The organism is Pseudomonas sp. HLG18, from assembly GCF_051903985.1.
Classification (GTDB): Bacteria; Pseudomonadota; Gammaproteobacteria; order Pseudomonadales; family Pseudomonadaceae; genus Aquipseudomonas; species Aquipseudomonas fluorescens_BT.
The window spans coordinates 3,634,342-3,691,289 of the sequence record NZ_CP195831.1; the positions used below are offsets into that span (position 1 = coordinate 3,634,342).

At 60.4% G+C, this 56,948-nt stretch carries 52 protein-coding genes and 2 pseudogenes (2 of these 54 only partly in view); 25 read left to right on the forward strand and 29 right to left on the reverse strand.

All coding sequences use genetic code 11. From position 1 onward, the window contains the following. Nucleotides 1–348, forward strand: partial view of a LacI family DNA-binding transcriptional regulator gene (locus tag ACSPX5_RS16690; protein ID WP_439819936.1) — the 3' end only. 684 nt of this gene lie to the left of the window's left edge; 348 of the gene's 1,032 nt are visible here — the last part of the coding sequence; its start codon lies beyond the left edge, outside the window; its stop codon occupies nt 346–348. Between the two features lies 1 nt (nt 349). On the opposite strand, the gene ACSPX5_RS16695 is transcribed toward ACSPX5_RS16690, so the two are convergent. Continuing rightward, complete coding sequence (locus ACSPX5_RS16695; protein WP_439819937.1) at nt 350–1,222, reverse strand: LysR family transcriptional regulator; 873 nt, start codon at nt 1,220–1,222, stop codon at nt 350–352. A gap of 121 nt (nt 1,223–1,343) precedes the next feature. Between ACSPX5_RS16695 and ACSPX5_RS16700 the strand changes: the two genes are divergently transcribed. From ACSPX5_RS16700 to ACSPX5_RS16715, 4 genes are all read left to right on the forward strand, one after another. Beyond that, entirely contained in the window at nt 1,344–1,784 is a 441-nt protein-coding gene (locus tag ACSPX5_RS16700) for a PACE efflux transporter (RefSeq protein ID WP_064598890.1), read from the forward strand. A gap of 125 nt (nt 1,785–1,909) precedes the next feature. Beyond that, nucleotides 1,910–3,331, forward strand: coding sequence for an MFS transporter (locus ACSPX5_RS16705; RefSeq protein WP_439819938.1), 1,422 nt, complete (start codon nt 1,910–1,912; stop codon nt 3,329–3,331). A 153-nt stretch (nt 3,332–3,484) separates the two neighbouring features. Next, nucleotides 3,485–4,042, forward strand: a complete 558-nt coding sequence (locus tag ACSPX5_RS16710; protein WP_439819939.1) for a hypothetical protein — start codon at nt 3,485–3,487, stop codon at nt 4,040–4,042. A gap of 196 nt (nt 4,043–4,238) precedes the next feature. Next, nucleotides 4,239–4,601, forward strand: a complete 363-nt coding sequence (locus ACSPX5_RS16715; protein WP_323160676.1) for a hypothetical protein — start codon at nt 4,239–4,241, stop codon at nt 4,599–4,601. An 89-nt stretch (nt 4,602–4,690) separates the two neighbouring features. Here the strand turns inward: ACSPX5_RS16715 and ACSPX5_RS16720 are convergent, their stop codons facing one another. The 6 genes and pseudogenes from ACSPX5_RS16720 to ACSPX5_RS16745 form a co-directional block, all read right to left on the reverse strand. Next, entirely contained in the window at nt 4,691–5,230 is a 540-nt protein-coding gene (locus tag ACSPX5_RS16720) for a methyl-accepting chemotaxis protein (RefSeq protein WP_371320920.1), read from the reverse strand. Nucleotides 5,231–5,239: 9 nt separating this feature from the next. Beyond that, nucleotides 5,240–6,010, reverse strand: a pseudogene (locus tag ACSPX5_RS16725) (PAS domain-containing protein); the annotation flags it as partial. A gap of 520 nt (nt 6,011–6,530) precedes the next feature. Continuing rightward, a complete protein-coding gene (locus tag ACSPX5_RS16730) occupies nt 6,531–7,544 on the reverse strand; it encodes an ABC transporter substrate-binding protein (RefSeq protein ID WP_207867003.1) in 1,014 nt (337 codons plus the stop codon). Continuing rightward, nucleotides 7,541–8,086: a sigma-70 family RNA polymerase sigma factor gene (locus tag ACSPX5_RS16735; RefSeq protein WP_439819940.1), complete on the reverse strand. Its 546-nt coding sequence runs from the start codon at nt 8,084–8,086 to the stop codon at nt 7,541–7,543. Before ACSPX5_RS16735 ends, ACSPX5_RS16730 begins: the two co-directional genes overlap by 4 nt. A gap of 127 nt (nt 8,087–8,213) precedes the next feature. Beyond that, entirely contained in the window at nt 8,214–9,005 is a 792-nt protein-coding gene (locus ACSPX5_RS16740) for a phosphate/phosphite/phosphonate ABC transporter substrate-binding protein (protein ID WP_439819941.1), read from the reverse strand. 7 nt (nt 9,006–9,012) lie between these two features. Further along, nucleotides 9,013–9,954: a fatty acid desaturase gene (locus ACSPX5_RS16745; protein ID WP_439819942.1), complete on the reverse strand. Its 942-nt coding sequence runs from the start codon at nt 9,952–9,954 to the stop codon at nt 9,013–9,015. A 337-nt stretch (nt 9,955–10,291) separates the two neighbouring features. Here ACSPX5_RS16745 and ACSPX5_RS16750 point away from each other — a divergent pair, with 337 nt between their 5' ends. Further along, nucleotides 10,292–10,711 (forward strand): GNAT family N-acetyltransferase, encoded by a 420-nt coding sequence (locus ACSPX5_RS16750; protein ID WP_439819943.1) that lies wholly within the window; start codon nt 10,292–10,294, stop codon nt 10,709–10,711. On the opposite strand, the gene def is transcribed toward ACSPX5_RS16750, so the two are convergent. The 3 genes from def to ACSPX5_RS16765 form a co-directional block, all read right to left on the reverse strand. Next, the gene (gene def, locus ACSPX5_RS16755; RefSeq protein WP_169431588.1) at nt 10,712–11,251 is read right to left on the reverse strand and encodes a peptide deformylase; all 540 of its coding nucleotides are present in this window, start codon (nt 11,249–11,251) and stop codon (nt 10,712–10,714) included. A 2-nt stretch (nt 11,252–11,253) separates the two neighbouring features. Further along, on the reverse strand, nt 11,254–12,204 hold the full coding sequence (locus ACSPX5_RS16760) for a YihY/virulence factor BrkB family protein (protein WP_207866998.1): 951 nt from the start codon (nt 12,202–12,204) through the stop codon (nt 11,254–11,256). A 174-nt stretch (nt 12,205–12,378) separates the two neighbouring features. Next, nucleotides 12,379–12,570, reverse strand: a complete 192-nt coding sequence (locus tag ACSPX5_RS16765) for a CsbD family protein (protein WP_065259333.1) — start codon at nt 12,568–12,570, stop codon at nt 12,379–12,381. Between the two features lie 198 nt (nt 12,571–12,768). Here ACSPX5_RS16765 and ACSPX5_RS16770 point away from each other — a divergent pair, with 198 nt between their 5' ends. Next, the gene (locus ACSPX5_RS16770; protein ID WP_007951149.1) at nt 12,769–13,146 is read left to right on the forward strand and encodes a hypothetical protein; all 378 of its coding nucleotides are present in this window, start codon (nt 12,769–12,771) and stop codon (nt 13,144–13,146) included. Between the two features lie 165 nt (nt 13,147–13,311). Here ACSPX5_RS16770 and fadD1 read toward each other — a convergent pair whose 3' ends face one another. Continuing rightward, a complete protein-coding gene (fadD1, locus tag ACSPX5_RS16775; protein ID WP_169431590.1) occupies nt 13,312–15,009 on the reverse strand; it encodes a long-chain-fatty-acid--CoA ligase FadD1 in 1,698 nt (565 codons plus the stop codon). Nucleotides 15,010–15,360: 351 nt separating this feature from the next. Next, complete coding sequence (gene fadD2, locus ACSPX5_RS16780) at nt 15,361–17,049, reverse strand: long-chain-fatty-acid--CoA ligase FadD2 (protein WP_439819944.1); 1,689 nt, start codon at nt 17,047–17,049, stop codon at nt 15,361–15,363. A gap of 247 nt (nt 17,050–17,296) precedes the next feature. On the opposite strand from fadD2, the gene ACSPX5_RS16785 reads away from it, so the two are divergent. Together ACSPX5_RS16785 and ACSPX5_RS16790 are read left to right on the forward strand one after the other, a co-directional pair. Then, nucleotides 17,297–18,241 carry an alpha/beta hydrolase gene (locus ACSPX5_RS16785; protein ID WP_207866996.1) on the forward strand — a complete coding sequence of 315 codons (945 nt, stop codon included), beginning with the start codon at nt 17,297–17,299 and terminating at the stop codon, nt 18,239–18,241. A gap of 43 nt (nt 18,242–18,284) precedes the next feature. Further along, nucleotides 18,285–18,755, forward strand: coding sequence for a MaoC family dehydratase (locus ACSPX5_RS16790; protein WP_003227420.1), 471 nt, complete (start codon nt 18,285–18,287; stop codon nt 18,753–18,755). Nucleotides 18,756–18,882: 127 nt separating this feature from the next. Here ACSPX5_RS16790 and ACSPX5_RS16795 read toward each other — a convergent pair whose 3' ends face one another. Further along, nucleotides 18,883–19,350 (reverse strand): ferritin-like domain-containing protein, encoded by a 468-nt coding sequence (locus ACSPX5_RS16795; RefSeq protein ID WP_025112834.1) that lies wholly within the window; start codon nt 19,348–19,350, stop codon nt 18,883–18,885. 204 nt (nt 19,351–19,554) lie between these two features. Here ACSPX5_RS16795 and ACSPX5_RS16800 point away from each other — a divergent pair, with 204 nt between their 5' ends. Together ACSPX5_RS16800 and ACSPX5_RS16805 are read left to right on the forward strand one after the other, a co-directional pair. After that, nucleotides 19,555–19,791: a DUF3820 family protein gene (locus ACSPX5_RS16800; protein WP_003213031.1), complete on the forward strand. Its 237-nt coding sequence runs from the start codon at nt 19,555–19,557 to the stop codon at nt 19,789–19,791. 30 nt (nt 19,792–19,821) lie between these two features. Next, nucleotides 19,822–21,003, forward strand: a complete 1,182-nt coding sequence (locus ACSPX5_RS16805; RefSeq protein WP_439819945.1) for an aminotransferase class V-fold PLP-dependent enzyme — start codon at nt 19,822–19,824, stop codon at nt 21,001–21,003. Here ACSPX5_RS16805 and ACSPX5_RS16810 read toward each other — a convergent pair. The 4 genes from ACSPX5_RS16810 to zwf form a co-directional block, all read right to left on the reverse strand. Beyond that, nucleotides 21,000–21,716, reverse strand: coding sequence for an intradiol ring-cleavage dioxygenase (locus tag ACSPX5_RS16810; RefSeq protein ID WP_169431594.1), 717 nt, complete (start codon nt 21,714–21,716; stop codon nt 21,000–21,002). The genes ACSPX5_RS16805 and ACSPX5_RS16810 overlap by 4 nt on opposite strands. Before the next feature lie 183 nt (nt 21,717–21,899). Continuing rightward, complete coding sequence (locus tag ACSPX5_RS16815; RefSeq protein WP_011335602.1) at nt 21,900–22,565, reverse strand: bifunctional 4-hydroxy-2-oxoglutarate aldolase/2-dehydro-3-deoxy-phosphogluconate aldolase; 666 nt, start codon at nt 22,563–22,565, stop codon at nt 21,900–21,902. Nucleotides 22,566–22,582: 17 nt separating this feature from the next. Further along, a complete protein-coding gene (pgl, locus tag ACSPX5_RS16820) occupies nt 22,583–23,296 on the reverse strand; it encodes a 6-phosphogluconolactonase (protein WP_439819946.1) in 714 nt (237 codons plus the stop codon). After that, nucleotides 23,283–24,749 (reverse strand): glucose-6-phosphate dehydrogenase, encoded by a 1,467-nt coding sequence (gene zwf, locus ACSPX5_RS16825; RefSeq protein WP_439819947.1) that lies wholly within the window; start codon nt 24,747–24,749, stop codon nt 23,283–23,285. Before zwf ends, pgl begins: the two co-directional genes overlap by 14 nt. A 227-nt stretch (nt 24,750–24,976) precedes the next feature. Between zwf and ACSPX5_RS16830 the strand changes: the two genes are divergently transcribed. After that, nucleotides 24,977–25,837: a MurR/RpiR family transcriptional regulator gene (locus tag ACSPX5_RS16830; protein WP_169432688.1), complete on the forward strand. Its 861-nt coding sequence runs from the start codon at nt 24,977–24,979 to the stop codon at nt 25,835–25,837. Nucleotides 25,838–25,973: 136 nt separating this feature from the next. Here the strand turns inward: ACSPX5_RS16830 and ACSPX5_RS16835 are convergent, their stop codons facing one another. The 11 genes from ACSPX5_RS16835 to edd form a co-directional block, all read right to left on the reverse strand. Next, the gene (locus tag ACSPX5_RS16835; RefSeq protein WP_169431597.1) at nt 25,974–26,828 is read right to left on the reverse strand and encodes a D-hexose-6-phosphate mutarotase; all 855 of its coding nucleotides are present in this window, start codon (nt 26,826–26,828) and stop codon (nt 25,974–25,976) included. 116 nt (nt 26,829–26,944) lie between these two features. Continuing rightward, nucleotides 26,945–28,294, reverse strand: a complete 1,350-nt coding sequence (locus ACSPX5_RS16840; protein ID WP_169431598.1) for a carbohydrate porin — start codon at nt 28,292–28,294, stop codon at nt 26,945–26,947. A gap of 95 nt (nt 28,295–28,389) precedes the next feature. After that, complete coding sequence (locus ACSPX5_RS16845; RefSeq protein WP_085709655.1) at nt 28,390–29,550, reverse strand: ABC transporter ATP-binding protein; 1,161 nt, start codon at nt 29,548–29,550, stop codon at nt 28,390–28,392. Between the two features lie 2 nt (nt 29,551–29,552). Then, nucleotides 29,553–30,398, reverse strand: coding sequence for a carbohydrate ABC transporter permease (locus ACSPX5_RS16850; protein ID WP_323160686.1), 846 nt, complete (start codon nt 30,396–30,398; stop codon nt 29,553–29,555). Further along, nucleotides 30,391–31,299 (reverse strand): carbohydrate ABC transporter permease, encoded by a 909-nt coding sequence (locus ACSPX5_RS16855; protein ID WP_085697145.1) that lies wholly within the window; start codon nt 31,297–31,299, stop codon nt 30,391–30,393. Before ACSPX5_RS16855 ends, ACSPX5_RS16850 begins: the two co-directional genes overlap by 8 nt. A gap of 93 nt (nt 31,300–31,392) precedes the next feature. Beyond that, nucleotides 31,393–32,694 carry an ABC transporter substrate-binding protein gene (locus ACSPX5_RS16860; protein ID WP_169431600.1) on the reverse strand — a complete coding sequence of 434 codons (1,302 nt, stop codon included), beginning with the start codon at nt 32,692–32,694 and terminating at the stop codon, nt 31,393–31,395. Between the two features lie 118 nt (nt 32,695–32,812). Further along, nucleotides 32,813–34,072, reverse strand: a complete 1,260-nt coding sequence (locus tag ACSPX5_RS16865) for a D-mannose isomerase (RefSeq protein ID WP_169431601.1) — start codon at nt 34,070–34,072, stop codon at nt 32,813–32,815. 104 nt (nt 34,073–34,176) lie between these two features. Continuing rightward, nucleotides 34,177–35,604: an ATP-binding protein gene (locus ACSPX5_RS16870; RefSeq protein WP_170929703.1), complete on the reverse strand. Its 1,428-nt coding sequence runs from the start codon at nt 35,602–35,604 to the stop codon at nt 34,177–34,179. A 31-nt stretch (nt 35,605–35,635) separates the two neighbouring features. Next, on the reverse strand, nt 35,636–36,367 hold the full coding sequence (locus ACSPX5_RS16875) for a response regulator (RefSeq protein ID WP_207866988.1): 732 nt from the start codon (nt 36,365–36,367) through the stop codon (nt 35,636–35,638). A 165-nt stretch (nt 36,368–36,532) separates the two neighbouring features. Continuing rightward, nucleotides 36,533–37,483 carry a glucokinase gene (locus ACSPX5_RS16880; RefSeq protein ID WP_439819948.1) on the reverse strand — a complete coding sequence of 317 codons (951 nt, stop codon included), beginning with the start codon at nt 37,481–37,483 and terminating at the stop codon, nt 36,533–36,535. Beyond that, nucleotides 37,480–39,306 carry a phosphogluconate dehydratase gene (edd, locus tag ACSPX5_RS16885; RefSeq protein ID WP_085606582.1) on the reverse strand — a complete coding sequence of 609 codons (1,827 nt, stop codon included), beginning with the start codon at nt 39,304–39,306 and terminating at the stop codon, nt 37,480–37,482. The genes ACSPX5_RS16880 and edd overlap by 4 nt, the downstream gene beginning before the upstream one ends. 221 nt (nt 39,307–39,527) lie before the next feature. Between edd and gap the strand changes: the two genes are divergently transcribed. The 9 genes and pseudogenes from gap (at nt 39,528) to ACSPX5_RS16930 (ending at nt 50,164) form a co-directional block, all read left to right on the forward strand. Further along, nucleotides 39,528–40,529: a type I glyceraldehyde-3-phosphate dehydrogenase gene (gap, locus tag ACSPX5_RS16890; protein WP_007951174.1), complete on the forward strand. Its 1,002-nt coding sequence runs from the start codon at nt 39,528–39,530 to the stop codon at nt 40,527–40,529. Nucleotides 40,530–40,718: 189 nt separating this feature from the next. Continuing rightward, nucleotides 40,719–41,237: an RNA polymerase sigma factor gene (locus ACSPX5_RS16895; protein WP_169431603.1), complete on the forward strand. Its 519-nt coding sequence runs from the start codon at nt 40,719–40,721 to the stop codon at nt 41,235–41,237. 121 nt (nt 41,238–41,358) lie between these two features. Continuing rightward, complete coding sequence (locus tag ACSPX5_RS16900) at nt 41,359–42,324, forward strand: FecR family protein (RefSeq protein WP_439819949.1); 966 nt, start codon at nt 41,359–41,361, stop codon at nt 42,322–42,324. Nucleotides 42,325–42,446: 122 nt separating this feature from the next. Beyond that, entirely contained in the window at nt 42,447–45,032 is a 2,586-nt protein-coding gene (locus ACSPX5_RS16905; RefSeq protein WP_439819950.1) for a TonB-dependent receptor, read from the forward strand. 110 nt (nt 45,033–45,142) lie between these two features. Further along, a complete protein-coding gene (locus tag ACSPX5_RS16910; RefSeq protein ID WP_439819951.1) occupies nt 45,143–45,739 on the forward strand; it encodes a biliverdin-producing heme oxygenase in 597 nt (198 codons plus the stop codon). Nucleotides 45,740–45,902: 163 nt separating this feature from the next. Continuing rightward, nucleotides 45,903–46,298, forward strand: a complete 396-nt coding sequence (locus ACSPX5_RS16915) for a YbaN family protein (protein ID WP_439819952.1) — start codon at nt 45,903–45,905, stop codon at nt 46,296–46,298. Between the two features lie 453 nt (nt 46,299–46,751). Further along, nucleotides 46,752–47,759: pseudogene (locus ACSPX5_RS16920) on the forward strand (PDC sensor domain-containing protein); the annotation flags it as partial. Nucleotides 47,760–47,861: 102 nt separating this feature from the next. Continuing rightward, nucleotides 47,862–48,617 carry a methyl-accepting chemotaxis protein gene (locus ACSPX5_RS16925; protein WP_371320921.1) on the forward strand — a complete coding sequence of 252 codons (756 nt, stop codon included), beginning with the start codon at nt 47,862–47,864 and terminating at the stop codon, nt 48,615–48,617. A 197-nt stretch (nt 48,618–48,814) separates the two neighbouring features. Next, nucleotides 48,815–50,164 (forward strand): CoA transferase, encoded by a 1,350-nt coding sequence (locus tag ACSPX5_RS16930; RefSeq protein WP_439819953.1) that lies wholly within the window; start codon nt 48,815–48,817, stop codon nt 50,162–50,164. A 94-nt stretch (nt 50,165–50,258) separates the two neighbouring features. Here ACSPX5_RS16930 and arcD (ACSPX5_RS16935) read toward each other — a convergent pair whose 3' ends face one another. After that, complete coding sequence (gene arcD, locus ACSPX5_RS16935) at nt 50,259–51,686, reverse strand: arginine-ornithine antiporter (RefSeq protein ID WP_169431610.1); 1,428 nt, start codon at nt 51,684–51,686, stop codon at nt 50,259–50,261. A 437-nt stretch (nt 51,687–52,123) separates the two neighbouring features. On the opposite strand from arcD (ACSPX5_RS16935), the gene arcD (ACSPX5_RS16940) reads away from it, so the two are divergent. The 4 genes from arcD (ACSPX5_RS16940) to arcC form a co-directional block, all read left to right on the forward strand. Further along, nucleotides 52,124–53,551, forward strand: a complete 1,428-nt coding sequence (arcD, locus tag ACSPX5_RS16940) for an arginine-ornithine antiporter (RefSeq protein WP_169431611.1) — start codon at nt 52,124–52,126, stop codon at nt 53,549–53,551. A gap of 34 nt (nt 53,552–53,585) precedes the next feature. Continuing rightward, on the forward strand, nt 53,586–54,842 hold the full coding sequence (gene arcA, locus ACSPX5_RS16945) for an arginine deiminase (protein ID WP_169431612.1): 1,257 nt from the start codon (nt 53,586–53,588) through the stop codon (nt 54,840–54,842). A gap of 69 nt (nt 54,843–54,911) precedes the next feature. Beyond that, nucleotides 54,912–55,922, forward strand: coding sequence for an ornithine carbamoyltransferase (locus tag ACSPX5_RS16950; RefSeq protein WP_169431613.1), 1,011 nt, complete (start codon nt 54,912–54,914; stop codon nt 55,920–55,922). 180 nt (nt 55,923–56,102) lie between these two features. Then, nucleotides 56,103–56,948 carry the 5' portion of a carbamate kinase gene (gene arcC / locus ACSPX5_RS16955; RefSeq protein WP_169431614.1) on the forward strand. The gene runs 84 nt beyond the window's last position, so the window shows 846 of its 930 coding nt (coding positions 1–846); it begins with the start codon at nt 56,103–56,105; its stop codon lies off the right edge, out of view.

Sequence of the window (56,948 nt, forward strand, 5' to 3'; positions counted from 1 at the left end):
ACACCGCGCTCATCGTCCGTGGGCCTGGGTGGCGAGTTGTTCCTGCAACTGCTGGCGGCGCACCCGGATGTCGATGCGATCTTCTTTGGCAATGACGACCTGGCCCAGGGCGCCCTGCTCGAAGCGCTGCGCAACGGAATCAAAATCCCCGAACAAGTGGCGATCCTCGGTTTCAACGACCTGCCGATGTCGGAGCACATGGTGCCGCGCCTGAGCAGCATCAACACGCCCCGCGAAGCGATCGGCAAGCGTGCGGCGGAGCAGATGCTGACGCTGATGGCCGGTAACAGCGTGGCGCGGCCGGTGGAGGACATGGGCTTCGAACTGAAGATTCGCGAGAGCACCTGACTCAACCTCCCAGCAACTCCACCAGAGCCAGCGCGCCCTTCTGCAACGGCTGGCTCTTGAGCCACACCGCGTGCACCGGCAGCACCAGACCGTTTTCGATGTTGCGAAAATTCAGCCGTTTCAAGCGTCCGCTATCGAGCCACGGCTGTACCACCGACAACGGAAAATTGCCCCAACCCAACCCCGCCTCGACCATTTCCAGCGCCGTTTCCAGGCTGTCGGTGCGCCAGTGGGATTCGGCCACCAGCGGCCGGGTTTCGCTGATCGGCAAGTCGCGACTGCCGACGACGATCTGCCGGACATGCACCAGATCCTCGAGAAACAGGTCCTGCCCCTGCAACAGCGGACTGTCCGCCACCAGCGTGGCGATCATCCGCTCAGTGCCGACAAACTGAAAACGCTCCAGCACATTCACGCTCAACCCGGCGAACGCCAGGCACACGCTGATCCGACCACTGTGGAGCATCGCCAGCACATCGTCCTGTGGCGCGGTCAGCACTTCAATGTCGAGCAGCGGATGGCGCTCGCTGATGTCCTTGATCGCCGTCAGCAACCGTCGGCGATCGATATCCGCCGCCACGCCGATCGATAACTTGCTCTCCAGCCCCAACGACAACTGCACCGCGTGCACCTGCAATTGCTTGAGCTGATCGGCGATCAATCGCGCATGGGGAACCAGCGAAAGTGCCATGGCCGTGGGTTGCGGTTCTCGGTGACGACGGTCGAACAGCGGGTAGCCGAGTTCGGCTTCAAGATTGCCGATGGCCATGCTCACCGCCGAGGGGACTTTTCCCAATGCCCTGGCAGCCGCGGAAAACGAGCCGCGCTCGATCACGGCGAGAAACAGCTCGATGCTTTCACTGTTGAAATTCACTTCGCACACCTATCAATAAAACTGAAAGCTACTGACTTTTTCTGTCACCTCCATTGAAGCTATCTTTCGTCGCCTTCGCCAGCCCCACTGGCCACAAGTCGCAAGAAAGAGGCAATTCCCCATGCAAGGCGTCAAACGCAAACTGGTTTATGTGTCGCTCTATGAAGTGATCGGCATGACCTTCTCGGCCCTCGGCCTGGCCCTGTTGTCCGGCACTTCGCCCGGCAGCACCGGCCCGCTGGCGGTGATCATCACCACCATCGCCGTGACCTGGAACTTCATCTACACCTCGCTGTTCGAGCGTTGGGAAAGCCGTCAGGTGTCACGCACCCGCACGGTCAAACGCCGTATCGCCCACGCCGTCGGATTTCAACTGACGCTGATCGTGTTCCTGATTCCCCTGATCGCGTGGTGGATGAACATCAGTCTGGTGCAGGCCTTTTTGCTGGATCTGGCGCTGATCGTGTTTATCCCTTGCTACACCTTCGCGTTCAACTGGTTGTTCGATAAGGTGTTCGGCTTGCCAGCGTCTGCGCTGCCGGATCCGCAGCCCGCGACATAAATCGTTAATTGGTAAGCGGATATTGCAAGAAATCGGCGGTTTTCCCTCGCCAACCGCCGATATAAACAATCCTTGATTTCCGATAGCAGGCTAAGCTTTTCCATCAATAAAAAATGGATCAGCCCATGACTGCAAACGCCCCCGCCGCGCAACGCGACGGCATCGACCCGATACGCGCCGCCGAGATTTCCGCCCGCATCGACCGCCTCCCGGCAGTCGCCACGATCTGGCGGCTGGTGGCGCTGCTGTCGATCGGTGGTTTCTTCGAACTCTACGACCTGTTCCAGACCGCCTACATCAGCCCCGGCCTGATCCGCGACGGCATTTTCGCCACCGGCAATCAGGGCGTGTTCGGGTTCTCCGATCAGGCTGCGTTCGCCTCGGCGACGTTCCTCGGACTGTTTCTCGGTGCCAGCCTGCTGAGCCCGATGGCGGACCGTTTCGGGCGGCGGGCGATCTTCACCTTCGCGCTGGTCTGGTACACCGTCGCCACAGTTTTGATGGGCGTGCAGAGTTCGGCACTGGGGATCATCTGCATGCGTTTTCTGGTGGGCATCGGTCTCGGCATCGAACTGGTGACCATCGACGCCTACCTCTCGGAACTGGTGCCCAAGCGCATGCGCAGTTCGGCGTTCGCTTTCGCGTTTTTCGTGCAGTTCCTGTCGGTGCCAGCAGTGGCGTTGATGTCCTGGTGGCTGGTGCCGCAGGCGCCGTTCGGGGTGTCCGGCTGGCGTTGGGTGGTGTTGGCCAGCGCAGTGTTTGCGCTGTTCATCTGGTGGCTGCGCAAACGTCTGCCGGAGTCGCCGCGCTGGCTGGCCCAGCATGGCCGTTTCGATGAGGCGAACCGGATTCTCGACGGCATCGAGGCGCGCTGCGAGAAAGATTACCGTCAACCACTGGACGCACCGGAAGCCGTGGCAGTGGACGTCGAAGGCAAGGGCCGTTTCGCCGATATCTGGCAACCGCCCTATCGCCGCCGCGCGTTGATGCTGATCGTCTTCCACATCTTCCAGGCCATCGGCTTTTTCGGCTTCGGCAACTGGCTGCCGGCGCTGCTTTCCGGTCAGGGTGTCAGCGTCACTCACAGCCTGATGTACGCGTTCATCATCACCCTCGCCTACCCGCTCGGGCCGTTGCTGTTCGTCAAATTCGCCAACCGCTTCGAGAACAAGTGGCAGATCGTCGGCTCGGCCCTCGGCGCCATGAGCTTCGGCACCTTGTTCGCGTTGCAGACCAGCGCCTTCGGCCTGATCTTCTGCGGGGTGATGATCACCTTCTGCAACGCCTGGCTGAGCTTCAGTTATCACTCCTATCAGAGCGAACTGTTCCCCACCAACATCCGCGCCCGGGCCGTGGGGTTCTGCTATTCGTTCAGTCGCTTGTCGACGGTGTTCAGCAGCCTGCTGATCGGTTTGTTCCTCGACCACTTCGGCACGCCGGGCGTACTGGCGTTCATCGTCGCCAGCATGCTGATCGTGATGCTGACCATCGGCTACTTCGGCCCCCGCACCCGCAACCTCGCACTGGAAAACATCGCCCATCGCTAACGGACAACGGTCATCCTCTGCCGCCCACCGGCAAGGGATGACCGCTTCGCTGGCTCACGCGAAACAACAAGCCATTGAAATAAAAGGACTTACTCGAAAGGCACGGTATTTGCTGTCCAGGACTGACAGTCATTACCTACAGGTCCTTTCATCATGTTGGTCAGTGCAAAACAACAGCAAATCATTCACCTGCCCAAGCCGCTGAATGACGATGCAACCGCCACGGCAGCGGCCGGTCTGCAAGGCGGCCTGCACGGCGCGATGCTGCAGACCCTGCAAAACCAGGCCCAGGCGCAAACCGCCGAAGCCACCGCCAAAGTGCAGGAATCGGCCACCCAACTGGCGACCCGGCAAGTCGGCGAAGCCACCCGCATCAGCGACAACGTCGACGAAGCATTCGCCAAGACCCGTGTCGCCCTGCAAACCTCCGATACTTCGCCGAGCAAATCCACAGGCTCATCGGCCCTGGACGAGTTCAAGGACTACATGAGCAAAACGCCGGAACAGCGTCTGCGCGACAGTATCCTTCAGGAAATGGGCCTGACCGAGGACGACATCAAAGCCATGCCGCCGGAGAAACAACTGGCCATCGGCAAAGAGATCGCCGATCGCCTGCAGGACAAGATGAAGCTGGCGCAGTCCGATAAAGCGAACCCTAACGAGGTCAAGGACAGCGACAAGATGGCGGACAAGTTTCTCGCCTCGCTTTAACGTCCGTAGACAGCTTTCAGTCGAACGCTGTCTATTTCCTCTCCAGAGTAAATCCCGCATCTATTTTAACCACTCATCCGATTCAGTGTTTTACCTGTCAGATCTGACAGTTGCCATCATCAGAACTCTGTCCCTTAATCGATCGCGTGGTTTTGTTATGGCCACATGATCATTAACGCTGAACAGGAGTTCGAAAATGAAAAAAAATATTTTTGAAGGTCATTTCAACGCGAAAAGTTTTTTCAATGGCGTAGACCTTGGCAAAGATTTCAACTCGTCGGAAGTCGAGTTCACCGTCGGTAGTTTCCGAGCCTATGGCCCAGAGGGCTTCGTGCAAATCGATTACGGTCGTGAGCTTCAGGAAGGAGTTAACAACGTCAGTGTCGGTGTTGGGCACCCTGGCTTCATGACTTTTCTGGGAAACCCTGTTGACGGGAAACTAGAGGTGACGGTCAATAATCTTCAAGATCATCAAACCGCTAAGTTTTTTGGCTATTACCACGATCCGATAGGGCGGAATATCAAGTTGGAGGGAGATTTCGAGGGCACGTATAAGTAACCGGTCAGAATCAGGGACTCTGCTAACTGACAGAGTCCTTGCCGACCCGCAGGAATTTGAGACGAGCGGCGTTGCCACCCTTCGCAGATCTAATTCAACTGCAACGTCTCATTGAACTGGCTGATCGCATCCACCACATGCCGCGAACCCTGCTGAATCTCCCGGATCGCGTCGCCCGCCTCGTTCGCCAGTTCCACCCCGAGCCCGGTGCGGCTCAGGCTCGACTGCATGCTCGACACTGCGCTCAGTGACAGCTCATGGTTCTTGCGCACCACATCGACGATCTCCAGGGTCGCCTGACTGGTCCGCGCCGCGAGGCTGCGCACTTCGTCCGCCACCACCGCAAAACCACGCCCGTGCTCACCGGCCCGCGCTGCTTCGATGGCCGCGTTGAGCGCCAGCAGGTTGGTCTGGTCGGCAATCCCGCGAATGGTCTGGACGATGGTGCCGATGATGTCCGACTGTTTGCTGACCGCATCGATGCTCAGCGCCGCTTCGTTGAGGTCGCGGGAAATGTCCTGAATGATCTGCACCGTTTGCTGCACGACCTGTGAGCCTTTTTGCGCGCAGGCGTCGTTTTGTACCGAGGTGCTGTGGGCCGATTCCGCGGCGGTCTGCAGCGTGGTCATCTGATGGGTGATGTCGCTGGCGAACTTCACCACTTTGTACAACCGGCCCTTGGCGTCGAACAGCGGGTTGTAAGAAGCTTCGAGGTAAACGGTTTGCCCGGACTTGTTCTTGCGCTCGAAGCGGTGCGAGTGATATTCGCCGCGATTGAGCGAAGCCCAGAACGCTTTGTACTGCGCGGATTCGGCCTCGACCCGGTGACAGAACAGACTGTGGTGATGGCCGACGATTTCGTTGAGCGAGTACTGCATGGTCTTGAGAAAGTTGTCGTTGGCGGTGATTACATTGCCTTGCGGGGTGAACTCGATCACCGCCATCGAACGGCCGATGGCGGCCAGCATGCTTTCTTCTTCCTTTTCCTTGTTCACGCGCGCGGTGATGTCCGCCGCCACTTTGATCACACTTCGGACTTGTTTGTCCGGGCCATACACCGGCATGTAACTGGCTTCCAGCCAGATCTCCCGACCGCTTTTGTTCAAGCGCAGGAAAGTGCCGCTGATGGGTTCGCCACGGGCCAGGTCACGCCACAACTTGGCGTATTCCTCGCTGCGGTAAAACGCCTCTTCACAAAAGATCCGGTGATGTTTGCCACGCACTTCTTCGGCGCTGTAACCCATGGTCTTGCAGAAGTTCTCATTGGCATCCAGCACGATGCCCTCGGGGGTGAATTCGATCATTGCCATCGAACGGCTGATCGCCGCCAACTTCGCGTTGGTTTCGGTCAGGGCACAGCTGAAGCGCTCGATTTCCTGCAGGTCAGCCTTGTGATGTAGGTTGAACATGTCTCTATCACCTTCCGCGCGTTCTTTTGATTTGATGAAAGTTCGGGTCTTTCAGAATCCACCACTACGTTCCAGAGAACAGGCACACGCCTTCCTCCACAGGAGGAAGTTGTCAGGTGATAAACGATGATTAATCAAAGAGTCCATGTAGCGACGCTTTAATCAAGACATCCTTCTCTTGATAGCCCGCAGGCGGGCCATTCCTAACGTGTAGAAGAACTTCCATTTAAAAAAATTTTCCTTGTCGGTTCAGTGTCCGGTGCCTTGGATTGCGCACTCTGGCAGCTTTGTTCGTGGCTAACCGATTGCCGTCGAGCCGCTTTGGATGACGGTCGACATAGTTAGTTAGGTTTGAGCATAGACAGCGCAAAGCCTTGCGCAAGGCCATTAGTCGGCCAGCACCACGGGGAATAAGGACAAAAAGCGGACAAGAAACGGTTCAGCGGCGGGGGGGGGTTGGTTGCCATTGCGACCGACTCGCAATGGCAACTTTTGAAACGACACAATTATCGCAAAAGTACTACAGACTCCCGCTGACTTTATTCGCCACATCACCCGGCACCCAAGGCTTCCACACTTGCGGTTGATCACGCAGGAACGCTTCGGCGACCTGGCGTGGCTGCTGACGTTTCTCGCTCATACCCGCCAGGGTCTGGTTCAGCAGATCGATCGGCAAGTCGACCTTTTCAAAGAATGTCACCAGTTCCGGGTACTGCGCCTTGAACGGCGCCGACACGCCAATTGCTAGGCTCGCCGGCATCGAGCGGGTGCCTTTTGGATGGGGGTTGTTGGCATCGGCCAGGGTTTTCCAGGCGTCGGCGTCGAACGGCGGTTCTTCCAGCTTCACCAGTTTGAAGCGACCGAGCAGCGGCGTCGGCGACCAGTAGTAGAACAGCACCGGTTTGCCGCGTTTGATCGACGACGCCACCTCGGCATCCAGCGCCGCGCCGGAACCGGTGCGGAAGTTGACGTAACTGTCGTTCAGCGCATAGGCCTTGAGCTTCTGGCTGTTGACGATTTCCGAGGTCCAGCCGGTCGGGCTATTGAGGAAACGCCCACGGCTCGGGTCTTCCGGATCCTTGAACACATCCTTGTAGCGCGGCAGGTCGGCCACCGATTTCAGCTCCGGCGCCAGCGGTTTGATCCCGCGCTCGGGGTCGCCCTTGATCACGTATTCCGGCACCCACCAGCCTTCGGTAGCGCCCTTCACCGTGTCGCCAAGGCCGAACACCTTGCCCTCGGCAGCAGCCTTGACCCACGCCGGACTGCGCCCGGCCCACTCCTCGCCGATCACTTGAATGTCGTTTTTCGCCAGCGCCGCTTCCAGGCTGACGGTGCTGCCCGGCAGCGTGTCGGTCGGGTAGCCATAACCTTTTTCAACGATCAGGCGCAGTACTTCGGTGATGAAGCTGCCGCTTTCCCAGGTGATGTCGCCGAAGTGAATCGGCGCGGCTTTTTCCACTGCCACGGCGTGGCCGGCAGTCAGGGTCAGGGCCAGCAGCGAACTGCCGAGCAGGGTTTTGATCGATCTCATGCGGACCTCTTGTTCTGGGAGGAAATCAGGGTTTGGTTGGCGCTGTGGCGGTTGCACAGGGCCTGGGAACGGGTCATGTACAGGCTCACCGAACGCTGGGAGATGCCCAGTTCGGCAGCAATTTGCGGGTAGGTCAGGCCGTCGATGCGGGCCAGCAGAAAGGTCGAGCGCACCTTGCCCGGGAGGCGTTGGAGTGTCCGGTCCAGGTGCTTGAGGCTCTGCGACAGATCGGCGAGTTCTTCGGGAGACGGGGCGTGATCGAGGTCGCCCTGTTGCAATTGATTCAGATGCCGACGCTCCAGATCGCCCCGCCGCCAGCGCTCATACAACAAACGTTGGGCGATGGTGGTGAGCAAGGCGCGGGGTTCGCGGATGGCGGTCAGGCCCGGCGCTTCGAGCAGTTGCGCGAAGGTTTCGGCGGCGATGTCTTCGGCGCAGGCTGCATCGTTCGATTGCCGACGCAGACGTGTGCACAACCACTGGTAATGGTCGCGAAACAACGTGTTCACATGATTGCGATGGGATGAGTCGGCGCCGGACATGGGGGCTCCTTGGTCAAGGGTCGCGGAATGTCCGGTCGTCCGGTGGCGCGATCCTAGCAAGGTGCCTTATGCGTTAAAAATACTTAAAAAGAATTTTTATATTCCATTAGTGCATTACAAGAAGCCACTAACGCAAGCGGCCATAACCCAGTTCTTCGGCCTCGCGCTGATAATCCAGCAGGACGAGGTAATTGTTTTCGCTGGCGGGCAATACTTCGGGCAAACCGAGGATGCGAACCACATCGGGCAGGTCTTGAAGGCTGCGATTCATGGCCCGGCGCAGGTGTTCGATCTGCTCGTGCGTCGTACTGGCTGCGGTGATGAAGGGCAAGGTCGGGCTGAACGCACTGCGCGCCACCACCCGCAATCCGCCGACCTCTTCAGCGGCGTGCTGCGCCAGGTACGCGAAGGTCACACTGTCGATGGCCGCCAGATCGGCGCGGTCCTCGCGCAACCAGCGCAGGCTTTCGCGATGTCCGCCACTAAGACCCACCGAAGCGAAAAACCGCCCGTCCCGCTGCAACGGCGCCAGGCGCTGGCGCAACAGGTTCATGCCGCTGTTGGAGTCTTCGCTGTTGATCACCCCGCGACTGTCGAAGAACGCCGCCAGACTGCGGCGCGGATCATCGGCGCGGCTGAGGATCAGGCTGCAATGATGACCCGCGCTGGCGTCCGGCAACTCGTAGCGCGGACGGCCGACAATCCTGACCTGGCCACGCAACGCGGTCATCAACGGGTAACCGCAGGTCTGGGTCAACAGCAACTCGGGCGAGCGCCAGAGTTCGAGCAAGGACAAGCCCTCGGCATCGAGCCGCGAACGGCCGAGGTGTTCGAGAATCCGCACCAGCCACTGCTCGTTCGCCGCGCGGATCGGCTCGGGGGCGATGTACATCAACAGCTCTGCGTAACCTGACGTCATGGTGGTCTCAAATGAATGGATGCTGCGGACTGTCGATCGGCTTGATGCCGTGCCGGCGCCACAATTGCCCATAACCCTGTACCAGAAATCCGCCGCTGCGTTCGACCCATTGCTCCCGGCGCATGCGATAGGCCTTGGGCAAGTCATACCACGCCAGCTTCGGCAAATCGTGGTGCACCAGATGGAAATTAAGGTTCAGGAACAGCCAGCGCCATGGCCATCCGGCTTCATTGAGCACTGTGCGCTGCTGCGGTTGTGCGTGGGGCCGATGCTCATAGTAGGAGCGGACCATCGCAATCGACAGCGCCGGGATGCTGATCAGCAGCAGGTAATGCCAGACCGGCAACACGCTGTAACGGGCAATGAACACCAGCATCAGCACGGTCAAGGCACCGTGGGTCAGCCACATCAGCCAGGCCTGCCGTTCGCCGCTTTTGAGGCGTTGCAGTTCTTCACCGGCCAGCGTCAGCAAGGCCAGCGGCGCGCCGAGGACGAATCGACCAAGCACAGTCTTGTTCAGCCAGTGCAGGCTGCGTTCGAACAGCGAACTGCCCTGCCAGCGCTGGGCGCTCAGGTAACGGCTTTCGGGGTCGAGGCCGGGGATCGTCAGGTCTTCATCGCGATGGTGCTGCAAATGGCTGTCACGATAGAGCGTGTAGGGATACCACACGGCGAATGGCGCGTAGCCGAGGACTTTGTTGAAGAAGATCCAGCGCGTCGGATGACCGTGGAGTAATTCGTGCTGCACCGACAGCCACAGCACCAGCAACGGAATCAGCAGCAGCGTGCTCCACCAGAGACCGAGCCATTCGCTGCCGAGCATCACGCAGAACCAACCGGCATACACGCCAATCAGCAGCAGCCAGGTCGGCCAGTCGGTACGGGCGGTGAAGCGTTGGCGCAGGGCTTCGATCTGTTGGCGATGGGCGTCGTCGAAATAATGGGACATGGCGTGGCTCGGAACGAGGGTCTGATCGTTCTGTGCAACACCATCGGGAAATCTTGCAGATTAATTTTGCGGGCTGCTTTCAAGGACAAGACGGGAGCCCGGATCCGGGCTCCCGAAAGGCGTGATCAATGGCCAAAAATGTCGACTTTTTTCGCTCTTTTCTCGTGGCGTTTCTCGATCGCAGTCTTGGCCGGTTTCTTCTTCGCGGCTTTCTTCGAATCCATACCTTTGGACATGATGCGTACTCCACTCAGAGGGGATGTGAGATCAGGTATACACCTATCCCGGCGAGGACGTTGTTTTATAATCCGCGACTTTTGCACCGGCAGTCCGATTCATGACCGACACCCGTTACAGCCAGCTCGACGACCTGTCCTGGCCCTTGATGAACAAGTTCTACCGCCAGCATCAATCGTCGATGAAGGCGGTGCGCGAGGCGCAATTGTGGGTGGCGCGGCGGGAGGAAATCGTGGCTGCGCTGTGTCTGCGGCCGGTGTTCGGCGGGCATTGGCTGACCGGGTTGTTCGTTGATCCGGCCTGCCGCGAACAGGGCATCGCTGCGCAATTGATCGCGGCGGCGGTGAAAGATGTGGAGGCGCCGGTGTGGCTGTTCTGCCACCCGGACCTGCGCGAATTCTATGAGCGACGCGGCTTCACCTTCGACCCCGCCCTGCCCCAGGCCATGGCCGAGCGCTTGAGCCGTTATGCGCGGAGCAAGCCGATGATTGCCATGGAGCTGGCGCCGCACACTGGCTGATCAATCGTCGGCGTCGGGATCGAGATCCGGGAACATCACTTCGGTAAAACCGAACTTGCTGAAATCGGTGATGCGCGACGGGTACAGCCGTCCGATCAGGTGATCGCACTCATGCTGCACCACCCGCGCATGGAATCCCGAGGCCACGCGCACGATCGGCTCGCCCTTGGGATCGAAACCCTCGTAGCGGATCTGTTGATAACGATCCACCGCGCCACGCAGGCCGGGCACTGACAGACAGCCTTCAAAGCCCTCTTCCATCAGCGGGCTCAACGGCGTGATCAGCGGATTGATCAGGATCGTCTGCGGCACGGCTTCGGCGTCCGGGTAACGCTCGCTGTGCTCGAAGCCGAAGATCACCAGTTGCAGGTCGACGCCGATCTGCGGTGCGGCCAGGCCAACACCACCGACGCTTTCCATGGTCTGGAACATGTCGTCGATCAGTTGCCACAATTGCGGGCTGTCGAACATCTCGGCCGGCACCGGCGGGGCAATGCGCAGCAGGCGCTCGTCGCCCATCTTCAGGATTTCACGGATCATGATCAGGCTTCGTCTGCGTTCGGCTTGAGCGAGTGATCGCGCCCGAGACCGGAAACGTGTTGTTTGGGATGTTCATCGAGTTCACCGGGGACTTTCTCGCCCGAATCCTTGCCCTCGCTGGACATGTGTTCGATCACCGCATTCATCTCCGCGCCGAGCAACAACACGGCAGAGGAAATATAGAAATACAGCAACAGCACGATGATCGCACCGATGCTGCCATACATGGCGTTGTAGTTGGCGAAGGTCTTGACGTAGAACGCGAAACCCAGGGAGGCGATGATCCACACCACCACCGCCAGCACCGAGCCCGGGGTGATGAAGCGGAACTCCTGTTTGACGTCGGGCATCACGTAGTAGATCAAGGCGACGGCCACCATCATCAGGATCACGATCACCGGCCAGCGGGCGATGGTCCACACCGTGACGATGAAATCTTCCAGCCCGACCTGACCGGCAATCCAGCCCATCACCTGAGGCCCCAGCACCATCAGCGCCGCGGCGGCCAACAGCATGCCGGCGATGCCGACGGTGTAGAAAATCGACAGAGGGAAGCGCTTCCAGATCGGCCGGCCTTCGACCACGTCGTAGGCCGCATTCATCGCGCTCATCATCAGGCGCACACCGGCGGACGCGGTGTACAGGGCGATGACGATACCCACGGAAAGCAGGCCGCCCTTGGACTGTTGCAACTGATCGATCACCGGGTTGACCTGCTCCAGCGCCTGGGGCGGCAACACCAACTCCGATTGCAGACGCAGCCAGGAAAAGAAGTCCGGCAGGTGCAGGAAACCGATCAGGGCAATCAGGAACAGAATGAACGGGAACAGCGAGAACAGCATCTGGTAGGCCAGTGCCGAGGCATAGGTCGACATCTCGTCGTCCATGAACTCGGTGACGGTACGCACGATGACCCGGTGCAGGGGCAGGCCTTTCATGTCGGGGAAAATCATTCGCGTCTCCTTTCGCCGCAAAACAGGTTGAAGTCGTGGCGACTGGGGCCGTTTTCTCTCATCAAAGTAGCCTACTTGGCGACTCTGAAACACTGTGATCCGTGACTGCATGTGAACGACACACAAAAACGGCCATCCTTGGATGGCCGCTTCGGTGTTTCGTTCAAGGCTGGATCAAGCCTTGTCGACGCCTTTCTTGATCGCGTCCTTGGCTTTGCCCACCGCTTGCTGGGCCTCGCCTTTCTTCTCTTGCAGTTTGCCTTCGGCTTGCAGCCTGGTGTTGTCGGTAGCTTTACCGACGCCTTGCTTGACGTTGCCGACGGCTTCGTTGGCCATGCCTTTTACTTTATCGCCTGTGCTACTCATGGTGTTTCTCCTTGGTGCATTGAAGGGGAAAAGTCAGTACGTAATGATTGACTGACCCCGTTTGCGCCAAGTTTCATTTATTTTCAGAACTTCATTTCGTCGCGGCGTGCAGGTTGGGCTTTATGTTTGCGAGCGTAGCCCCGAGAATGCCCACCATAAGGGCGCCAGGCGCCACAGAACCGATCCCGCAGGAATGTTATGAAACTCGATAAAAAGCAGGCCATCGCCCGTCGCAACCAGGAACTGGGCGGTGCCGTGCTCGGCACCAACAACTGCCACTTCGCCGAACTGAACCGCAACCGTAACATCTGGTGGTTCGATCTGCCGGTGTCGCGCCTGGCCATCGGTCAGTACGAGTGGATTCACCTGTTGATGCACACCCCGGCCACCGACGAACTGCTGCACCTGAAAGTGCCGACCGTGTTTCTGCGCGAAAAGCTCGAAGGCCTGGTGATCCGCAACGAAGGCAAGCGCAAGGCGGCCCTGAGCCTGGAACTGAGTGCCGACAAGGATTCTTACCTGCAGGACATGCGCCCGGCGGGCACCAACGTGAACTTCGCGCCGTTCCGCCAATAGCAGAAAAAGCTTCGCGGGCAAGCCCGCTCCCACATTCGCCTGTATTCCAATTGGAGGAACGCGGTTGAATGTGGGAGCGGGCTTGCTCGCGAAAGCGACCTCACAGTCACTACAAATCTACAACCTGCACCAACAAAAAGCCCCGCATCTGCGGGGCTTTTTGTTTTATGCGGCGCTCTTCGCCTTGATCTTCTTCAGCTCTTCGTCGCGCAGTTCGCGACGCAGGATCTTGCCGACGTTGGTGGTCGGCAGCGCATCGCGGAACTCCACCGAACGTGGCACCTTGTAGCCAGTGACGTTGGCGCGCATGTGCTCCATCACCGTTTCCTTGGTCAGCGTGACGCCTGGCTTGGCGACGATGAAGATCTTGATCGCCTCGCCCGACTTCTCGTCCGGAATACCGATGGCCGCACACTGCAAAACGCCCGGCAGGGTCGCCAGCACGTCTTCCAGTTCGTTCGGATACACGTTGAAACCGGAGACCAGGATCATGTCTTTCTTGCGATCGACGATGCGCATGTAGCCGTCCGGCTGGATCAGCGCGATGTCACCGGTCTTCAGCCAGCCTTCGCTGTCGAGCATCTCGTCGGTGGCTTCCTGACGCTGCCAGTAGCCCTTCATCACTTGCGGGCCCTTGACGCACAGCTCGCCGATTTCGCCCAGAGGCTGCTCGACGCCGGCGTCATTGATGACTTTGCACAGGGTCGACGGCACCGGAATGCCGATGGTGCCGATCTGGATGTTCTGGATCGGGTTGACCGTGGCCACCGGGCTGGTTTCGGTCATGCCGTAACCTTCGCAGATCGGGCAACCGGTGACCGCTTTCCAGCGCTCGGCGGCGGCCAGTTGCAGAGCCATGCCGCCGGACAGAGTGACTTTCAACGCCGAGAAGTCCAGCTTGCGGAAACCTTCGTTGTTGCACAGGGCCACGAACAGCGTGTTGAGGCCGACGAAACCGCTGAACTTCCACTTCGACAGTTCCTTGACCATCGCCGGCAGGTCGCGCGGGTTGCTGATCAGGATGTTGTGGTTGCCGATCAGCATCATCGCCATGCAATGAAAGGTGAACGCATAAATGTGGTACAGCGGCAGCGGGGTGATCAGGATCTCGCAACCTTCATTGAGGTTGGAGCCCATCAGCGCCTTGCACTGCAGCATGTTGGCAACGAGGTTGCGATGGGTGAGCATCGCGCCCTTGGCCACGCCGGTGGTGCCGCCAGTGTATTGCAGCACCGCGACATCGCCGCTGTCCGGATTGGCTTCCGCTACAGGCTGGCCCTGGCCCTTGCTCAGCACGTCGTTGAACTTGACGGCTTTGGGCAGGTGGTAGGCCGGAACCATTTTCTTCACGTACTTGATGACGCTGTTGATCAGCAGGCGCTTGAGCGGCGGCAGCAGGTCGGCGACTTCAGTGACGATAACGTGTTTGACCCCGGTTTTCGGCACCACGGCTTCGGCCAGGTGAGCCATGTTCGCCAGGCACACCAGCGCCTTGGCGCCGGAGTCGTTGAACTGGTGTTCCATTTCCCGCGCGGTGTACAGCGGGTTGGTGTTGACCACGATCAGGCCGGCGCGGATGGCACCGAAAACGGCGACCGGGTACTGCAACACGTTGGGCAGTTGCACGGCGATTCGATCACCGGGCTGCAAGTCGGTATGCTGTTGCAGATAAGCGGCAAACGCACCGGACAATTCGTACAGTTCACCGTAGGTGATGGTCTTGCCCAGGTTGCTGAACGCCGGTTTGTCGGCGAAGCGTTGGCAGGATTGCTTCAACACTGCCTGAATATTCGGGTACTCGTCTGGATTGATGTCGGCAGCAATTCCAGCGGGGTACTTATCCTTCCAAAAGTCTTCGATCATGGAAGCCCACTCCTCAGCAACGCGAATTCAGCACCGCATTTGATGCGATTATTATTGGTGTTTGTTTATTGGTGAGTCTGGCTTTTTACAAGGCCGAGAAGTCACAAAGCGCGCCGAGAGTAGCAGCTTTGCCAAGGGTCGACTAGAGCCAAAAGCGGCCCCTACAGTCATTTTCATGACTCAAGAACCATTGGCAGTCATTTTAGAGCAAAAATCCTATAACGCTTTGAAAGTCCCGTTTTTCGGGGGCTGGAAACGCGAGCGGGCTCGCTCCCACAGGGTCATCAGTGAACCTGAGGGAGCGAGCCCGCTCCGGGCGGCGATCCGACGATTTCGCTTGGCGCGGTCTGTTTATGCGATATCGCGCAACTCCCGCCGCAGAATTTTCCCGACAGGCGTCATCGGCAACGACTCACGCAGCACGATGTGTTTCGGCACCTTGTACGCGGTGAAATTCTCTTTGCAGTAGGCCTTCAGTTCTTCCAGGCTGACCCCGGTTTCCCGCGCCACCACAAACAGCTTCACCGCCTCGCCGGAGCGCTCGTCCGGGACGCCGATCACCGCGCAGTTGGCGACTTTGGGGTGGGCCATCACCACGTCTTCGATCTCGTTCGGGTACACGTTGAAACCCGAGACGATGATCATGTCTTTCTTGCGGTCGACGATGCGCACGAATCCGTCCGGGTCGATCACCGCAATGTCGCCGGACTTGAACCAGCCCTCGGCATCCAGCACTTCGGCGGTGGCCTCGGGTTTGTTCCAGTAGCCCTTCATGATCTGCGGGCCCTTGATGCACAGTTCGCCGCGCTCGCCCAGAGGCTGTTCAGCGCCGTCGTCGTTGATGACTTTCAACAAGGTACCGGGTACCGACAGGCCGACCGTGCCGATTCGCGACAGCTCGCCGTACGGGTTGGTGCAGGCCACCGGCGAGGTTTCGGTCAGGCCGTAGCCTTCGGTGATGCGGCAACCGGTGAGCTGCTCCCAGCGCTCGGCGGTGGCCTTGACCAGCGCGGTGCCGCCGGAGTTGGTGAGCTTGAGGGTGGAGAAATCCAGGGTCTTGAAGTCCGGATGGTCCATCAGGGCGACGAACAGGGTGTTGAGCCCCAGCAACGCCGAGAACTTCCAGTTCTTCAGCTCCTTGATGAAGCCGCCGATGTCACGCGGGTTGGTGATCAATACGTTGTGGTTGCCGGACACCATCATGCACATGCAATTCGCGGTGAAGGCGTAGATGTGGTAAAGCGGCAGCGGCGCGATCATCACCTCCTGCCCTTCGCGCAACAGCGGCTGGCCGTCGCTGCCGAACTGACCGAGGCAGGCGCGCACCTGTTGCATGTTCGCCACCAGGTTGCCATGGGTCAGCTTCGCGCCCTTGGCCAGGCCGGTAGTGCCGCCGGTGTATTGCAGCACGGCGATGTCGTCCAGGCCGACCTTCAGCGGCTTGATGCCCAGGCCCCGGCCCATGCGCAACGCGCTCTTGAAGGAAATCGCCTGGGGCAGCGAATACGCCGGGACCATTTTCTTCACTTTGCTGACCACGGTGTTGACCAGCCAGCCCTTGGCGGTGGGCATCAGGTCGCCCATCTTCGCTTCGATGAGATATTGAATGTCGGTGTCCGGCAGCACTTCCTGGACCTTCTGGCCGAACATGTTCAGGTACACCAGCGCCCGGGCACCGGAGTCCTTGAACTGGTGACGCATCTCCCGCGCGGTGTACAGCGGGTTGGTATTGACCACGATCAGCCCGGCACGCAGCGCGCCGAACACGGCAATCGGATAATGCAGGACGTTGGGCATCTGCACCGCGATGCGATCCCCCGGCGCCAGATCGGTGTGGGCTTGCAGATAACCGGCGAACGCAGCGCTCTGGCGCTCGAGTTCGGCGTAGGTCAGGGTCACACCCATGTTGCTGAACGCTGGACGGTCAGCAAATTTCTTGCAGGAACGCTCGAACACCTCGATCACCGACTTGAATTCATTCGCGTCGATATCCAGGGGTACGCCCGCCGGGCGTTTGTCATTCCAGAAATCAGGTTGCATTGTTCTTGTCCTCTTTACCTGAGCCGATCCGGGGCCGCTTCGCTGTCATTTCTTTCCATCCGTGAAAAAGCCGAGAGCAAAAAGCGGGGCTTCACGGACACTAGCAGCTATGGTCAATCAGGCAAATATGAGCGACGTCCTCATTGATCGTGTGAATCTTCCTGCCGTGGCGTGAGCTGATCGGACGCGCTATACAATGCAATCTCTGCAAGCCCCTGCAGCAAAAGCATGCCGCAAAGGAATCGCCATGATCCACGACACTTTCTGGCTGGACGCGAATGACCGCAGCCGCCTCTTCGTCAACCAGTGGCTGCCCAACGCACCGCTCAAAGCGGTGATTCTGCTGGCCCACGGCATGGCCGAGCACAGCGCTCGGTATGCGCGACTGGCAGACTCGTTCTGCGCCGAAGGCTACGGTGTGTACGCGCCCGATCAGCGCGGCCATGGCAAAACAGCCGATCATGGGACACTCGGACATTTCGCCGACGACGATGGCTGGTGCAAGGTGGTCGGTGATCTGGCGAGCCTCAACCAACACATCGGCCAGCGCCATCCCGGCGTGCCGATCGTGCTGCTCGGGCACAGCATGGGCAGCTATATTGCCCAGGCTTATCTGCTGCATCACAGTGCCAGCCTTCACGGCGCGATTCTCAGCGGCTCGAATTTTCAGCCGGTTGCGCTGTACCGCGCGGCGCGGCAGATCGCCCGGTTCGAAAAACTGCGTCAGGGCGCCAAGGGACGCAGCGCGCTGATCGAATGGCTGTCGTTCGGCTCGTTCAACAATAAATTCAAACCGGCGCGCACCCGGTTCGACTGGCTGAGTCGCGACCCGGTCGAAGTCGACAAATATGCCACCGATCCGCTGTGCGGCTTTCGCTGCACCAATCAGTTGTGGATCGACCTGCTCGGCGGGTTGCAGCAAATCAGCAAAGCGTCCAATCTCGCCCAGATCGACCCCGGCCTGCCGTTGCTGGTGATTGGCGGCGAATGTGATCCGGTGAGCGAAGGCAAGCGTCTGACTGATCTGGCCAATGCCTTGCGCTCGGCCGGCAGTCAGAACCTGCAACTGAAGATCTACCCGCAGGCCCGGCACGAATTGTTCAACGAGAGCAACCGCGACGAAGTGACCGCCGATGTGCTGGCCTGGATCGACCAGGCGCTGAGCCATCCCCGTCCGCACCGTAGCGAATAATTTATTTGTGGATTCATTTAGTCAGTCACAGGAATCGATACCGATGACCCAGGTTACCAACATCCCTTACGAAGCCCTCGAAGTGGGCCAGACCGCGAGCTACAGCAAGACTGTCGAGGAACGCGACATTCAGCTGTTTGCCGCGATGTCCGGCGATCACAACCCGGTGCACCTGGACGCCGAGTTCGCCGCCGCCAGCATGTTCAAGGAGCGTATCGCCCACGGCATGTTCAGCGGTGCGCTGATCAGTGCGGCAGTGGCGTGCGAGCTGCCTGGACCGGGCACCATTTATATCGGCCAGCAGATGAGCTTCCAGAAGCCGGTGAAGATCGGCGACACCCTGACCGTGCGCCTGGAAATCCTCGAGAAACTGCCGAAATTCCGCGTGCGTATTGCTACTCGCGTGTTCAACCAGCGCGATGAACTGGTGGTGGACGGCGAGGCCGAGATCCTGGCACCGCGCAAGCAGCAGACCGTTACGCTGCCAACCTTGCCAGCCATCAGCATCGGCTGATCTTTTCTGCAAAAAAACAAAGTGGGAGCGAGCCTGCTCGCGATAGGGCCAGATCAGTCAACATCACTGTTGAATGTCAGTCCGTCATCGCGAGCAGGCTCGCTCCCACAGTTTTTTTCAGTGAGGCTTACGAGCGTGCGCGAGCCTGGTTACGCAGGGCTTTCACCTGATCGTGATTGCGTTGCACGCCGTGGTACTGACGCTCGACCAGATCACGAATGCCGACCAGATTGTGCTTGTTGATCTTTTCGATCGCTTCACGATAGGCCTTCAGGGCGTGGTCTTCACCGCGCTCGGCTTCGTTGAGCACCGCTTCTTCGTCCTTGCCGGTGAACATTGCTTTGACGTCGACCCAACGACGGTGCAGATCACCGCTGACGCTGGTAGAGGTTTCCGGATCGCCGCCCATTGAACGCACGGTCGCCTGCAATTCGGCGGCAGCGGTAGCGCAGTCGGCGGAGCGTTTCGCAAACAGGGCTTTCAGTTCAGGGTGCTTGATATCTTCGGCACAGGTCTTGAACCCTTCCTGACCGTCCTTGCTGGTTTCGATCAGGTCGTTGAGGACAGAGATGGCTTCTTTATTCATGTCAGTCATTTTTCAATTCCTTGCGTGGGTGAAAGATGCAAGGAGTGTTGCAGTGGTCGTGCCAGCTTTCGCTTAAGAATTTAATTGTTGATTTTCAATAACTTACAAACAAAACGAAAAACTGTATGCCTGTTATTTGCATGATCTGTCATTTGGCCTGCATGCAGAATGCCTGTATTTTCCAGACTGTTTCGAATCAAGACGATCCCTTTGATGAATCCTGAAAAACTCGAGTTGCTGATCACCCGCGAAATGCCCTTTGGCAAGTACAAGGGCCGGATCATCGCCGACCTGCCCGGCCCGTACCTGAACTGGTTCGCCCGGGAAGGATTTCCCCATGGCGAACTGGGCGGCCTGCTGGCCTTGATGCAGGAAATCGATCACAACGGCCTGTCGGAGCTGCTTGAACCGTTGCGCGCAAAACACGGCAAACCTGCCCCGCGCCACTGAGGCGTCACCCTGATCCGAGTCGAGTCAACCATGCCCGATAACACCCGCCGCGCCCGAGACGAAGCCTTCTGGCAAACCTTCGCCGACCGTTACGACCGCCACCCCGGCCCCATGAACCTGGAAAACGGCTACTTCGGACGCATGTCGCGCACGGTGGTCGAGGAGTACCAGCGCAACGTCGAGCTGATCAACAACAGCAATTCGGTGTACGTGCGCCAGCGTTTCGAACAGCACGACAGCCTCGACATCCGCGCACAGCTGGCCGAGATGATCGGCGTGCGCGCACAAAGCATCGCCTTCACCCACAACGCCACGGCCAGCCTGCAATCGCTGATCCGCAACTACAAACGGCTCGAGCCTGGCGATCAAGTGCTGATCTGCGACCTGGAATACGACACGGTCAAGAGCGCCATGCGCTGGCTGGCACGCCATCGCGGGGTCGAAGTGATCGAGATCGAGCACACTCACCCGGCCAGTTTCGAAAGCCTGCTGGCCACTTACCGCGAAGCCTTCATACGTCACCCGAAGCTCAAGCTGATGGCGCTGACCCACGTCACCCACCGCACCGGGCTGGTGATGCCGGTACAGGCCATCGCCGCGCTGGCCAGGGAGCATGACGTCGACATCATCCTTGATGGCGCCCATGCCCTCGGCCAGATCGAGTTCGATCTGGAGGCGCTGGGCATCGCCTTCGCCGGGTACAACCTGCACAAATGGATCGGCTCGCCGCTGACTCTGGGCTTTCTCTACATTGCCCCGCAGCGTCTGGCCGACATCGAACCGGACATGGGCGAGATGCATTTCCCGCTCAACGACATTCGCTCGCGCACGCCCTACAGCACACCGAACATTCCCGCGCTGATGACCCTGCCGCTGGTATTCGAGGAGCATCGTGCGCTCGGTGGCGCCGCGGCCAAGGGCGCACGGGTGAACTACCTGCGCAACCTGTGGGTCAGCGCCGTGCGCAACCTGCCGGGCATCGAGGTCACCACGCCGGACGATCCGCGTCTGTATTGCGGCATCACCTCGATGCGTTTTACCCGACATGACGACCAGCAGGCGATGGCCGACCGCCTGCTCAACGACTACAACCTGTTCACCGTGGTGCGCAACGGCGCGGCCTGCGGGCCGTGCATCCGCATCACGCCGTCGTTGACCACGACGGCGGCGGAGATTCAGTCACTGATTCTGGCGTTGAATGAACTGCGTTAAACCGTGTACTTGTCGAAGTCCTCGGGCTTGATCTGCGACGACACCGCAAAGGTGTCGATGCCGATCGTGAGGTGACCGAAGTAACCGTCCTCGTGAGAGTCGCGGCCAATCGGCCAGACTGTCAGCGTCGAGGCTTCCCCGCCCATCCGGGTGTAGTAGTGATCCTGGCAGTTGTTCAGCGGTGCGGACACCCGCCCGCGATAGGCCCTGGTATTGAGCACCGAGCGTGTCACGACTTCGGGAAAGTACAGCTGCCCGACCCAGGCTACGTTGCGCTCATCCAGGTATTCGCTGCCGGCAACGATGCGCACCGCCACATGGATATGTAACGCACGCCCGGCATAAAACCCCGGATAGATCGTGGTGAAGCGCACCCTGCCCTTGTGATCGCTGAACTGGCCGCCACGCAGGTAGGTGTCATCGTCGGTTCGCGGGATCGAACCGATGTCCTCGACGTCGACTGCCAGATCCGGGTTGATCCGACTCCAGCCCGAGTAAGACCCGCGCGCATTGCAGTGCCAGATATCCACCAAGGCACCGCTCACCGGTTCGGCGGTCATGGCATCGACGATGGTCAGGCGCAGCAGCAACGGCAGGCCCTCGGCCCCTTCGCTGATGTTGCGACGCAACAGTCTGGGATTGCGAAAATAGGGCCCGGCGACTTGCTCGGGAGCCAGTTGATAAACCGCTGGAGCTGAAGGCTGGTTGTCCATGAGGCGTTCTCTCTTCCATAAGATGAACGCAGGTTAACGCCCCGCGCGAAGCCAGGTGCGGTAACTATGTATCTCGACATAACGAAGGCGTTTCGGGCAAAAAAAAACGGTGCACCGACCAAGCGCACCGTTAAAGCCGTAGAACACACAACGAAGTGTAGGGTTGCAACTATTTGAAAAACATCAGTCCAGCAGCGCCAACGCCTCGGCGGTGCATTCCTGAATGCGGGCCCAGTCGCCGTTCTTGATCCACTCCGGATCGAGCATCCAGCTACCGCCTACGCACATAACGTTTTTCAGCGCCATGTAGCTCTTGATGTTGGCAGGACCCACGCCGCCGGTCGGGCAGAATTTCACTTCGCCGAACGGGCCGCCGAGGGCCTTGATGGCTGCCACGCCGCCGCTGACTTCAGCCGGGAACAGCTTGAAGCGGCGATAACCCAGGCCATAGCCTTCCATGATGCCGGAGGCATTGCTGATGCCCGGCAGCAGCGGGATCGGGCTTTCGACGCTGGCTTCCAGCAAATCACGGGTGATGCCCGGGGTGACGATGAATTGCGAACCGGCGGCTTCGGCCGCGGCCAGCATGTTGCGGTCGAGCACGGTGCCGGCACCGGTCACCAGTTCCGGGCGCTGTTCGCGCAGGATCTGGATCGCCTTGAGGCCGAACTGCGAACGCAGGGTCACTTCCAGCGCGGTCAGACCGCCGGCAGCCAGGGCGTCAGCCAGCGGCAGCACGTCCTGTTCACGGGCGATGGTGATCACCGGCAGGATCCGCGCCTTGGCGCAGAGGCTGTCGATCAGGGCAACTTTGTCCGCCATGGAAACGGTCGGGGATGGGGTTGTCATAGCGGCTGTTCCTTGGCTCATGGGCACCAGTAAATCTCTAACGTAGGTTGCAGAAACGCGCGAACCGGCATGGCGGCGACGTCGTTGGATGCCAGTGCGGCATTCAGGGTGGTCAGTTTCGACTGACCGGAAATCGACAGAATCTTGTGCTTGGCCGATGCCAGCAGCGCCCGGCTCATGGTCAGGCGTTGACGCGGCACGCTCGGCGCCAGCATCGGCCAGCAACGACGGGCGCCATCGGCTTGCAGGGCTTCAGTCAGATTCGGGCTGTCCGGGAACAGCGACGCGGTATGACCGTCATCGCCCATGCCCAATACCAGCACGTCGATGGGCGGCAACTCGGCGAGCAACCGATCGGCCTGCTCCGCTGCCTGCTCGACGTTGGCTGCCGCGCTGTAAAGGCTGAGGAATTGCGCCTTCGCTGCCGGGCCTTTGAGCAGATACTGCTTGAGCAGTCCGGCGTTGCTGTCGGCATGTTCGACCGGTACCCAACGCTCGTCGGCCAAGGTCACGACGACCTTCGACCAGTCCAGCTCCTGCTTGGCCAGGTGCTGGAAAAACGCCACCGGACTGCGACCGCCGGACACCACCAGCACGGCGTTGCCGCGCGCAGCCAATGCCTCGCTCAACTGCTTGGCGACATTCAGCGCCAGGCCTTCGGCGAGCAATACCGGGCTCTTGAATTCACGGGCATTCACGCCCTGGGGCAGTTTCACATCAGATATCGCCATACCACGACCTCCCGTCCCGCGTGATCAGTGCAATGGAGCTCATCGGCCCCCACGACCCGGCCGCATACGGCTTGGGCGCGTCACCGGATTTTTTCCACCCGGCGATCAACTGGTCACACCATTTCCACGCGGCTTCGATTTCATCTTTACGGACAAACAGGTTCTGATTGCCGTTCATCACTTCCAGCAACAACCGCTCGTAGGCATCGGGGATTCGAGCGCTGCGCCAGGTGTCGGAAAAATTCAGTTGCAGTGGGCCGCTGCGCAGTTGCATGCCCTTGTCCAGGCCTTGCTCCTTGGTCATCACGCGCAAGGAAATACCTTCGTCCGGTTGCAGGCGGATGATCAGTTTGTTGCTGATCTGCAGGCGCTGCTCGGGGGCGAAGATGTAGTGCGACGGTTCCTTGAAGTGGATGACGATCTGCGACAGTTTCTGCGGCATGCGCTTGCCGGTGCGCAGATAGAACGGCACGCCGGCCCAGCGCCAGTTGCGGATGTCGGCACGCAGGGCGACGAAGGTTTCGGTGTCGCTCTGGGTGTTGGAATTCGGCTCTTCCAGGTAACCCGGTACGGATTTGCCTTCACTGTGGCCGGCGATGTACTGGCCGCGTACAACTTGAGTCGTCAGGCCTTCCGGGCTGATCGGCGCCAGGGCCTTGAGCACTTTGACCTTTTCATCACGGATGCTGTCGGCGGACAGGTCAGCCGGCGGGTCCATGGCGATCAGGCAAAGCAGTTGCAGCAGGTGGTTCTGGATCATGTCACGCAGCTGACCGGCCTTGTCGAAATAGCCCCAGCGGCCTTCGATGCCGACCTTCTCGGCCACGGTGATTTCCACGTGGGAGATGTAATGCTGGTTCCACTGAGTCTCGAACAGGCTGTTGGCGAAACGCAGGGCGATCAGGTTCTGGACGGTTTCTTTGCCCAGGTAGTGGTCGATGCGGTAGGTGCGGTTCTCCGGGAAGAACTGCGCCACGGCGTCGTTGACCTTGCGCGAGGACTCGAGGTCGGAGCCGATCGGTTTTTCCAGCACCACGCGGGTGTTTTCTGCCAGACCAACGTTCGCCAGGTTCTCGCAGATCGCGCCGTACACCGCCGCCGGGGTGGCGAAGTAGGCAATCATGCGTTGCTTTGTGCCCGCAAGATCAGCCAGCGCCACGTAGTCTTCAACCTTGAGGAAGTCGACGTGCAGGTAGGTCAGGCGCGCCAGAAAGCGCTCGGCCACGGCCTCGTCCAGTTCCTTGCCCACGTAGCGACGCAGTTCGGCGGCAATGAATGCCATGTGCTGCTGGTCGGAGCCCTCTTCACGGGCCAGCGCGATAATACGCGTGTCCTCGTGCAGCAGGCCGGCGCCATCCAGGTGATAAAGGGCAGGAAACAGCTTGCGCAGGGCCAGATCGCCCAAGGCGCCGAACAAGGCGAAGGTGCACGGTTCAACCGTAATCGAAGGCATGATGTTTGTTCTTTTATCAAGTTAAGCTACAAATACCTTTTTTCAAGGCATCACTCAAGGGAAAATGTAGTAATAACCACAACATTTTCGCAAAATACAGATTCCGAGTGGTGGTCGGTCGGAGCCATCAGTAGGATAGGCCACCGTCACGGGCCACATCAAAGGCCCAATTTGCATAGCCGTGCGCTTATCGGCGCCGGTGAATCTAGGAAATCCATATGGACCGCGTGCGAAATTTACTGGAACAGATCCAGAGTCGCCTTGAAGAGCTGAACAAGGCCGAACGCAAAGTCGCCGAAGTGATCCTGCTCAACCCACAGCAGGCCACCCGCTTCAGCATCGCCGCCCTCGCCCAGGCAGCAAAGGTCAGTGAACCGACAGTCAACCGTTTCTGCCGCTCGTTCGGCGTCAGCGGCTACCCCGAACTCAAGTTGCAACTGGCACAGAGCCTGGCCAGCGGCGCGGCGTATGTCAGCCGTGCAGTAGAAGCCGACGACAATCCCGAGGCCTACACGCAGAAGATTTTCGGCAGTGCGATCGCGTCGTTGGACAGCGCCTGCCAGGCACTGGACCCGAACCTGATCAGCCGCGCCGTCGACCTGTTGATTCAGGCGCGGCAGATCCACTTCTTCGGCCTCGGCGCTTCGGCGCCGGTGGCGCTGGATGCGCAGCACAAGTTCTTCCGTTTCAACCTGGCGGTGACCGCGCATGCTGATGTGTTGATGCAGCGGATGATTGCTTCGGTGGCGCATACCGGTGAGTTGTTCGTGATCATTTCCTACACCGGGCGCACCCGCGAGCTGGTGGAAGTGGCGCGCATCGCCCGGGAGAACGGCGCTTCGGTACTGGGCCTGACCGCCGAGAATTCGCCCCTGGCCAAGGCCAGTACGCTGAGCCTGAACATTCCGCTTCCGGAAGACACTGACATTTACATGCCGATGACTTCGCGGATCATTCAACTGACCGTGCTGGATGTTTTGGCGACCGGAATGACCTTGCGTCGCGGGGTGGATTTCCAGCCGCATCTGCGCAAGATCAAAGAGAGCTTGAATGCGAGCCGGTATCCGGTGGGTGACGAGTTCAACTGATCCGAATTTTGGGCTGAATGTCCGGCCTCTTCGCGAGCAAGCCCGCTCCCACATTCGACTGTATTTCTCCAGATGGAATGCGGTCACCTGTGGGAGCGGGCTTGCTCGCGAAGGCGTCAGCCAACTCACCACAAATCTAGGCCGCAGCCCACGCCTGCAAACTCAGATGCGCCTTCTCCCCCGGCGCCAGATGCAGGCTGTCCTTACCGCCCGCCGCCGCCTCAACACAGACAAATTCCGAGATCTCATCCCAAGTCACGCCCAGCAACGGCCGCGCCCCCGGATGCCAGACCACCGTGTCCGCACTTTCGCCCGTATCGATGCACAGCTCACGCTGCCAGGCGTGATCCTTGAGCTGCAACTCGCCGTCGTGCTGGAACACGCGCTGACAGCCGCCATCGACCCGCAACTCGCCTTCCTGCTGGCAAACCTCACGATTCAACTGGTCGTAACCCTGCGCCCCTTCGAGCCCAGACAGCGCTATCTCACTGACGTCGCCAATACGCCAGTAAGCGTGCAAAGCCTGGCTCAACTGGCACGGCATGTCGTCCTGATGCTCGGTACTCAGGCGCAACTCCATGCGTTCACCGAGGTGCGCGTGCAGATCCACCTGCCAGTCGCACAGCTGCAATTGCCAATGCAGGCGCACGCCGTCGTCGGCGGTGCTGCTGTCGAGCAGTTTCCAGTCCAGCAATCGCGCCCAGCCGTGGGACGGCCACGCGTTTTCGCTTGGATGGCGGCCATACCACGGCCAGCAAACCGGTACACCGCCACGGATCGCCCCGACGTGCGGCCACTTCGCCGCGCACCATAACCACGGTTTTTGCCCGCGCGGTTGAAAGTGCAGCAACTGCGCACCCTGACGACTGAATACCGCCTGACACAGCGGATGGTCGATCACCAGCACATCGCGCATCTGATAGCGCTCCCAGGCGAACACCGGTCGTTCACGCAAGGACTTGAAGAAGCGTTGCAGCGGATGCTCATGCATGGGCCACGGTTCCAGATTCAACTTTCATGGGCTGCGACACCCCTTTCCAAAAAAAAGCGGACAGCCTTGGCTGTCCGCAAATATGCGCACATAGAGAGGAGCTTATCGCAGACGCGTCAGAACGTAGACTGAATTTTCAGGCCAGCGACCAAAGCGTTGTCCACCTGATCCACACCACCCGGGTGAGTGATGTATTGCAGGTTCGGACGCACGGTCAGCCAGTTGGTGACGTGGAAGCCGTAGTTGATCTCGTAGTTGTATTCGGTCTCGCGAATCGGCGAGAACACCGGATTGTCGTAGTCCGAAACACCGTTGGAGGCGTTCAGCAGCTCGGCGTTTTTCTTCACGTCGTCGTTGACATGGATACGCGCGGCACCGATACCGACGTCATCCTTCGGACGGGCGTCGAACGGGCCTTTGTAGACAAACATCACCGACTGGTAGTTGTCGATGAAGTTGGTGTCCTTGTCGTGGAACGTGGCGTTGGCCGCAATGTTCAGACCGCGGGAAGCATCACCGTTGTGGCTGGTGAGTTGCTGTTGCGCAACGAACCAGTAGCCGTGTTTGCTGCTGTGGGTGCGGTAGGCATTACCGGTGGTCGCAGCGTCGTTGCCGTTGATGTCTTCGCGGACGTCTGCAGCATCAGCCGTGCTCTTGTAGTAACCGACGCGGTATTCGCCCGGCAGGCTGTTGACCTTCGGCGACCAGACCAGCTCGACTGGCAGCACAGTACCGGCGGTGCCGCTGCCGCTGAGCTTGAAGCCATTGCCGTGTTCCAGCTGCGACGGGTTCTGGTTGTACGCGCCGATCTGCGCGTAGAGCTCGTCGTTGATGTTGTACTTCACACGGATCGCGGCCTGGCTGACGGGCCAGTTGTACCAGATGTTGGTCGCCCAGTTACCCACCTGCGAGCCGCAGAACGCCAGGTTCTGGAATTCGCACGGGAAGGTGTTGAAGTCTTCGCCTTCACCGAAGTAACCGGCCTTGACGTCGAGTTTGTTGTCGAAGAACTGGTGCTGAATCCACAGCTGGGTCAGACGCACCATGTGGCCACGACCGTAGACTTCCTGCGAGGAAGACAGGGTGCCGGCACGCGGGTCGCCAACGCGGTCGTTGGAAATGTTCTGACCGTTACGGTTGGTCAGCTGGATCTTGGCCTGAGTGTTGTCCCAGCCCCAGAGTTTTTGCAGGTCCAGTGCCACGCCCAGACCGAACTGGTCGCTGTAGCGGCCGGTCTTGTCGTCGTTGTAGCCGCCATGCAGATTGGCGCCCATTTCCCCAACGTAGTCGGCCTTGATGTCGATGCCTTGCTCGATCAGCTTGGTCCGCTCACCCCCCCAGTCGCCCGTCATCCACTTGGAATCGGAGCTGAATGCATCGGCGGCCATGGCATTGCCGGCCAGTACCAATGCGGCCGCAGCTGACATTTGGCAGATCAACCGGGCATTGACGTGTTTCTTTTTCATCCCTACATCCTCGTCTTTATTGTTATTAACTGTTTTTTTCCAACGCGGTTTACATCCCCTGGGGAAATGGGCGTTCCCACTCCCCCATTGATTTCTTACCGACCTTTGAACTGCGCGACGTTGGCGCTGTGCGCTTCAGTCTTCGGCAGACCCGCAACCCCCAGGCGCTCCCCGCTCTTGGCGTCGAACAGCAGCACTTTCGACGGATCGAATTGCAGGGTCAGGGTCTCGCCCACCTGCGGCGCCACGTCCGGCGCCAGTCGGCAGCAGACCTTGGTGTCGTTGAGGTTGACGAACACGAGGGTGTCCGGACCGGTCGGCTCGGTGACCTGCACTTCGGCCTTGATGCTCGGCAGGCCGTTGCCCTCGCCGTTCGCCAGCGCGATCTGCTCAGGGCGCAGGCCGAGGATCACTTCGCGGTCTTCGAGACCGGCGTCCTGCATCGCCATCGGCAGCTCGCAACGGGCCTGGCCGCTGTCGAGCAACGCGACCAGACGGCCGTCCTTGCGTTGCAGGCGCAGCGGGATGAAGTTCATCGGCGGCGAACCGATGAAGCTCGCCACGAACAGGTTGGCCGGGTCGTTGTAGATCTCTTTCGGCGTACCGAACTGCTGGATGATGCCGTCCTTCATCACCGCCACCTTGTCGCCCAGGGTCATCGCTTCGATCTGGTCGTGGGTCACGTAGACCGTGGTGGTTTTCAGGCGCTGGTGCATCAGTTTCATTTCGGTGCGCATCTCGACGCGCAACTTGGCGTCGAGGTTGGACAGCGGTTCGTCGAACAGATAGATCTTCGGTCGGCGTGCCAGTGCACGGCCCATCGCCACGCGCTGTTGCTGACCACCGGAGAGCTGGCCCGGCTTGCGATTGAGCAGGTGCTCGATCTGTAGCAGCTTGGCCACGCGGGCAACTTCTTCATCGATGGCCGACTGGCTCATCTTGCGGATCTTCAGACCGAACTCGATGTTCTCGCGCACGCTCATGGTCGGGTACAGCGCGTAGGACTGGAACACCATGGCGATGTCGCGATCTTTCGGGCTCATGCCGCTGACGTCCTGGTCACCGATCATGATCGCGCCGCCAGTGATGGTTTCCAGGCCGGCGATGCAGTTCATCAGCGTCGACTTGCCGCAGCCCGAAGGCCCGACGAGGATCAGGAACTCACCGTCCTTGATCGACAGTTCGATGTTCTTCAGGGTGTCCGGCAGGCCGGCACCGTAGGTCTTGTTTACATTGCGAAGTTCGAGCGTAGCCATGATTACCCCTTGACTGCGCCGGCCGTCAGCCCGCGCACGAAATACTTGCCTGCGACCACATAGACCAGCAGGGTCGGCAGCCCGGCGATCATCGCCGCCGCCATGTCCACGTTGTATTCCTTGGCCCCGGTGCTGGTGTTGACCAGGTTGTTCAGCGCCACCGTGATCGGTTGCGAATCACCGCTGGAGAACACCACGCCGAACAGGAAGTCGTTCCAGATCTGGGTGAATTGCCAGATCAGGCAAACCATGATGATCGGGGTCGACATCGGCAGGATGATCCGGCGGAAGATGGTGAAGAACCCTGCACCATCCAGGCGCGCCGCCTTGATCAGCGCATCCGGAATGCTCACGTAGTAGTTACGGAAAAACAGCGTGGTGAACGCCAGACCGTAAACCACATGGATGAACACCAGGCCGGTGGTGGTGCTCGCCAGGCCCATCTTGCCGAGGGTGAACGACGCCGGCAGCAGCACGGTCTGGAACGGCAGGAAGCAGCCGAACAACAGCAGGCCGAAGAACAGCTGCGAACCGCGAAAACGCCAGAACGACAGCACGTAGCCGTTCAACGCACCGATGGCGGTGGAGATGATCACGGCCGGCACGGTGATCTTGATCGAGTTCCAGAAGTAGCCATCGACGGTCGCCCAGGCTTTCACCCAGCCGATGCCGCTGACCACGGTCGGCCAGCTCAGCAGGTTGCCGGTGGAGATGTCTTCCGGGGTCTTGAAGCTGGTCAGCAGCATGACCACCAGCGGTACCAGATACAGCAGGACCGCGAGGATCAGCACCGCGTAGATCGCGATGCGACTCAGGCTGATGGCCGGTTTGGAGGCGAGACTAGTCATGACGCTTGGTCCTCAGCTCGGAGTACAGGTAAGGCACGATGATCGCGAGGATCGCACCGAGCATCAGGATTGCACTGGCCGAGCCCATGCCCATCTGTCCACGACTGAACGTGAACGAGTACATGAACATCGCCGGCAAATCGGAGGAATAACCCGGGCCGCCGGCCGTCATGGCCGCCACCAGGTCGAAGCTCTTGATCGCGATGTGCGCCAGGATCATCACTGCACTGAAGAACACCGGACGCAGGCTTGGCAGCACCACTTTCCAGTAGATGCGCGGCATGCTCGCGCCGTCGATCTGGGCGGCACGGATGATCGATTGATCAACGCCACGCAGGCCGGCGAGGAACATCGCCATGATGAAGCCCGAAGCTTGCCAGACCGCCGCGATCACCAGGCAATACACCACGCGATCCGGGTCGATCAGCCAGTCGAGACGGAAGCCTTCCCAGCCCCAGTCCCGCAGCAATTTGTCCAGGCCCATGCCCGGGTTGAGCAGCCATTTCCACGCGGTACCGGTGACGATCATCGAGAGCGCCATCGGGTACAGGTAAATAGTGCGGATAAAGCCTTCGCGGCGGATTTTCTGGTCGAGGAAAATCGCCAGCGTCACGCCGATCACCAGGGTAATGCCGATGAACATGCCGCCGAACACGGCCAGGTTCTTGCTCGCCACCCACCAGCGGTCGTTGTCGAACAGCCGTGCGTATTGCGCCAGCCCTGCCCACTTGTAGTTCGGCAGGAAGGTCGATGTGGTGAACGACAGGACAAACGTCCAGAGGATATAGCCATAGAAGCCCACCAGAACGATGAACATGCTCGGCGCCAGCACCAGTTTCGGTAGCCAGCGCTGCAGTGCGTCGAATGGCGAGGCCTTGCTGAACACAGCAACAGAACTCATGGGAAGATCCAGTAAAAAAGATGAGGGACCGCTGCAAGCTGCAGGCTTCAGGCCGATGCGCGACTTGAAGCTTGCAGCTGCTCTACACTGGTATTACTTGGCAGCCTTGATGGCGGTGCCGAGTTTCTTCGCAGCGTCAGCCGGGTCGGCTTTCGGGTCGTTGATGAAGTTGGTCACGACATCAAAGAACGCACCCTGCACCGCCAGCGTGGTCGCCATGTTGTGCGCCATGCTCGGTTGCAGGCCGCCGTTCTTGGCGTCTGCCAGGAAGTCCTTGGCAGCGGTCTGCGCGCAGGAGTCGAAACCGTACTTGCCCATGTCGGCGAGCATGTCGTTGCGCACCGGGATCGAGCCCTTGTTGATGCTGAAGACTTTCTGGAAGTTTTCACCCAGCACGACTTTGGCGATGTCCTGCTGACCGGCCGCGGTGCCCGCGTCCTTCTGCTTGAACACGGCCAGCGAGTCGATGTTGTAGGTGAACGCCTTGTCGGTGCCCGGGAAGGCTACGCACTCGTAATCCTTGCCGGCGACTTTCTTGGCGGCGGTCCATTCGGACTTGGCCCAGTCACCCATGATCTGCATGCCGGCCTTGCCGTTGATGACCTTGGCCGCTTCCAGGTTCCAGTCCTGGCCTTTGCCGTCCTGGTCCATGTAGGTCGCGACTTTCTTCAGCTCGGTCAGGGCCTTGACCATTTCCGGGCCGGTCAGGGCAGCGTTGTCCAGGTCGACCAGGGCTTTCTTGTAACCATCAACGCCCATCACCGACAGCACGACCGCTTCGAACACGGTGCTGTCCTGCCATGGCTGACCGCCGTGGGCCAGCGGGATGAAGCCCGCCGCTTTCAGCTTGTCGCCAGCGGCGTAGAATTCTGCGAGGGTGGTCGGGGCTTTTTCGATACCGGCTTTCTTGAAGACTTCCGGGTTGATCCACAGCCAGTTCACGCGGTGAATGTTCACCGGCACGGCTACGTAATCACCTTCGAACTTCACGGTGTCGGAGACTTTCTTGTCGAGCAGGCTGTCCCACTTCTCGGACTTGGAAACGTCTTTCAGGACGTCAGTGTCGAGCAGACCGGTCGACGCCCATTCCTGGATGTCCGGGCCCTTGATCTGAGCAACGCCTGGCGGGTTACCGGCTACCGCACGGCTTTTCAACACGGTCATGGCAGTCGCACCGCCACCGCCGGCGACAGCGCCGTCTTTCCAGGTGAAACCGTCTTTCTCGACTTGTGCCTTGAGCACATCGACGGCAGCTTTTTCGCCACCGGACGTCCACCAATGCACGACTTCCACCGAACCTTTGGATTCGGCAGCGGAAACACTCAGGGGCAGCACAGCGAGCGGGAACAGGGAGGCGACAGAAATGACAGTAGCGAGGCGAGAAATCGCATTCATCTGAGATGTACCTTTCTTGTTGTTATGCATGCAAGTCTGGTGCTTGCGCTGCACACGAGTTTAAACAGAGCGTTTCCCCTCGCAGGTAACGAAGGGATGCGCGAATGTCACCACATGGTTACACAGGAACGCTTCGGGACAGTTGTGCCAGAGCACTGGCCATGCTCGGCGCCAGCGGCAGACGCGGGATCAGCACCGCCTGCCAGGCGTGGTACAGATCCGGTTTGCCCGCCCAGATATCGGCACTTGGACGGTTTTGCGGATCCAGTTCGTGATGCCAGCTGCCGTCGCAGCGGTCGATAAAATGCGTATCGCAAAATTCCCAGAACAGGCGATACCAGCTTTCGTATTGCGCATCGCCGGTGCGTTTGAGCAAGGCACTGGCGGCAGCGCTGGCCTCGGCGTGAGTCCAGTGCAGGCGATGGCGAACCACGGCCTTGTTGTCCCAGTCGAGGGTGTAGACGATGCCCGGCGCACCATCGACGTCCCAGCCATGGCGGCAGTTTTGTTCGAACAGCTTTTGCGCATCAGTGGCCAGCCAGCCGGGGGTGAGCATGCCGGCCTGGACCCGCGCCGCTTCGAGGTGCAGCAACAGCCGCGCCCACTCGAAGCCGTGGCCCGGCGTGGTGCCGTACGGGCGGAAACCGTCGGCGGGATTGTCATGATTGTATTCGCGCAACGGTTGCCAGCTTCGGTCGAAATGCTCGACCACCAGGTAATCGTTGGCGGCGGCGTGACCGTGGATCACCCGCTCGACGATGCGTTGCGCACGCACCAGCCAGCGCGGGTCTTCGGTGACATCGGCCAGCGCGAGGAACGCTTCGGTGGCGTGCATGTTGCTGTTGGCGCCGCGATAGGCTTCTTCTTCGCGCCAGTCGCGGTTGAAGAATTCGCGCATGGCGCCCTCTTCTTCGCTCCAGAAATACGTGTCGATGATGTCGATGGCGTCATCCAGCAACGCCTGCGCGCCGGGGCGTTGCGCGACCACCGCGGAACTGGCTGCGAGGGCCACGAAAGCATGCAGATAAGCGTTCTTGCCGGTATTGCCGTCACGGTGTTCGGCGACAGCGAACCAGCCGCCGTGCAGCGCATCGCGCAACGGACCGCGCAGGGCCGCAATGCCGTGATCGACCAGCTCGGCGAATCCTGGCAGACCCTGAATGTGGGCCATGGCGAAGCTGTGGGTCATGCGCGCAGTGTTCATGGTTTCGGCTTGCGCGCCGGCCTGGAGCTGGCCGCGCTCATCGAGATTGCCGAAGCCTTCGGGCAGTCGCGAAGCCTTGGCAAATGCCAGCAGGCGCAGGCCTTCGTCGGCGAGCCATTGCTGGTGGGCAGGAGCATTCAGCCAACTGCTGAAGCCCGGATTGAAGTGATCCATGGATGGCCTTTTTTGTTGTTATGACTGCGGGCAGTCTAAACAACGGGCCGGGGACGGCTTGTAACGAAGGAGGCGGTTTTTGTCACCAGTCGGTGACATTAAGATCAATCCGCCGAACGCGGCAATTGCAGGGTCACACGCAATCCGCCTTCGCGCAGGTTCTGCAACGTCACCTCACCGCCATGGCTATGAGCAATGTTGCGGGCGATCCCCAAACCGAGACCGTATCCTTGCTGCTGCCCCGCCAACCGGAAGTGCGGTTCGAACACCTGCTCCAGCCGCTGCTCCGGGACGCCCGGGCCTTCGTCATCAACGTGCAGGACAAACGCACTCTCGTCATCATCGATATGCAGATGGGCGTTCTGTCCGTACTTCAGCGCATTGTCGATCAGGTTGCCGATACAGCGTTTGAGCGCCAGTGGCTTGCCCGGATACGCCGCCAGCGCCCGCCCCTGCTGGGTCACGCGGCCATTGCCGTTAGGCGCCAGATACGGCTCCACCAGACAGTCGAGCACATGATTGAGATCCACCGGCTCGATGTTTTCGTGGATATCGGTGTCCTTCACGCATTGCAGCGCGCCTTTGACCAGCAGCTCCAGCTCATCCAGATCGCGGCCGAACTTGGTTTGCAGCTGTTCGTCTTCCAGCAGTTCGACCCGCAGACGCAGACGAGTGATCGGCGTGCGCAGGTCATGGGAAATCGCGCTGAACAACTGACTGCGCTCGGTCAGGTAACGGCTGATGCGCTCGCGCATGGTGTTGAAGGCGCGCCCCACCTCCACCACTTCGCTGCCGCCGCCCTCGGCCACCGGCTCGACGTCGGCGCCCAGCGACAAGTCCCGCGCGGCCCGCGCCAGACGCTTGAGCGGCCGGCTCTGCCAGTGCACCAGCAAGCCGATGAACAACAACAGAAAACCGCTGGTGAAGACGATGAACCACACCTGCTGGGTCGGCAGGCCTTGTTCTTCAAGACTGGTATAGGGCTCGGGCAGCAGCGAGGCGATGTACAGCCACTCACCGGGCGCCAACTGGATCTGGGTCACCAGCACCGGTGGATTCACCGGCTCCAGGGTCAGCGCGTAATGCGCCCAAGAGCGCGGCAGCTCATCGAGTTTCAACCCGGCGTTGAAGATCCGTAAGTCATCGGGGCTGACGAAGGTCACCAGGATGTCGGTGTCCTGGCCCAGCGACTGGCGCAACACTTCATCCACCGCTTTCAACACCGCTGCCTTGCGCGGCGTCACCGGCAGCACTTCCATGCCCAGCGGTTTGTCATTCAGCGTCACCACAAAACGCGTGCCGCCCATGCTGCGCAATTGGTCGAGCACCAGCGGTCGATAAGCCACCGGCAACGAACGAAAATAACTGACGCTGGCCGTCATCGAATGGGCAAGGCTGCGGGCGCTGGTGACCAGGCCTTCGAGCTGGGTCGCACGCAATTGGGACACCCAGATCACGCTGGACAGCGTCTGGGCGAACAACACCGCGAGCAACGTCAGCAGCAACATCCGGCCGAGCAGCGAACGCGGCATCGGCACTTTGCGCGCGGTGGTGCGCAGGAACTCAGTGACCATTGCCGGCAACCACATTGGCTGCCAGCTGGTAGCCGCTGCCGCGCACGGTGCGGATCAGTCGCGGCGGTTTTTCGGTGTCGCGCAGACGCTGACGCAAACGGCTGACGGCCATGTCAACGATGCGATCAAGGGGCATCAGGTCGCGGCCACGGGTGGCGTTGCCGATGGTGTCGCGGTCGAGGATTTCCTGAGGGTGATCGAGGAACAGTTTGAGCAGGGCGAAATCGGCGCCGGACAGAATCACTTCCTCGCCGTCGGTGTGAAACAGCCGATGGCTGACCATGTCCAACCGCCATTCATCAAACGCCAGCACTTCACTGCCGCCGCGTTCCTGACCGAATTGGGCGCGGCGCAGCAGGGCCTTGATCCGGGCTTGCAGTTCGCGGGGGCTGAAAGGTTTGCCGAGGTAGTCGTCGGCGCCGAGCTCCAGACCGATGACCCGGTCAGCTTCGTCGGAACTGGCGGTGAGCATGATGATCGGCACCTGGGCCTGACGCGGATGCTGGCGTACCCAACGGCACAGGCTGAAGCCGTCTTCATCGGGCAGCATCACGTCAAGAATCACCAGATCGCTCGGCGCCTCGTTCAGCGCCTGGCGGAAACTGGCGCCGTCGGCCGTGGCCCGTACCTGAAAACCCGCACGGGTCAGGTAGGTTTCCAGCAACTCGCGTATCTCCTGGTCGTCATCGACCAACAAAATCGACTTGTTGACTGAACTCACTTCGAAGGCATCCTTGTTGTTGGAATTGGGCGGATTATGCCTGATGAACCTTGGAGATTTGTTGTCTGTTCTGGCCTCATCGCTGGCAAGCCAGCTCCCACAAGGGTATGTGCCGTCCACAAAACCTGTGGGAGCTGGCTTGCCAGCGATGAAAGCGACTCGGTTTCAAGCCTGTTCGAGCGCCACGCCGGCACCGACGAGACCGGAATACGGCGCCGTCACCAGCCACACCGGAATCCCCTTGAAGTAATCGCTCATGCAGCCCTTGTCGGCAAAGCTGCGGGCGAAACCGCTTTCGAGGAAGAAATCGGCAAAGCGCGGGATCACGCCGCCAACGATATAAACCCCACCGCGACCGCCAGTGGTCAGCACGTTGTTGCCGGCCACGCGACCGAGCCAGCAGCAAAACTGCTCCAGCACTTCCAGGGCAATCGGGTCGCCTGCGAGGCCCGCCGCGGTGATCGCTTCCGGTGTATCCAGCTTGGGTTCATGGCCATCCACGGCGCAGATCGCTCGGTACACCCGAGGCAAGCCACCACCGCTCAATGCGGTTTCCGCACTGACGTGGCCGATTTCGTTATGGATGTGCTGCCACAATTGGGTTTCACGCACACTGCCCAGCGGCAGATCGACATGCCCCCCCTCCCCCGGCAACGCAGCAAACCGGCCTTCGCCCAGATCGAGCAACGTGCCGACGCCCAGGCCTGTGCCCGGGCCGATTACCACCGCCGGACGCAACGGCTCAGGCGTCCCTTCACAGACCACGCGGAATTCACCGGGCTGCAAACGGGTCATGCCCAGCGCCATGGCGGAGAAGTCGTTGATCAACAACAACTGCTCGACCTGCAACGCCTGGCAGAACGCCTTGCGACTCAGGCGCCAGTGGTTATTGGTGAACTTGAATTCGTCGCCACTGACAGGACCAGCCACCGACAGGCACACCGAACCGATGGCGCCCGGCGCCAGGCCGAGCCCGCTCAGGTAGAGGCTGATCGCCTCTTCCGGGCTGGCATGGTCGGCCGTGGCCAGCACCTGCACCGATTCGAGCTGCTGATCTTTCCACAACGCGAACCGCGCGTTGGTGCCTCCGATATCACCGACCAAAGCCAGTTTCAATTAAGCGTCTCCAGGGCAGAAGTGAAGGCGCTGGCGCCCTGCTCCGCCGAGCTGAAGGCCAAACGCATGAAGCCAAACAGTTCGCGCCCGCTGCCGATGTTGTTGCCCAACAGGCCTTTGGCGGGTTCGCGCGCTGCGAATTCGGCGGCGTCGACCTTGAGTTCCAAAGTGCCTTTGACGCCATCGACGCGGATGATATCGCCCTCTTGCACGCGCGCCAAAGCACCGCCCACATAAGCTTCCGGGCTGACGTGGATCGCCGCCGGGATTTTCCCCGAGGCGCCGGACATGCGCCCGTCCGTCACCAGTGCAACTTTGAAGCCGCGGTCCTGCAGCACGCCGAGGAACGGCGTCATCTTGTGCAGTTCCGGCATGCCGTTGGAGCGCGGGCCCTGGAAGCGCATCACCGCAACGAAATCCTTCTCCAGCAAACCGGCCTTGAAGGCGTCGGCCAGGTCCTGTTGATCCTGGAACACCATGGCCGGTGCTTCGACGATCTGGTTTTCCAGTGCCACGGCGGACACCTTCATCACGCCACGACCGAGGTTGCCTTCCATCACCCGCAATCCGCCCTCTGCCGAGAACGCACGAGCCACCGGACGCAGGATGTTTTCGTCGAGGCTGTCGGTCGGGCCTTCGCGCCACACCAGTTTGCCGTTATCCAGGAAAGGTTCCTTGGTGTACTGGCTCAAGCCGTGGCCGAGCACGGTGTTGACGTCTTCGTGCAGCAGGCCGGCTTCGAGCAGTTCGCGGATCAGGAACGACATGCCGCCCGCCGCCTGGAAGTGGTTGATGTCAGCCTTGCCGTTCGGATAAACGTGGCTCAGGGTCGGCACGACTTCGGAGAGGTCGGCCATGTCCTGCCAGGTCAGTTGAATGCCCGCCGCCATGGCGATGGCCGGCATGTGCAGGGTGTGGTTGGTCGAGCCGCCGGTGGCATGCAGCGCGACGATCGAGTTGACCAGCGCCTTCTCGTCGACGATTTCGCCAATCGGCATGAAGTTTCCATTCTGCTTGGTCAGGCGCGTGACCTGATGCGCGGCTTCGCGGGTCAGGGCGTCACGCAGCGGCGTGTTCGGGTTGACGAAAGAGGCGCCCGGCAAGTGCAGGCCCATGACTTCCATCAGCAACTGGTTGGTGTTGGCGGTGCCATAGAACGTGCAGGTGCCCGGGCTGTGGTAGGACTTCATTTCCGATTCCAGCAGCTCTTCGCGGGTCGCCTTGCCTTCGGCGTACTTCTGCCGCACGTCGGCTTTTTCCTTGTTGGAAATCCCCGAGACCATCGGCCCGCCCGGCACGAAAATCGTCGGCAGGTGACCGAAACGCAGCGACCCCATCATCAGGCCCGGCACGATCTTGTCGCAGATGCCGAGCATCAGCGCGCCGTCGAACATGTTGTGCGACAGCGCCACCGCCGTCGACATCGCGATCACTTCGCGGCTCGGCAGGCTCAGCTCCATGCCCGGCTCGCCCTGGGTCACGCCGTCGCACATGGCAGGCGTACCGCCGGCGAACTGGCCGACCGAGCCGATTTCGCGCAGGGCGTTCTTGATCTGTTCAGGGAAGACTTCGTACGGCTGGTGCGCCGAGAGCATGTCGTTATATGACGAAACAATGGCGATGTTCGCCGAGTTCATCATCCGCAGGCTGTGCTTGTCTTCGCTGCCGCATCCGGCCACACCGTGGGCGAAGTTTGCGCATTGCAGCTTGCCGCGCATCGGCCCGTCGGTTGCAGCGCCGCGAATCAGCGCAAGGTAAGCCTGACGCGTGGCGCGGCTGCGGGCGATAAGCCGTTCGGTGACCTCAAGAACGCGGGGATGCATGTGTAGAACTCCAGGCTAACGGATGTGGCGACCTGATTGTCTATGCTGACCAAAGCGCCCGCACGTGTGGGATGACGGGCGGTTTCCTTGACCATTCGGACCAGTTGATTCAGGTCACTCGTTGTAGATAAAACAAAATATTGCCACTAAAAAGGCTTGTTTTCTATTTTTATGCGAATAATCTTGTAATTCCAACAACAAAACGACGGCGGCGCTGTTCAATGACTCTTCGAATCGCAATCAATGGTTTTGGCCGCATCGGCCGTAATGTCCTGCGCGCACTGTATACCCAAGGCTATCGTCAGGATTTGCAGATCGTCGCCATCAACGATCTGGGCGACAGCGCGATCAATGCGCATCTGCTCAAGTACGACACCGTTCATGGCACGTTCGACGCCGAAGTTGCCCATGACAACGAGAGCCTGACCGTCAACGGCGACCGCATTTCGGTCAGCGCCATCCGCAACCCGGCCGACCTGCCATGGGCCGCGGAAAAGATCGATGTGGTCTTCGAATGCACCGGTCTGTTCACCGACCGGGCCAAAGCCGCCGCGCATATTACCGCCGGCGCACGCAAAGTGATCATCTCCGCCCCGGCCAAAGGCGCCGATGCCACCGTCGTTTATGGCGTGAACCACGACATTCTGCGCCAGTCGCACCAGATCATTTCCAACGCCTCGTGCACCACCAACTGCCTGGCCCCGGTGGCCCAGGTGCTGCACCGCGAACTGGGCATCGAAAGCGGTCTGATGACCACCATCCACGCCTACACCAACGACCAGAACCTGACCGACGTCTACCACACCGACCCGTACCGCGCCCGCTCCGCCACCCAGAACATGATCCCGAGCAAGACCGGCGCCGCCGAAGCCGTGGGCCTGGTGCTGCCGGAACTGGCGGGCAAGCTGACCGGCATGGCCGTGCGCGTGCCGGTGATCAATGTGTCGCTGGTGGACCTGACCGTGCAGCTGAAGCGCGAAGCCTCGGCCGATGAAGTGAACGCGCTGATGAAAGCGGCGAGCCAGCATTCGAAGATCCTCGGCTACAACACCCTGCCGCTGGTATCGAGCGACTTCAACCACAACCCGCTGTCGTCGATCTTCGATGCCAACCACACCAAATCCAGCGGCAAACTGCTGAAAGTGCTGGCCTGGTACGACAACGAGTGGGGCTTCTCCAACCGCATGCTCGATAACTGCCTGGCGCTGTGCAACGCGGAATAAAACGCCTACCCCCTGTGGGAGCGGGCTTGCTCGCGAATGCGGTGGGTCAGTCGACATATTTATTGCCTGACACGACACTTTCGCGAGCAAGCCCGCTCCCACAGAGTTGATTTCAATCTGAAATCAACACTTGACCACCCGAGCGGATGATAAGCATTATCATTCGCTCGAAATGGATCAGGTCTTCCCGTGAGTCAATCACACTTCAACCACGTCTTCCTCGCCCAGCGCACGTCGCTGCTGCGGACCCTGGAACGGATGGTCAACAACCCCAGCACCGCCGAAGACCTGTTGCAGGAAACCTACCTGCGCGTCACCCGGGCGCTGAGCGAACGGGCCATCGATCACCTTGAACCCTTTGTCTTCCAGACCGCGCGCAACCTGGCGCTGGACCATTTGCGTGCGCGCAAGATTCACTCACGCACCATGGTCGACGACGTGCCGCAGGACGTGGTGCACAGCGTCGCCGCCCCCGCCAGCAGCGCCGAAGACGCCGCCCACGCCGAACAATTGCTGGAGCGCCTGAACGTGAGCCTCGCTGAACTCAGCCCCCGCCAACAGCAAATCTTCATCCTCAGCCGCCTGCACGGGCACAGTTATCAGGAAATCGCCGAAGAACTGAGCGTGTCCCTCAGCACGGTGCAGAAAGAACTCAAACTGATCATGACCATTTGCATCGGTGTCGCCGAACGCTTGAATGGCGACTGATGCTGTAGGTTTTTTGTAAGGGCCAGGATCGACTGCACTGATCATCGGGCTTTGTTACCCTTGCCCGACGTTTACGCTTCACTAAAAAACAGCCGTGCACAGACACTGCCGAGGAAACACCGTGACGGACATCCACCGCTCCCCTTCGCCTTCATCGGCGCAGGACGCCGCCAGCGCAATGGACCAGGCTCTGGACTGGCTCATCGTGCTCGGCAGTCCGGACGAGGAGCAGACCCGGCAATTCCATGCCTGGCTGGCGGCCGATCCGTTGAACGCCGAGGCGTTCGCCAAGGCCCAGGCAATCTGGGACGGCCCGCAGATCGCCCAGTGCGCGCAGAACCTTGCGGCCAAACCGAAGAAAGTCAGCATCCTCACTCGTTTGCGTCCGCACTGGAAACCACTGGCCACTGCCGCGGTGCTGCTGCTCGGCCTGTTCAACTTCAGCAACCTGCCGATGCGTTTGCAGGCCGATCACCTGACCGTGGTCGGCGAGCGTCAGCGCTTGCAGCTCGAGGACGGTTCGAAAGTCCTGCTCAACACCAATTCCGCCTTTTCCAGCACGATTAACGATCGGCAGCGAGTTGCGCGCCTGTATCAGGGCGAAGCGTTTTTCGAGATTCCGGCCAGCCGCAGCCAGCCACTGGAAATCGACGCCGGCCCGGTGAAAGCCAGCGTACGCGATACCGCATTCGCCGTACGTTATCTGGACGGCGTGGCGCAGGTGCGGGTGCAGCGTGGCGATGTCGATCTGCGGGCGACCCGTGACGATGCACGGGTGCGGCTGTCCGCCGGGGAAAGCATCCGCATCGGTCCCAACGGTTTCGACCGCCCGGCCAAGGTCGACGCCGCCACCGATCTGGCCTGGGTGCAAGGTCGGCTGATCTTCGAGAACTGCCCGCTGAATCAGGTGCTGGCCGAACTGCGCCGCTACTATCCGGGCTTCATCATCAACACCAACGAACAGTTGGCCGATGTTGCCGTCACCGGCAATTACCGTCTCGACCAGCCGCTGGACGTGGTGCGTTCGCTCGCTCACATCACCTCGGCCAAGCTTCGGGAATTCCCGGCGCTGGTGATCCTGAACTAAATGAGAATTATTTTTACTCGATAGCCAAAGCTCGTTCGTCTCGTTATAGCCAATGCAATTGATTCGCATCTCGCGAGATCAATCAGCACCTATAAAGATTCGTGCGACACGGAGCGCTATCGATGTCCTCACGCCTTACCCGCCAGACTTCTTCCCCTTCCCGCGTGCTGTCGCTGCTGACCGCCGCCATCCTGATGGCCGGCACCGCGCCGCTGATGGCCGCCCCCGAACAACCGGCGCGCAACATGGGCGATTACTCGTTCGCCATCGGCCAGCAGCCGCTGGTATCGGCGCTCAATGCGTTCACTGCTGTCACGGGCTGGCAGGTCGGTTTGCCGGCGGAACTGGGTCAAGACGTGTCGTCGCCGGGCGTGCGCGGTTCGCTGCCACCGGAAAAAGCCCTGGAGCGCCTGTTGGTGGGGACCAACCTGAGCTTCCGCAAACTGAGCAACAGCAACGTCGTGCTGGAAAAGCGCGCCAGCAGCGGCGCACTTAACCTCGATCAAGTGACCATCAGCGCCACCCGTCAGGAACAGTCGGTGAACAGTGTGCCCAGCACCGTCACCGTGCACACCCGCGAAGAACTCGACCGCAACAACGTCAACACCATCAAGGATCTGGTGCGCTACGAGCCGGGCGTGTCCGTCGGCGGCGCCGGCCAGCGCGGCGGGATCAGCGGCTACAACATTCGCGGCATCGACGGTGATCGCATCCTGACTCAGGTCGACGGCGTCGAAGTGCCGGACGGTTTCTTCAACGGCCCGTACGCCAAGACCCAACGCAACTACGTCGATCCGGAAATCGTCAAACGCGTCGAAATCCTTCGCGGCCCGGCCTCGGTGCTGTACGGCAGCAACGCCATCGGCGGCGCCGTCAGCTACTACACCCTCGACCCGGACGACATCATCAAGCCCGGCAAAGACGTCGGCGCCCGCCTGAAAACCGGCTACAGCTCCGCCGACGAGAGCTGGCTGAAATCCGCCACCGTCGCCGGTCGCGCCGAGCAGTTCGACGGTTTGCTGCATTACAGCCAGCGCGACGGTCATGAAACCGATTCCTACGGCAGCAACAACGGCACGGGCCTGGAGCGCACCGCCGCCAACCCGGAGGACGTGAAAGCGACCAACGTGCTGGCCAAGCTCGGCTGGAACTACAACGAAGGTTCGCGCCTGGGCCTGACCTACGAAAAGTACAAGGATGATCGCGACACCGATCAGAAAAGCGCTTACGGCGGCCCGTACTTCAACGGTGCCCCGACCATTCCGAACAGCGTGCTGCCCGGCGGCATGTACCAGTGGCGCACCGGCAACGACACCATCACCCGCGAGCGCTTCGGCCTGGAGCACAGCTTCGAGTTGAACAGCCTGCTGGCGGACAACGTGAAGTGGAGCCTCAACCACCAGACCGCCAAGACTGACCAGAGCACCGACGAGTTCTACTACCCGATGACCCGTAAAGTGCTGCGCACCCGCGACACGATCTACGAGGAAAAACAGTGGGTGTTCGATGCGCAACTGGACAAGGCCTTCGCCATCGGTGACACCGATCACGTGCTGACCTACGGCACCACGATCAAACAGCAGAAGGTCACCGGCTCGCGCAGCGGCGACGGCAAGTGCCTGGCAGTCGGTCGCGGCTGCACCGCCATCGGCGCTACCAGTGCGGCCGACGTGCTGAAGAAGTCCAGCGACTTCCCGGACCCGACCATCAATACCTACAGCCTGTTCGCCCAGGATCAGATCAGCTGGAACAAATGGACCTTCCTGCCGGGCCTGCGCTACGACTACACCCAGCTCAAGCCGCACATCACCCAGGAGTTCCTCAACACCGTGGCCGCCGACGGCAACGGTACGGTCAGCGATGAGAACAAGACCTGGCATAAAGTCTCGCCGAAATTCGGCCTGACCTACGCCCTGACCGACAACTACACCTGGTACGGCCAGTACGCCGAGGGCTTCCGCACCCCGACCGCGAAAGCGCTGTACGGCCGCTTCGAGAACAGCACCACCGGCTACAACGTGGCGCCGAACCCGGACCTGGAACCGGAAAAAAGCAAAAGCTATGAAACCGGTCTGCGCGGCAACTTCGAGCAAGGCTCGTTCGACGTGGCGGTGTTCTATAACCAGTACCGCGATTTCATCAACGAAGACGCCGTCACCCCGGGTTATAGCGAGCTGACGTTCCAGTCCAGCAACATCAAGCACGCCACCATCAAGGGTGCTGAAGTCAAAGGTCGCCTGAACCTGGATTCCTTCGGCGCACCGCAAGGCCTGTACACTCAGGGTTCGATCGCCTATGCCTACGGTCGCAACAACGACAACGGCGAGCCATTGAACAGCGTCAACCCGCTGACCGGCGTGTTCGGCCTCGGTTACGACCAGGACAACTACGGCGGCCTGCTGAGCTGGACCGTGGTCAAGAAGAAGGATCGCGTCGACGACAGCAACTTCAAGTCGCCGGACGGCGTCAGCAGCCAGTTCAAGACTCCGGGCTTCGGCATTCTCGATCTGACCGGCTATTACAAAGTCACCGACGACGTCACCGTCAGCGGCGGTCTCTACAACCTGACCGACAAGAAGTACTGGCTGTGGGATGACGTGCGCGGTTACGACAGCGTCGGCGAAGCCTCGGTGACACAACCGGCCAACCTCGATCGCCTGACCCAGCCGGGTCGCAACTTCGCGATCAATCTGGTCTGGGATATCTGATCCGGATGACCTCACGGCGCGTGTGCATTGCCGCGCCGTGAGTTTTTTTACTGTCCGGCGCTTGCCCGTACGTCTCGTTATCAAGCGCCTCTTCTTTTCAAGGACATCTCATGAGCACCCCGGAAAAAGCCCTGCGTTCGCAACGTCTGAACCAGATCACCCACGAGCCGCACAGCAAGCTCGATGCGCTGGTCAAGGCTCACGCGCCGTTCGAGACCCGCGCCAATTTCGCCCGCTTCGTGGTCGCGCAGTACCTGTTCCAGTCGGAACTGGTGTCGCTGTACAACGATGCCGAACTCACCGCCATCGTCCCTGACCTGCCGGCCCGCTGCCGCGCCGAAGCGGCCAGGGCCGATCTCGCGGATCTGGACACCGAAGTGCCTGCACCCGTCGCCGGCGCGGTGAAAAACCCGAGCAAGGCCCGCGCCCTGGGCTGGATTTTCGTGTCGGAGGGTTCCAAGCTCGGCGCCGCGTTTCTGATCAAACGCGCTGTCGCGCTGGACCTGAGCGAAACCTTCGGCGCCCGTCACCTGGGCGAACCTGAAGGCGGTCGTGCCGAAGGCTGGAAGCGTTTTGTGCGCACCCTCGATTCGCTGCAATTCAGCGCTGAAGAGGAAGCCGAAGTGGAGCAAGGCGCGATTGATGCTTTCAACCGCTTCACCGTTCTGCTGGAGCAGGCTTACGCCACCGAAGCCGAACCGGCCTGAAGCCACACCAACGGTTCATTGTGGGAGCTAGCCTGCTAGCGATTGCGGCCTGACATCCAATTCAGATGTCGACTGATATACCGCCATCGCGAGCAGGCTCGCTCCCACATGGGAACCGAGCAAGTCTGTAGAATCCCCGTTTCGCCTCACACACCTCGAGCCCATGCCCCAACCCGCCTCCTCCCGACTCGCCCGCCTGCTGTTCGGCCTGCTCGCCTATGTCAGCCTCGGCATCGGCCTGATCGCCATCGTCGTGCCCGGCCTGCCGACCACCGAGTTCATCCTGCTCGCCGCCTGGGCGGCCACCCGCAGTTCGCCACGCCTGAGCGCCTGGCTGGAAAACCATCGGCTGTTCGGGCCGATCCTGAGCAACTGGCGCAACGGCAAGATCATCGCCCGCAAGGCCAAGGTCAGCGCCACGGTCAGCATGCTGCTGTGCGCAACCCTGATGCTGGTGATGCTCGAACATGGCTGGCCGGTCTATCTGGCGATCGCCGGCATGACAATGGGCAACCTTTGGATATGGTCACGCCCGGAGTCTTTGCCGAAGATTTCCTGATTTTTCCCTTCTTTTCAGGGCATTTGCCCGCGCAAACGTTTTGCCTTGACCGTTCGTCGGCATACGACTCATGCGCCCTCGCCCCGCGCCGATGAGCATGGAATGGCGCTGAATGGATTTGGCAAACCGGGCACCTCCCTGCCCCGTAGCCAACCGTTCATTCATTCGCGAGAACACCCCATGTTCGACTCCCTGTCCATTCGCCTGAAAATCGTCCTGCTGTCCGGGCTGTGCCTGCTCGGCGTGGTTGCGCTGATCGTCGGCATCAACCTCTACCAGACCAACCAGAACGACAAGCTGGTCAGCGACTCGAGCAGCAAGATGCTCACCGCCAGCGTGCAGAACCTGCTGCAGGCCAAGGCTGCCGAGCAGGCGGTACAGGTACAGAAAACCTTCGGTGAGAGCCTGCTGGTGATCACCGCCCTGGCCGACCAGATCAAGGACATGCGCATCATGGCCGCCAAGCGTTCGCTGGACGCCGGGGCCTTGCGTGAAGAACTGAACCAGAGCCTGAAAACCGCCTTCGAGCGCAACAGCAAGGTGCTCGGCATCTGGCTGGCCTTCGAACCCAACGGCCTGGACGGCAAGGACAGCGAATTCGCCAACGATGCCGCGCGCCAGTCCAACGAGGCGGGACGCTTCGCCAGTTACTGGAGCCGTGCTGCGGGTCCGGCGCTGAACACGATCATGGTCGAAGACGACATGAACAAGACCACCCTCAGCCTCAGCGGCACGCCTTACAACAGCTGGTACACCTGCCCTCGCGACAACAAGCGCACCTGCCTGCTCGATCCTTACGCCGACACCGTGGGCGGCAAGGAAATGCTCATGACCACCATTTCCGTGCCGCTGCTGGTGGACGGCAAGACCATCGGCGTGGTCGGTATCGACATTGCCCTCGATGCGCTGCAAGCGGCGGCCGTGGGTTCCCAGCGTGACCTGTTCAACGGTGCCGGGCACATGCTGATCGTCTCCGGCAGCGGCGTACTCGGCGCCTACAGCACCGACGCGACCAAGGTCGGCAAAGGCATCGCCGAAACCCTCGGTGCCGAAGGCAAGGACATCCTGCAACTGCTGAGCGCCGGCACGCCGAAGATTCTCGAACAGGGCGATCTGATCCGCGCCGTGTACCCGGTCGACCCGATCGGCAATTCCCGGGCCTGGGGCGTGGTCATCGACCTGCCGAAACAAGTACTGCTGGCCGACTCGGTCAAGCTGCAGGCGGTGCTCGACGATGCACAGAAAACCGGCATGATTACCGCGTTGTCGGTGGCCGTGATCGCCGGTCTGATCGGCCTGCTGCTGATCTGGCTCACCGCCTCCGGTGTGACCCGCCCGATCAACAGCGTCGCCGAAATGCTGAAGAACATCGCCAGCGGTGAAGGCGACCTGACCCAGCGTCTGAATTACAGCAAGAAGGATGAACTGGGCGAACTGGTGAACTGGTTCAACCGCTTCCTCGACAAGCTGCAACCGACCATCGCCCAGATCAAACAGAGCATCACCGAGGCCCGTGGCACCGCCGATCAGTCGTCGGAAATTGCCCGCCAGACCAGCGAAGGCATGCAGGTGCAGTTCCGCGAGATCGATCAGGTTGCAACCGCCTCCAACGAAATGAGCGCCACCGCCCACGACGTGGCCAACAGCGCCTCGAATGCGGCCAACGCGGCGAAAGGTGCCGACCAGTCGGCCAAGGACGGGATGTCGATCATCGAGCGCAGCACCCGCGACATCAATCAACTGGCCGATGAAGTCAGCAAAGCGGTGACCGAAGTCGAAGAGCTGGCGGTCAACAGCGAGCAGATCGGTTCGGTACTGGAGGTGATCCGCAGCATCGCCGAACAGACCAACCTGCTGGCGCTGAACGCCGCGATCGAAGCGGCCCGTGCCGGTGAAAGCGGTCGTGGTTTTGCGGTGGTGGCCGATGAAGTCCGTAACCTCGCCAAGCGCACTCAGGATTCGGTGGAAGAAATCCGCGTGGTCATCGAACGCATCCAGACCGGCACCCGTGGGGTGGTCGCGACCATGCATTCGAGCCAGACCCAGGCCCACAACAACGCCGGGCAGATACGCCAGGCCGTGGACGCCCTCGGCAAGATCAGCGACGCGGTCACCGTGATCAGCGACATGAACCTGCAGATCGCCAGCGCCGCCGAACAGCAAAGCGCGGTGGCCGAAGAGGTCAACCGCAACGTCTCGGCGATCCGCACCGTCACCGAGACCCTGACCGAACAGGCCACCGAATCGGCGGCGATCAGCAGCCAGCTCAACGCTCTGGCCAGCCAGCAGATGAAACTGATGGATCAGTTCCGCGTCTAGAAAATCACTGTCATCCCTTGTGGGAGCTTGCCTGCAAGCGATGGCGGTGGATCAGTCGATACATCTATCGGTAGACACTCCGCTATCGCTTGCAGGCAAGCTCCCACAGGGATTTGTGTTGACTAGAGAGATTAGGGTTTTCATCTAACTCGATATTCTTTTGCACTATGATCAGGCCCTCTTCCGGAGGGCCTTCGATGACTGATCTGCTCACGTCCATTCAAGCCGCGCTCGGCTTGTCCCCCATGCCGATTCCATTCACCGGCGAGGGCGCCCTGCCTTCGGCGTTTGCCGTTACTGACCTTGCCTGCGCGAGCATTGCCGCTGCCGGGCAGGCAGTCGCCGAACTCCTTCAGCAGCAGACCGGCCACTTGCCCGGCGTAGAAGTCGACCGCCGCCTCGCCTCGTTCTGGTTCGCCACCTCGCTGCGGCCGATCGGCTGGGAAGTGCCGCCGCTGTGGGATCCGGTCGCCGGCGACTACGCAACCCGAGATGGCTGGATTCGCCTGCACACCAACGCCCCGCATCACCGCGCCGCCGCTGAAAGGGTGCTCGGCGACTGTGCCGACCGCGCGGCGATGGCGGCGAAAGTCGCGCAATGGGCCAGTGGCGATCTGGAGCAAGCGGTGGTCGAGGCCAAGGGTTGCGCGGCTGAAATGCGCAGTTGGGAACAGTGGCAAAAACATCCCCAAGGATTGGCGGTGAATGCCGAACCCTTGGTGCATTTCAGTGATGGGAAAGACGAAAGTCGTCAACTCTGGCAAGGCTCGGTGGCGCAGCCATTGGCCGGGCTCAAAGTGCTCGATTTGACCCGCGTCCTTGCCGGCCCGACCGCCAGCCGTTTTCTTGCAGGGCTGGGCGCCAACGTCCTGCGCATCGACCCGCCGACCTGGAACGAGCCCGGCGTGGTGCCGGAAGTGACCCTCGGCAAACGCTGTGCGCGACTGGATCTGCATCAACCGGCAGATCGTGCGGTGTTTGAAGGATTGCTCAAGGATGCCGACATTCTGCTCCACGGCTATCGCGCCGATGCGCTTGAAAACCTCGGTTTTGGTGCCGAACGTCGTCGACAACTGGCACCGGGGCTGATCGACGTCTGCCTCAACGCCTACGGCTGGAGCGGCCCGTGGCAGAACCGCCGGGGCTTCGACAGTCTGGTGCAGATGAGCAGCGGGATTGCCGAGGCCGGGCAGCGCTGGAGGCAGGCGGACAAACCGACCCCGCTGCCGGTGCAGGCGCTGGACCATGCGACGGGGTATCTGATGGCGGCGAGTGTGATTCGGTTGCTGGCTGAAAGGCTGCGCAGTGGTCGAGGTGGATCGGCACGGTTATCGCTGGCGCGGACGGCGAAGTTGTTGGTTGAGCATGGGCCTGGGACTGACGAAGCGTTGCGTCCGGAAACTCCACAGGATCAAAGCTCGCGGGTGGAACAGACCCCCTGGGGGCCGGCGCATCGGCTACAAGCGCCGCTGCGTATTGCTGGAACGCCGTTGCAGTGGGCTTTGCCGGCGACTGAGTTGGGGTCGCATCAAGCGCAGTGGCTCTGAGATTCGTGCGTGGTTTGAGATCGCTGCCCTCATCGGAACGCCCAGCGCCGCCAGATCAGCGCTCGCCAAAACTGTCGCCCGATGAAGGGCAACCTCACAGGGACAACACGCCGCTGTACAACCCGTAGGCCGCGAGCCCGGCCCCGGCAATGACGCAGGTAAAAATCCCCTTCTCAAACGTGGTGAACAGCGGCTCACCCTGCTCATGCTTGGCCTTGGCGAACAGAATCACCCCCGGCGCATACAGCAGCGCCGACAACAACAGGTATTTCACCCCGCCGGCATACAACAGCCACACCGCGTAACACAGCGCGATGCCGCCGATCAGCAGATCCTTTGTGCGTTCGGCGGAGGCATGTTCATAGGTTTCACCGCGCCCGCTGAGCAAAACCGCATAGGCCGCCGACCACAGGTACGGCACCAGGATCATCGACGAGGCCAGGTAAATCAGGCTGGTGTAGGTGCCGGCGGAAAACAGCGTGATCAGCAGGAAAATCTGGATCATCACGTTGGTCAGCCACAGCGCATTGACCGGCACATGGTTGGCGTTTTCCTTTTTCAGGAACGCCGGCATGGTCTTGTCCTTGGCCGTGGCAAACAGGATTTCGGCGCACAGCAGCGCCCACGACAGCAATGCACCGAGCAACGAAATCGCCAGGCCGATGCTGATCGCCAGCGCGCCCCACGGCCCGACGATGTGTTCCAGCACCGCCGCCAGCGACGGGTTCTGCAGGGTCGCCAGTTCCGGCTGACTCATGATCCCCAGCGACAGCACATTGACCAGCACCAGCAATGCCAGCACACCGATGAACCCGATCACCGTGGCCCGGCCGACGTCAGCCCGTTTCTCGGCCCGTGCCGAGTACACGCTGGCGCCTTCGATGCCGATGAACACGAACACCGTCACCAGCATCATGTTGCGCACCTGATCCATCACCCCGCCGAAATTCGGGTTGCTGTGGCCCCAGATGTCGCGGGTAAAGATGTCGGCCTTGAACGCCACGGCGGCGATGACGATGAACATGATCAGCGGCACGATCTTGGCCACTGTCGTCAGCTGGTTAATGAACGCGGCCTCCTTGATCCCGCGCATCACCAGAAAGTGCACGGCCCACAGCAGCACCGAGGCGCAGCCGATGGCAATCGGTGTGTTGCCCTGGCCGAACACCGGAAAGAAGTAACCGAGGGTGCTGAACAGCAATACGAAATAGCCGACGTTGCCCAGCCAGGCGCTGATCCAGTAACCCCACGCGGAAGAGAAACCCATGTAGTCGCCAAATCCGGCCTTGGCGTAGGCGTAGACGCCGGAATCCAGTTCCGGCTTGCGGTTGGCCAGAGTCTGGAACACGAACGCCAGGGTCAGCATTCCGATGGCGGTGATTCCCCAACCGATCAGGATTGCGCCGGCATCGGCACGAGCCGCCATGTTCTGCGGCAAAGAGAATATTCCCCCGCCAATCATTGACCCCACCACCAGGGCGATCAGTGCGCCAAGGCGCAGTTTTTGCGTCGGTTGCGACATTCAAATCTCCTTGAAAGATGGGACGAGGTTTCATTTGTGACAACTATTAACTAACTGGCTAAAACTCGCTGACGTATTTCAGTTAATGCCAACAAACGCCCACTTATATATAGCCGATAACGCTAACGCCTAGCACATTCAGAAAGTTCTGTGCGCTGATCCTGATAAATCGATTCTGTATTGAAAACAGATGTGAAAAATTTGCCAAAAACCGAAAAGCAACTAGCGTCATAACTCGAAAGCAATAGGATCCATTCCCAACAATATCGACCAAAGGCTTCTATGACGGGCCTTCCAGACAATAGCTTTATGCCTTCACTCGCTTCATAAGTCATTCATTAACAATGGAATGTGAGCATGCACTGATCTAAGTCAGCTGTTTGAAAAGCCAACAGATCTACGCTGTGAACTCTTCTCTCCTGCAATGGAGTCATGCAATGTCTGAAGCTCCCGGAAAACTACGACTAGGTGCACTGGTTGCATTGGTAGTCGGCTCAATGATCGGTGGTGGAATATTCTCTTTGCCACAAAACATGGCCGCCAGTGCCGACGTCGGCGCGGTACTGATTGGCTGGGCCATCACCGCAGTCGGCATGCTCACCCTCGCTTTCGTCTTTCAAACCCTCGCCAATCGCAAGCCTGACCTGGACGGCGGTGTCTACGCCTATGCCAAGGCCGGTTTCGGCGATTACATGGGTTTCTCTTCGGCCTGGGGCTACTGGATCAGTGCTTGGCTGGGCAACGTGGGGTACTTCGTTCTGCTGTTCAGCACCCTCGGGTATTTCTTTCCGGTCTTTGGGGAAGGCAACACTGTTGCTGCAGTGATCGGCGCCTCGGTCCTGCTGTGGGGCGTGCACTTCCTGGTGTTGCGCGGGATCAAGGAAGCGGCGTTCATCAACCTGGTGACCACCGTCGCCAAGGTCGTGCCACTGTTGCTGTTCGTACTGATCGCACTCTTCGCCTTCAAGCTGGACATCTTCACCGCCGACATCTGGGGCCTGAAAAACCCGGACCTGGGCAGCGTGATGAACCAGGTGCGCAACATGATGCTGGTCACCGTGTGGGTGTTCATCGGCATCGAAGGCGCGAGCATCTTCTCGGCCCGGGCGGAAAAACGCTCGGACGTCGGCAAGGCCACCGTGATCGGTTTCATCACCGTGCTGCTATTCCTGGTGCTGGTGAACGTGCTGTCGCTGGGCATCATGACCCAGCCGGAACTGGCCAAACTGCAGAACCCGTCGATGGCCGCCGTGCTGGAACACGTGGTCGGTCACTGGGGTGCGGTGCTGATCAGCGTCGGCCTGATCATCTCGCTGCTGGGGGCACTGCTGTCGTGGGTGCTGCTGTGCGCGGAGATCATGTTCGCCGCCGCCAAGGACCACACCATGCCGGAGTTCCTGCGCAAGGAGAACGCCAACCACGTACCGGCCAACGCCCTGTGGCTGACCAACGCGATGGTGCAGCTGTTCCTGGTCATCACCCTGTTCTCGGCCAGCACTTACCTGTCGCTGATCTACCTCGCCACATCGATGATTCTGGTGCCGTACCTGTGGTCGGCGGCCTACGCCCTGCTGCTGGCGGTGCGCGGCGAAAGCTATGAAGGCTTCGCAGCCGAACGGCGCAAGGATCTGATCATCGGCGCCATCGCCCTGATCTACGCCGTGTGGCTGCTCTACGCCGGTGGCGTGAAGTACCTGCTGCTCTCGGCCCTGCTCTATGCGCCCGGCGCGATCCTGTTCGCCAAGGCCAAGCTCGAACTCAAACAACCGGTTTTCACCAACGTCGAGAAGCTGATTTTCGCCGCGGTGATCGTGGGTGCCCTGGTGGCGGCCTACGGTCTCTACGACGGCTTCCTGACTCTGTAATTGCCAAACGTTTTATCTCTGGAGGATCACTGAAATGACCACGGAAAAAGTTAAGTACGGCGTCCATTCCGAAGCCGGCAAACTGCGCAAAGTCATGGTCTGCTCCCCAGGTCTGGCCCATCAGCGGCTGACCCCGAACAACTGCGATGAACTGCTGTTCGACGACGTGCTGTGGGTCGCTCAGGCCAAGCGCGACCACTTCGACTTCGTGACCAAGATGCGTGAGCGCGGGATCGACGTGCTGGAAATGCACAACCTGCTGACCGACATCGTCGGCAACCCCGAAGCACTGGACTGGATCCTCGATCGCAAGGTCACCGCCGATTCGGTGGGCCTGGGCCTGATCAACGAAGTCAAATCCTGGCTGAAAAGCCTGGAGCCGCGACACATCGCCGAATTCCTGATCGGCGGCGTGTCCGCCGACGACCTGCCGGACAGCTTCGGTGGCAAGACCATCCAGATGTTCCGCGACTTCCTCGGCCACTCCAGCTTCATTCTGCCGCCACTGCCGAACACCCAGTTCACCCGCGACACCACCTGCTGGATCTACGGTGGCGTGACGCTGAACCCGATGTACTGGCCGGCCCGTCGTCAGGAAACCCTGCTGACCACCGCCATCTACAAATTCCATCCGCAATTCACCAACGCCGATTTCGAGATCTGGTACGGCGACCCGGACAAGGATCACGGCAGCTCGACCCTCGAAGGCGGCGACGTGATGCCGATCGGCAACGGCGTGGTGCTGATCGGTATGGGCGAGCGCTCGTCGCGTCAGGCCATCGGCCAACTGGCGCTGAATCTGTTCAAGAACAAGGCTGTGGAAAAAGTCATCGTCGCCGGCCTGCCGAAGTCCCGCGCGGCGATGCACCTGGACACCGTGTTCAGCTTCTGCGACCGCGACCTCGTCACGATCTTCCCGGAAGTGGTGAATCAGATCGTCGCCTTCACCCTGCGCCCTGACGAAAGCAAACAGGGCGGCATCGACATCCGTCGCGAAGAAGGCACGTTCCTCGACGTCGTGGCCCAAGCCCTCAACCTGCCGAAGCTGCGCGTCGTCGAAACCGGCGGCAACAGCTTCGCCGCCGAACGCGAGCAATGGGACGACGGCAACAACGTGGTGGCCGTGGAGCCGGGCGTGGTCATCGGCTACGACCGCAACACCTACACCAACACCCTGCTGCGCAAGGCAGGCGTGGAGGTCATCACCATCAGCGCCGGCGAACTGGGCCGTGGCCGTGGCGGCGGCCACTGCATGACCTGCCCGATCATCCGCGACCCTATCGATTACTAAACGACCATCTCCCCGGCCGCACTCACCCTGTAGCGGCCGGGCCGATTACCGAATCCAAGGAGAATCATCATGGCGTTCAACATCCACAACCGTAACCTGCTCAGCCTGGAACACCACACCCCACGTGAGCTGCGTTACCTGCTCGACCTGTCCCGCGACCTTAAACGCGCCAAGTACACCGGCACCGAGCAACAGCACCTGAAGGGCAACAACATCGCCCTGATCTTCGAAAAAACCTCGACCCGTACCCGCTGCGCGTTCGAAGTCGCCGCTTATGACCAGGGCGCCAACGTTACCTACATCGATCCGAATTCCTCGCAGATCGGCCACAAGGAAAGCATGAAGGACACAGCCCGCGTGCTGGGTCGCATGTACGACGCCATCGAGTACCGTGGCTTCAAGCAGGAAATCGTCGAAGAACTGGCCAAGTTTGCCGGCGTGCCGGTGTTCAACGGCCTGACCGATGAATATCACCCGACCCAGATGATCGCCGACGTGCTGACCATGCGTGAGCATGCCGACAAGCCGATCCACGAGATCAGCTACGCCTACCTGGGCGATGCGCGCAACAACATGGGCAACTCGCTGCTGTTGGTCGGCGCCAAACTCGGCATGGACGTGCGCATCTGCGCACCGAAAGCCCTGTGGCCCCACGATGACCTGGTGCAGCGCTGCAAGAAATACGCGGAAGAAAGCGGCGCCCGCATCACCCTGACCGAAGACCCGAAAGCCGCCGTCAAGGGCGTCGATTTCATCCACACCGACGTCTGGGTATCGATGGGCGAGCCGGTGGAAGCCTGGGCCGAGCGTATCCAGCAACTGCTGCCGTATCAGGTCAACGCCGAGCTGATGAAAGCCACCGGCAACCCGCGCACCAAGTTCATGCACTGCCTGCCGGCGTTCCACAACAGCGATACCAAGGTCGGCAAACAGATTGCCGAACAGTATCCGCACCTGGCCAACGGCATCGAAGTGACCGACGACGTGTTCGAGTCGCCTGCCTGCATCGCCTTCGAGCAAGCGGAAAACCGCATGCACACCATCAAGGCGATTCTGGTATCGACTTTGGCTGATCTGTAACCCACTGAGGGAACCGCCTCCCCATGTGGGAGCGGGCTTGCTCACGAAAGCGGAGTGTCATTCAACAGTGATGTCGACTGATCTGACGCCTTCGCGAGCAAGCCCGCTCCCACAAGGGATCCTGGTTTCAACATGGACACGAGTCGTTTGCCATTCCTCTGTACAAGAAGGACAAGCACCATGCGTATCGTCGTAGCTCTGGGCGGTAACGCCCTGCTCCGCCGTGGCGAGCCGATGACCGCTGACAACCAGCGCGCCAACATCCGCATCGCCACCGAGCAAATCGCCAAGATCCATCCCGGCAACCAACTGGTCATCGCCCACGGCAATGGCCCGCAAGTCGGTCTGCTGTCGTTGCAGGCAGCGGCCTACACCTCCGTCACCCCTTACCCGCTGGACGTGCTCGGTGCCGAAACCGAAGGCATGATCGGCTACATCATCGAACAGGAACTGGGCAATCTGCTGGACTTCGAGGTGCCGTTCGCCACCCTGCTGACCCAGGTTGAAGTCGATGCCAAGGACCCGGCGTTCCAGAACCCGAGTAAACCCATCGGCCCGGTCTACGAGAAAGCCGAAGCGGAAAAACTCGCCGCCGAAAAAGGCTGGGCCATCGCCCCGGACGGCGACAAGTTCCGCCGCGTGGTGGCCAGCCCACGGCCGAAACGCATCTTCGAGATCCGCCCGATCAAGTGGCTGCTGGACAAGGGCAGCATCGTGATCTGCGCCGGCGGTGGCGGCATTCCGACCATGTACGACGAGAACCGCAATCTCAAAGGCATCGAAGCGGTGATCGACAAGGACCTGTGCTCGGCGCTGCTGGCCGAACAGCTGGAAGCGGACTTGCTGGTGATCGCCACCGATGTCAACGCGGCGTACATCGACTTCAAAAAACCAACCCAGAAAGCCATCGCCGAGGCGCATCCGGATGAACTCGAACGACTGGGTTTTGCCGCGGGGTCCATGGGACCAAAGGTTCAGGCAGCCTGCGAATTCGCGCGCCATACTGGCAAGGTCGCGGTGATCGGT

Bases quoted from the DNA above. Each gene is read 5' to 3' on its own strand.
- ACSPX5_RS16860 (WP_169431600.1), bottom strand. From the start codon at position 32,694: ATGAATGCGATTTCTCGCCTCGCTACTGTCATTTCTGTCGCCTCCCTG.
- ACSPX5_RS16715 (WP_323160676.1), top strand. From the start codon at position 4,239: ATGAAAAAAAATATTTTTGAAGGTCATTTCAACGCGAAAAGTTTTTTC.
- ACSPX5_RS16765 (WP_065259333.1), bottom strand. From the start codon at position 12,570: ATGAGTAGCACAGGCGATAAAGTAAAAGGCATGGCCAACGAAGCCGTC.
- ACSPX5_RS16795 (WP_025112834.1), bottom strand. From the start codon at position 19,350: ATGACTGACATGAATAAAGAAGCCATCTCTGTCCTCAACGACCTGATC.
- ACSPX5_RS16700 (WP_064598890.1), top strand. From the start codon at position 1,344: ATGCAAGGCGTCAAACGCAAACTGGTTTATGTGTCGCTCTATGAAGTG.
- ACSPX5_RS16785 (WP_207866996.1), top strand. From the start codon at position 17,297: ATGATCCACGACACTTTCTGGCTGGACGCGAATGACCGCAGCCGCCTC.
- ACSPX5_RS16735 (WP_439819940.1), bottom strand. From the start codon at position 8,086: ATGTCCGGCGCCGACTCATCCCATCGCAATCATGTGAACACGTTGTTT.
- ACSPX5_RS16705 (WP_439819938.1), top strand. From the start codon at position 1,910: ATGACTGCAAACGCCCCCGCCGCGCAACGCGACGGCATCGACCCGATA.
- ACSPX5_RS16840 (WP_169431598.1), bottom strand. From the start codon at position 28,294: ATGAAAAAGAAACACGTCAATGCCCGGTTGATCTGCCAAATGTCAGCT.
- ACSPX5_RS16760 (WP_207866998.1), bottom strand. From the start codon at position 12,204: ATGATTTTCCCCGACATGAAAGGCCTGCCCCTGCACCGGGTCATCGTG.
- ACSPX5_RS16710 (WP_439819939.1), top strand. From the start codon at position 3,485: ATGTTGGTCAGTGCAAAACAACAGCAAATCATTCACCTGCCCAAGCCG.
- zwf (WP_439819947.1), bottom strand. From the start codon at position 24,749: ATGCCTTCGATTACGGTTGAACCGTGCACCTTCGCCTTGTTCGGCGCC.
- ACSPX5_RS16905 (WP_439819950.1), top strand. From the start codon at position 42,447: ATGTCCTCACGCCTTACCCGCCAGACTTCTTCCCCTTCCCGCGTGCTG.
- ACSPX5_RS16910 (WP_439819951.1), top strand. From the start codon at position 45,143: ATGAGCACCCCGGAAAAAGCCCTGCGTTCGCAACGTCTGAACCAGATC.
- ACSPX5_RS16865 (WP_169431601.1), bottom strand. From the start codon at position 34,072: ATGGATCACTTCAATCCGGGCTTCAGCAGTTGGCTGAATGCTCCTGCC.
- arcA (WP_169431612.1), top strand. From the start codon at position 53,586: ATGACCACGGAAAAAGTTAAGTACGGCGTCCATTCCGAAGCCGGCAAA.
- ACSPX5_RS16870 (WP_170929703.1), bottom strand. From the start codon at position 35,604: ATGCCGCGTTCGCTGCTCGGCCGGATGTTGCTGCTGACGTTGCTCGCG.
- fadD2 (WP_439819944.1), bottom strand. From the start codon at position 17,049: ATGCAACCTGATTTCTGGAATGACAAACGCCCGGCGGGCGTACCCCTG.
- arcD (WP_169431610.1), bottom strand. From the start codon at position 51,686: ATGTCGCAACCGACGCAAAAACTGCGCCTTGGCGCACTGATCGCCCTG.
- ACSPX5_RS16950 (WP_169431613.1), top strand. From the start codon at position 54,912: ATGGCGTTCAACATCCACAACCGTAACCTGCTCAGCCTGGAACACCAC.
- arcD (WP_169431611.1), top strand. From the start codon at position 52,124: ATGTCTGAAGCTCCCGGAAAACTACGACTAGGTGCACTGGTTGCATTG.
- pgl (WP_439819946.1), bottom strand. From the start codon at position 23,296: ATGGCGATATCTGATGTGAAACTGCCCCAGGGCGTGAATGCCCGTGAA.
- ACSPX5_RS16770 (WP_007951149.1), top strand. From the start codon at position 12,769: ATGAAACTCGATAAAAAGCAGGCCATCGCCCGTCGCAACCAGGAACTG.
- ACSPX5_RS16850 (WP_323160686.1), bottom strand. From the start codon at position 30,398: ATGACTAGTCTCGCCTCCAAACCGGCCATCAGCCTGAGTCGCATCGCG.
- def (WP_169431588.1), bottom strand. From the start codon at position 11,251: ATGATCCGTGAAATCCTGAAGATGGGCGACGAGCGCCTGCTGCGCATT.
- ACSPX5_RS16845 (WP_085709655.1), bottom strand. From the start codon at position 29,550: ATGGCTACGCTCGAACTTCGCAATGTAAACAAGACCTACGGTGCCGGC.
- ACSPX5_RS16925 (WP_371320921.1), top strand. From the start codon at position 47,862: ATGCAGGTGCAGTTCCGCGAGATCGATCAGGTTGCAACCGCCTCCAAC.
- ACSPX5_RS16815 (WP_011335602.1), bottom strand. From the start codon at position 22,565: ATGACAACCCCATCCCCGACCGTTTCCATGGCGGACAAAGTTGCCCTG.
- ACSPX5_RS16930 (WP_439819953.1), top strand. From the start codon at position 48,815: ATGACTGATCTGCTCACGTCCATTCAAGCCGCGCTCGGCTTGTCCCCC.
- ACSPX5_RS16750 (WP_439819943.1), top strand. From the start codon at position 10,292: ATGACCGACACCCGTTACAGCCAGCTCGACGACCTGTCCTGGCCCTTG.
- ACSPX5_RS16810 (WP_169431594.1), bottom strand. From the start codon at position 21,716: ATGGACAACCAGCCTTCAGCTCCAGCGGTTTATCAACTGGCTCCCGAG.
- edd (WP_085606582.1), bottom strand. From the start codon at position 39,306: ATGCATCCCCGCGTTCTTGAGGTCACCGAACGGCTTATCGCCCGCAGC.
- fadD1 (WP_169431590.1), bottom strand. From the start codon at position 15,009: ATGATCGAAGACTTTTGGAAGGATAAGTACCCCGCTGGAATTGCTGCC.
- ACSPX5_RS16720 (WP_371320920.1), bottom strand. From the start codon at position 5,230: ATGACCACGCTGCAGACCGCCGCGGAATCGGCCCACAGCACCTCGGTA.
- ACSPX5_RS16790 (WP_003227420.1), top strand. From the start codon at position 18,285: ATGACCCAGGTTACCAACATCCCTTACGAAGCCCTCGAAGTGGGCCAG.
- ACSPX5_RS16835 (WP_169431597.1), bottom strand. From the start codon at position 26,828: ATGCATGAGCATCCGCTGCAACGCTTCTTCAAGTCCTTGCGTGAACGA.
- ACSPX5_RS16915 (WP_439819952.1), top strand. From the start codon at position 45,903: ATGCCCCAACCCGCCTCCTCCCGACTCGCCCGCCTGCTGTTCGGCCTG.
- ACSPX5_RS16805 (WP_439819945.1), top strand. From the start codon at position 19,822: ATGCCCGATAACACCCGCCGCGCCCGAGACGAAGCCTTCTGGCAAACC.
- ACSPX5_RS16730 (WP_207867003.1), bottom strand. From the start codon at position 7,544: ATGAGATCGATCAAAACCCTGCTCGGCAGTTCGCTGCTGGCCCTGACC.
- ACSPX5_RS16855 (WP_085697145.1), bottom strand. From the start codon at position 31,299: ATGAGTTCTGTTGCTGTGTTCAGCAAGGCCTCGCCATTCGACGCACTG.
- ACSPX5_RS16800 (WP_003213031.1), top strand. From the start codon at position 19,555: ATGAATCCTGAAAAACTCGAGTTGCTGATCACCCGCGAAATGCCCTTT.
- ACSPX5_RS16745 (WP_439819942.1), bottom strand. From the start codon at position 9,954: ATGTCCCATTATTTCGACGACGCCCATCGCCAACAGATCGAAGCCCTG.
- ACSPX5_RS16740 (WP_439819941.1), bottom strand. From the start codon at position 9,005: ATGACGTCAGGTTACGCAGAGCTGTTGATGTACATCGCCCCCGAGCCG.
- gap (WP_007951174.1), top strand. From the start codon at position 39,528: ATGACTCTTCGAATCGCAATCAATGGTTTTGGCCGCATCGGCCGTAAT.